General features: G+C 62.3%; 53 protein-coding genes (2 of these 53 cut by a window edge). 35 read left to right on the forward strand and 18 right to left on the reverse strand.

All coding sequences use genetic code 11. The features are described from left to right. On the forward strand, positions 1-224 hold the 3' portion of the coding sequence (locus BUA36_RS03475; RefSeq protein WP_072781349.1) for a nuclear transport factor 2 family protein. Its footprint begins 163 nt before the window's first position; 224 of the gene's 387 nt are visible here — the last part of the coding sequence; its start codon lies beyond the left edge, outside the window; its stop codon occupies positions 222-224. Here the strand turns inward: BUA36_RS03475 and BUA36_RS03480 are convergent, their stop codons facing one another. Continuing rightward, positions 225-512 carry a putative quinol monooxygenase gene (locus tag BUA36_RS03480; RefSeq protein ID WP_072781351.1) on the reverse strand — a complete coding sequence of 96 codons (288 nt, stop codon included), beginning with the start codon at positions 510-512 and terminating at the stop codon, positions 225-227. A gap of 49 nt (positions 513-561) precedes the next feature. Here BUA36_RS03480 and BUA36_RS03485 point away from each other — a divergent pair, with 49 nt between their 5' ends. The 4 genes from BUA36_RS03485 to BUA36_RS03500 all read left to right on the forward strand — a co-directional run bounded on the left by BUA36_RS03485 (position 562) and on the right by BUA36_RS03500 (position 4,680). After that, positions 562-1,305 (forward strand): DUF72 domain-containing protein, encoded by a 744-nt coding sequence (locus BUA36_RS03485; RefSeq protein WP_072781353.1) that lies wholly within the window; start codon positions 562-564, stop codon positions 1,303-1,305. Positions 1,306-1,387: 82 nt separating this feature from the next. Next, entirely contained in the window at positions 1,388-2,026 is a 639-nt protein-coding gene (gmk, locus tag BUA36_RS03490; protein ID WP_072781354.1) for a guanylate kinase, read from the forward strand. 30 nt (positions 2,027-2,056) lie between these two features. Next, positions 2,057-2,260: a DNA-directed RNA polymerase subunit omega gene (gene rpoZ, locus BUA36_RS03495; protein ID WP_005665923.1), complete on the forward strand. Its 204-nt coding sequence runs from the start codon at positions 2,057-2,059 to the stop codon at positions 2,258-2,260. A gap of 83 nt (positions 2,261-2,343) precedes the next feature. Next, positions 2,344-4,680 carry a RelA/SpoT family protein gene (locus BUA36_RS03500; RefSeq protein WP_072781573.1) on the forward strand — a complete coding sequence of 779 codons (2,337 nt, stop codon included), beginning with the start codon at positions 2,344-2,346 and terminating at the stop codon, positions 4,678-4,680. 276 nt (positions 4,681-4,956) lie between these two features. Here the strand turns inward: BUA36_RS03500 and greB are convergent, their stop codons facing one another. After that, positions 4,957-5,523 (reverse strand): transcription elongation factor GreB, encoded by a 567-nt coding sequence (gene greB, locus BUA36_RS03505; protein ID WP_072781356.1) that lies wholly within the window; start codon positions 5,521-5,523, stop codon positions 4,957-4,959. A gap of 49 nt (positions 5,524-5,572) precedes the next feature. Between greB and BUA36_RS03510 the strand changes: the two genes are divergently transcribed. From BUA36_RS03510 to BUA36_RS03565, 12 genes are all read left to right on the forward strand, one after another. Beyond that, positions 5,573-6,133 (forward strand): hypothetical protein, encoded by a 561-nt coding sequence (locus tag BUA36_RS03510; RefSeq protein WP_072781358.1) that lies wholly within the window; start codon positions 5,573-5,575, stop codon positions 6,131-6,133. Between the two features lie 9 nt (positions 6,134-6,142). Continuing rightward, positions 6,143-7,321 carry a sensor histidine kinase gene (locus tag BUA36_RS03515; protein ID WP_072781360.1) on the forward strand — a complete coding sequence of 393 codons (1,179 nt, stop codon included), beginning with the start codon at positions 6,143-6,145 and terminating at the stop codon, positions 7,319-7,321. A 46-nt stretch (positions 7,322-7,367) separates the two neighbouring features. Further along, entirely contained in the window at positions 7,368-8,015 is a 648-nt protein-coding gene (locus BUA36_RS03520) for a response regulator (protein ID WP_072781361.1), read from the forward strand. Between the two features lie 125 nt (positions 8,016-8,140). After that, complete coding sequence (locus BUA36_RS03525; protein WP_072781363.1) at positions 8,141-9,751, forward strand: GGDEF domain-containing protein; 1,611 nt, start codon at positions 8,141-8,143, stop codon at positions 9,749-9,751. A 290-nt stretch (positions 9,752-10,041) separates the two neighbouring features. After that, positions 10,042-11,664 (forward strand): flagellin N-terminal helical domain-containing protein, encoded by a 1,623-nt coding sequence (locus BUA36_RS03530; protein WP_072781364.1) that lies wholly within the window; start codon positions 10,042-10,044, stop codon positions 11,662-11,664. Between the two features lie 91 nt (positions 11,665-11,755). After that, positions 11,756-12,142 carry a flagellar protein FlaG gene (locus tag BUA36_RS03535; protein ID WP_072781366.1) on the forward strand — a complete coding sequence of 129 codons (387 nt, stop codon included), beginning with the start codon at positions 11,756-11,758 and terminating at the stop codon, positions 12,140-12,142. 244 nt (positions 12,143-12,386) lie between these two features. After that, positions 12,387-15,071, forward strand: a complete 2,685-nt coding sequence (gene fliD, locus BUA36_RS03540) for a flagellar filament capping protein FliD (RefSeq protein WP_072781368.1) — start codon at positions 12,387-12,389, stop codon at positions 15,069-15,071. A 28-nt stretch (positions 15,072-15,099) separates the two neighbouring features. Next, entirely contained in the window at positions 15,100-15,537 is a 438-nt protein-coding gene (fliS, locus tag BUA36_RS03545) for a flagellar export chaperone FliS (RefSeq protein WP_072781370.1), read from the forward strand. Positions 15,538-15,540: 3 nt separating this feature from the next. Continuing rightward, positions 15,541-15,870 carry a flagellar protein FliT gene (locus BUA36_RS03550; RefSeq protein WP_072781372.1) on the forward strand — a complete coding sequence of 110 codons (330 nt, stop codon included), beginning with the start codon at positions 15,541-15,543 and terminating at the stop codon, positions 15,868-15,870. A gap of 14 nt (positions 15,871-15,884) precedes the next feature. Next, positions 15,885-17,429 (forward strand): flagellar hook-length control protein FliK, encoded by a 1,545-nt coding sequence (gene fliK / locus BUA36_RS03555; protein ID WP_072781374.1) that lies wholly within the window; start codon positions 15,885-15,887, stop codon positions 17,427-17,429. Next, positions 17,419-17,751 carry an EscU/YscU/HrcU family type III secretion system export apparatus switch protein gene (locus BUA36_RS03560; RefSeq protein WP_072781376.1) on the forward strand — a complete coding sequence of 111 codons (333 nt, stop codon included), beginning with the start codon at positions 17,419-17,421 and terminating at the stop codon, positions 17,749-17,751. The genes fliK and BUA36_RS03560 overlap by 11 nt, the downstream gene beginning before the upstream one ends. 16 nt (positions 17,752-17,767) lie before the next feature. Then, the gene (locus BUA36_RS03565) at positions 17,768-18,526 is read left to right on the forward strand and encodes a flagellar brake protein (RefSeq protein WP_072781377.1); all 759 of its coding nucleotides are present in this window, start codon (positions 17,768-17,770) and stop codon (positions 18,524-18,526) included. 79 nt (positions 18,527-18,605) lie between these two features. Here BUA36_RS03565 and fliE read toward each other — a convergent pair whose 3' ends face one another. Continuing rightward, positions 18,606-18,950: a flagellar hook-basal body complex protein FliE gene (fliE, locus tag BUA36_RS03570; protein ID WP_072781379.1), complete on the reverse strand. Its 345-nt coding sequence runs from the start codon at positions 18,948-18,950 to the stop codon at positions 18,606-18,608. Between the two features lie 228 nt (positions 18,951-19,178). On the opposite strand from fliE, the gene fliF reads away from it, so the two are divergent. The 14 genes from fliF (at position 19,179) to BUA36_RS03640 (ending at position 40,703) form a co-directional block, all read left to right on the forward strand. Next, positions 19,179-20,927, forward strand: coding sequence for a flagellar basal-body MS-ring/collar protein FliF (gene fliF, locus BUA36_RS03575; RefSeq protein ID WP_072781381.1), 1,749 nt, complete (start codon positions 19,179-19,181; stop codon positions 20,925-20,927). Further along, positions 20,920-21,918 carry a flagellar motor switch protein FliG gene (gene fliG, locus BUA36_RS03580; RefSeq protein ID WP_072781382.1) on the forward strand — a complete coding sequence of 333 codons (999 nt, stop codon included), beginning with the start codon at positions 20,920-20,922 and terminating at the stop codon, positions 21,916-21,918. Before fliF ends, fliG begins: the two co-directional genes overlap by 8 nt. Next, positions 21,918-22,673, forward strand: a complete 756-nt coding sequence (locus BUA36_RS03585; protein WP_072781384.1) for a flagellar assembly protein FliH — start codon at positions 21,918-21,920, stop codon at positions 22,671-22,673. The genes fliG and BUA36_RS03585 overlap by 1 nt, the downstream gene beginning before the upstream one ends. Before the next feature lie 2 nt (positions 22,674-22,675). Continuing rightward, positions 22,676-24,076 carry a flagellar protein export ATPase FliI gene (gene fliI / locus BUA36_RS03590; RefSeq protein WP_072781386.1) on the forward strand — a complete coding sequence of 467 codons (1,401 nt, stop codon included), beginning with the start codon at positions 22,676-22,678 and terminating at the stop codon, positions 24,074-24,076. Positions 24,077-24,110: 34 nt separating this feature from the next. Continuing rightward, positions 24,111-24,551: a flagellar export protein FliJ gene (gene fliJ / locus BUA36_RS03595; RefSeq protein WP_072781388.1), complete on the forward strand. Its 441-nt coding sequence runs from the start codon at positions 24,111-24,113 to the stop codon at positions 24,549-24,551. 21 nt (positions 24,552-24,572) lie between these two features. Beyond that, positions 24,573-26,264: a flagellar hook-length control protein FliK gene (locus BUA36_RS03600; protein WP_084559965.1), complete on the forward strand. Its 1,692-nt coding sequence runs from the start codon at positions 24,573-24,575 to the stop codon at positions 26,262-26,264. Between the two features lie 202 nt (positions 26,265-26,466). After that, a complete protein-coding gene (fliL, locus tag BUA36_RS03605; RefSeq protein ID WP_072781390.1) occupies positions 26,467-26,985 on the forward strand; it encodes a flagellar basal body-associated protein FliL in 519 nt (172 codons plus the stop codon). A 23-nt stretch (positions 26,986-27,008) separates the two neighbouring features. Next, positions 27,009-27,989: a flagellar motor switch protein FliM gene (gene fliM, locus BUA36_RS03610; RefSeq protein ID WP_072781391.1), complete on the forward strand. Its 981-nt coding sequence runs from the start codon at positions 27,009-27,011 to the stop codon at positions 27,987-27,989. Between the two features lie 14 nt (positions 27,990-28,003). Next, a complete protein-coding gene (gene fliN / locus BUA36_RS03615) occupies positions 28,004-28,441 on the forward strand; it encodes a flagellar motor switch protein FliN (protein ID WP_072781393.1) in 438 nt (145 codons plus the stop codon). Further along, positions 28,438-29,067 (forward strand): flagellar biosynthetic protein FliO, encoded by a 630-nt coding sequence (gene fliO, locus BUA36_RS03620; protein ID WP_229255595.1) that lies wholly within the window; start codon positions 28,438-28,440, stop codon positions 29,065-29,067. The genes fliN and fliO overlap by 4 nt, the downstream gene beginning before the upstream one ends. After that, the gene (gene fliP / locus BUA36_RS03625; RefSeq protein WP_072781395.1) at positions 29,057-29,842 is read left to right on the forward strand and encodes a flagellar type III secretion system pore protein FliP; all 786 of its coding nucleotides are present in this window, start codon (positions 29,057-29,059) and stop codon (positions 29,840-29,842) included. Before fliO ends, fliP begins: the two co-directional genes overlap by 11 nt. 10 nt (positions 29,843-29,852) lie before the next feature. Beyond that, positions 29,853-30,122, forward strand: coding sequence for a flagellar biosynthesis protein FliQ (fliQ, locus tag BUA36_RS03630; RefSeq protein WP_072781397.1), 270 nt, complete (start codon positions 29,853-29,855; stop codon positions 30,120-30,122). Between the two features lie 89 nt (positions 30,123-30,211). Beyond that, on the forward strand, positions 30,212-31,054 hold the full coding sequence (gene fliR, locus BUA36_RS03635) for a flagellar biosynthetic protein FliR (protein ID WP_072781399.1): 843 nt from the start codon (positions 30,212-30,214) through the stop codon (positions 31,052-31,054). An 85-nt stretch (positions 31,055-31,139) separates the two neighbouring features. Further along, positions 31,140-40,703 carry an SPM autocatalytic domain-containing protein gene (locus tag BUA36_RS03640; RefSeq protein ID WP_072781400.1) on the forward strand — a complete coding sequence of 3,188 codons (9,564 nt, stop codon included), beginning with the start codon at positions 31,140-31,142 and terminating at the stop codon, positions 40,701-40,703. A gap of 63 nt (positions 40,704-40,766) precedes the next feature. Here BUA36_RS03640 and flgL read toward each other — a convergent pair whose 3' ends face one another. From flgL to flgG, 6 genes are read right to left on the reverse strand one after another with little or no spacing between them, the layout of a single operon-like run. Continuing rightward, a complete protein-coding gene (gene flgL / locus BUA36_RS03645) occupies positions 40,767-42,029 on the reverse strand; it encodes a flagellar hook-associated protein FlgL (RefSeq protein ID WP_072781402.1) in 1,263 nt (420 codons plus the stop codon). 17 nt (positions 42,030-42,046) lie between these two features. Then, positions 42,047-44,005, reverse strand: coding sequence for a flagellar hook-associated protein FlgK (gene flgK, locus BUA36_RS03650; RefSeq protein WP_072781404.1), 1,959 nt, complete (start codon positions 44,003-44,005; stop codon positions 42,047-42,049). Between the two features lie 52 nt (positions 44,006-44,057). Then, the gene (gene flgJ / locus BUA36_RS03655) at positions 44,058-45,038 is read right to left on the reverse strand and encodes a flagellar assembly peptidoglycan hydrolase FlgJ (protein ID WP_072781405.1); all 981 of its coding nucleotides are present in this window, start codon (positions 45,036-45,038) and stop codon (positions 44,058-44,060) included. A gap of 16 nt (positions 45,039-45,054) precedes the next feature. Continuing rightward, positions 45,055-46,173, reverse strand: a complete 1,119-nt coding sequence (locus tag BUA36_RS03660; protein ID WP_072781407.1) for a flagellar basal body P-ring protein FlgI — start codon at positions 46,171-46,173, stop codon at positions 45,055-45,057. Positions 46,174-46,178: 5 nt separating this feature from the next. Then, complete coding sequence (locus BUA36_RS03665) at positions 46,179-46,832, reverse strand: flagellar basal body L-ring protein FlgH (RefSeq protein ID WP_072781409.1); 654 nt, start codon at positions 46,830-46,832, stop codon at positions 46,179-46,181. A 10-nt stretch (positions 46,833-46,842) separates the two neighbouring features. After that, a complete protein-coding gene (flgG, locus tag BUA36_RS03670; protein ID WP_072781411.1) occupies positions 46,843-47,634 on the reverse strand; it encodes a flagellar basal-body rod protein FlgG in 792 nt (263 codons plus the stop codon). Between the two features lie 274 nt (positions 47,635-47,908). Between flgG and BUA36_RS03675 the strand changes: the two genes are divergently transcribed. Next, the gene (locus tag BUA36_RS03675) at positions 47,909-49,105 is read left to right on the forward strand and encodes an RCC1 domain-containing protein (protein ID WP_072781412.1); all 1,197 of its coding nucleotides are present in this window, start codon (positions 47,909-47,911) and stop codon (positions 49,103-49,105) included. A 53-nt stretch (positions 49,106-49,158) separates the two neighbouring features. Here the strand turns inward: BUA36_RS03675 and flgF are convergent, their stop codons facing one another. Genes flgF through flgB form a run of 5 tightly spaced genes read right to left on the reverse strand, consistent with a single transcriptional unit; the run spans position 49,159 to position 53,077 of the window. Then, a complete protein-coding gene (gene flgF, locus BUA36_RS03680; protein ID WP_072781414.1) occupies positions 49,159-49,899 on the reverse strand; it encodes a flagellar basal-body rod protein FlgF in 741 nt (246 codons plus the stop codon). A gap of 11 nt (positions 49,900-49,910) precedes the next feature. Beyond that, positions 49,911-51,470 carry a flagellar hook protein FlgE gene (locus tag BUA36_RS03685; RefSeq protein WP_072781416.1) on the reverse strand — a complete coding sequence of 520 codons (1,560 nt, stop codon included), beginning with the start codon at positions 51,468-51,470 and terminating at the stop codon, positions 49,911-49,913. Positions 51,471-51,496: 26 nt separating this feature from the next. Beyond that, entirely contained in the window at positions 51,497-52,216 is a 720-nt protein-coding gene (locus tag BUA36_RS03690; RefSeq protein WP_072781417.1) for a flagellar hook assembly protein FlgD, read from the reverse strand. A 19-nt stretch (positions 52,217-52,235) separates the two neighbouring features. After that, positions 52,236-52,646, reverse strand: coding sequence for a flagellar basal body rod protein FlgC (flgC, locus tag BUA36_RS03695; protein WP_072781423.1), 411 nt, complete (start codon positions 52,644-52,646; stop codon positions 52,236-52,238). A 2-nt stretch (positions 52,647-52,648) separates the two neighbouring features. Continuing rightward, entirely contained in the window at positions 52,649-53,077 is a 429-nt protein-coding gene (gene flgB, locus BUA36_RS03700; RefSeq protein ID WP_072781425.1) for a flagellar basal body rod protein FlgB, read from the reverse strand. Positions 53,078-53,231: 154 nt separating this feature from the next. On the opposite strand from flgB, the gene flgA reads away from it, so the two are divergent. From flgA to BUA36_RS03715, 3 genes are all read left to right on the forward strand, one after another. Next, positions 53,232-53,927, forward strand: a complete 696-nt coding sequence (flgA, locus tag BUA36_RS03705; RefSeq protein WP_072781427.1) for a flagellar basal body P-ring formation chaperone FlgA — start codon at positions 53,232-53,234, stop codon at positions 53,925-53,927. 96 nt (positions 53,928-54,023) lie between these two features. Beyond that, positions 54,024-54,341, forward strand: a complete 318-nt coding sequence (gene flgM / locus BUA36_RS03710; RefSeq protein ID WP_072781428.1) for a flagellar biosynthesis anti-sigma factor FlgM — start codon at positions 54,024-54,026, stop codon at positions 54,339-54,341. A gap of 7 nt (positions 54,342-54,348) precedes the next feature. Continuing rightward, a complete protein-coding gene (locus BUA36_RS03715) occupies positions 54,349-54,825 on the forward strand; it encodes a flagella synthesis protein FlgN (RefSeq protein ID WP_072781430.1) in 477 nt (158 codons plus the stop codon). A 56-nt stretch (positions 54,826-54,881) separates the two neighbouring features. Here the strand turns inward: BUA36_RS03715 and motD are convergent, their stop codons facing one another. The 4 genes in view from motD to BUA36_RS03735 are tightly spaced (at most 18 nt apart) and all read right to left on the reverse strand, a layout consistent with a single transcriptional unit that may run on beyond the window. Continuing rightward, positions 54,882-55,643 carry a flagellar motor protein MotD gene (motD, locus tag BUA36_RS03720; RefSeq protein ID WP_072781432.1) on the reverse strand — a complete coding sequence of 254 codons (762 nt, stop codon included), beginning with the start codon at positions 55,641-55,643 and terminating at the stop codon, positions 54,882-54,884. Position 55,644: 1 nt separating this feature from the next. After that, entirely contained in the window at positions 55,645-56,391 is a 747-nt protein-coding gene (locus BUA36_RS03725) for a flagellar motor protein (RefSeq protein ID WP_072781433.1), read from the reverse strand. Then, a complete protein-coding gene (locus BUA36_RS03730; RefSeq protein ID WP_072781435.1) occupies positions 56,373-57,104 on the reverse strand; it encodes an RNA polymerase sigma factor FliA in 732 nt (243 codons plus the stop codon). Before BUA36_RS03730 ends, BUA36_RS03725 begins: the two co-directional genes overlap by 19 nt. 18 nt (positions 57,105-57,122) lie before the next feature. Beyond that, positions 57,123-57,671 carry the 3' portion of a MinD/ParA family ATP-binding protein gene (locus BUA36_RS03735; protein WP_072781437.1) on the reverse strand. 252 nt of this gene lie beyond the right edge of the window, so the window shows 549 of its 801 coding nt (coding positions 253-801); its start codon lies off the right edge, out of view; its stop codon occupies positions 57,123-57,125.

The raw sequence follows: 57,671 nt of genomic DNA on the forward strand, positions 1-57,671 counted from the left end.
TGCTGAAGAAAGTGCCGGACTTCCGTTTCAAGGACGTGCAGCTATTCATTGAAACCGGCGACCAGGCTTTTGGCGAATACAGTGTCGAGGTTGAAGTGCCCTCCACCGGCAAGCTCTACAAACAAACCTACGCCGGGCGGCTGGTCGCCAAAGACGGCAAAATCCAGCTGCTGCGCGAAGCCCTTGACACCCTGGCCGCCGCCAAGGCCTTCTCGCCAGACTAGTTACAACACCTGGTTCAGCTTGACGATCTGCACATCAGCTTTGCCGCCGATGGTCTTGACCAGCTCCTGGAAGTGCGGCGCGGCTTCATGTTCGGCCAGCGCGGCGGCGTCGCGCCAGGCTTCGAGCATGACGAAGCTGGCGTGGTTGCCCAGGTCCACATGCAGGTCGTAGCGGATGCAGCCCGCTTCCGCGCGGCTCAGGGGCACAATCTTCTCCAGCGCCTCGCGCACCAGTACTGCGTTGCCATCCTTGGCGGTAATGGTGGCGACGACGATCAGGTCTTTCATGGTATATCCCGGTGTAGACTTAAACCTCGATACTATCAGGAGACGGAAGATGGCGCAGATCAGGGCTGGCATCGGCGGTTGGGACTTCGCTCCGTGGCGCGAGACCTTCTATCCGAAAGATGTGCCGATCAAGAAGCAGCTTGAATACGCCAGCACGCAAGTCACCAGCATTGAAATCAACGGCACCTTCTACCGCACCGCCAAGCCCGAACATTTCGCCAGCTGGGCCGGGAAAACGCCTGACGATTTCGTCTTCTCCGTCAAGGCCACGCGCTACGCCACCAACCGCAAGGTGCTGGCCGAAGCGGGCGAATCGATCCAGCGATTCATGGACAGCGGCCTCACGGAACTCGGCGACAAACTTGGCCCCATCCTGTGGCAGCTGGCCAACACCAAGCAGTTCGATCCCGACGACCTCGAAGCCTTCTTCAAGCTGCTGCCTGCCAAGCTAGGCAAACGCAAGCTGCAGCACGTGCTGGACGCGCGCCACGACAGCTTCCTCAACGAGGACTATTTCAAGCTGGCGCGCAAATACAAGATCGCGACCGTGCTCACCGACTCGCCCAAATTCCCCAACTTTACCGAGCTGACCGGCGAGTTTGCCTACGCCCGCCTGATGGACGCACAAAGCGGCATCGGCACCGGCTACACCAAGCCGGCATTGAAGAAATGGGCCACCCAGGCCACGCACTGGCAGGCGCAGGCGAAGTCCGGCCAGGTCTACGTTTACTTCATCAACGGCGCCAAGGAACGCGCGCCCGCCGCAGCGCAGCATTTCCTCTCCCTCCTGTAAATTGAACTCTCGCCGTTGCTCTTGGTAAAATACATCTTTGGGCGACGGAAAAGTCGCCCGCTGACGTTTTTGAAAGATCAACATGAGCTCAACCAACGCATTCTCGGGCAGCCTGTTTGTCGTCGCCGCACCGTCTGGCGCCGGCAAGTCCACGCTGGTCAACGCGCTGCTGGCCAAGGAACCGACCATCAAGCTGTCGATTTCCACCACCACCCGCGCGCCGCGTCCGGGCGAAACCCACGGCAAGGAATACTACTTCACCACCGCCGACGACTTCATCGCGCGCACCAAGAACGGTGAATTCCTGGAGTGGGCTGAAGTGCACGGCAATTACTACGGCACTTCGCGCCTGATGGTGGAAGAACAGATGAAAACCGGCACCGACGTGCTGCTGGAAATCGACTGGCAAGGCGCGCGCCAGGTCAAGAAACTGTTCCCGCAGGCGGCCGGCATTTTCATCCTGCCGCCATCGATCGCCGCGCTGGAAGAACGCCTGTACAAACGCGCCACCGACGAGCCGCACGTGATCACCAAACGCCTGCTGGCGGCGGGCGGCGAAATCGCCCACGCCCCCGAGTTCGAGTATGCTATTATCAACGAAGAATTCGACGTAGCGCTGTCGGAACTGACGGCGATCGTCCGAGCAGCCCGTTGCCGGTTTGCGCAACAAGCGGCACGCAACACCTCGCTCTTTGCCCAGCTGGGCATCCACGCTGAATAAATAAATACACAAGATTTTTAGGAGTTATAGATGGCCCGCATTACGATTGAAGATTGTCTGAAAAACGTCCCTAACCGTTTCCAGCTGACCCTGGCCGCGACCTACCGCGCACGCCAGCTGCTGCAAGGCCACACCCCGAAAGTGGAAGCCAAGGACAAGCCGACCGTGGTCGCCCTGCGTGAAATCGCCGCCGGCAAAGTCGGTCTGGAAATGTTGAAGAAAGTCCCAATGTAAGTTGGGACCGCGTTCCCGAACAATGTGAATGATGCGGTTTAGCAGTAGTATTGGACATTCCCATCGTGACGGAACGCAACCGTATGAATCTGATCCCTGCAGATCCGACATTAAGTGCCAAGCCCGCCCGGGCGAAACGGCCGACCAAAGCGTCGGCCGCGGCCATGTCTGGTCATGATGCAGGGGATAGCACCGCCAACGCACTCGCACCACCAGCCTCTCCCCCTGCACCTTCTGTGATCTCCTCGTCGCCCCTGGCCACGCCTCCTGCCCTGACGGCCGGTGTTGCGTCGGTGTCCCATCTGACTGAAAAACTGGCTGAGTACATGAACGCCGCCGACCTCAAAAAGGTCAAGGAAGCGTATCGCTTCTCGGACGAAATGCACCTCGGCCAATTGCGTAAATCCGGCGAGCCTTACATCTCACACCCGATCGCGGTCGCGGAAATCTGCGCCGACTGGAAGCTCGATGCGCAAGCCATCATGGCCGCGCTGCTGCACGATGTGATGGAAGACCAGGACGTCAAGAAGGAAGAGCTCATCGAGCGCTTTGGCGCGCCCGTGGCCAATCTGGTGGACGGCTTGTCCAAGCTGGAGAAAATCGAGTTCCAGAGCCAGATCGAAGCGCAGGCGGAAAACTTCCGCAAGATGCTGCTGGCCATGGCCTCGGACGTGCGCGTCATCCTGATCAAGCTGGCCGACCGCCTGCACAATATGCGGACCATGGACGTGATGGCGCCCGCCAAAAAGGCGCGCATCTCCAAGGAGACCATGGAAGTGTATGTGCCGATTGCGCACCGCCTCGGCCTGAACAACATCTACCGCGAACTGCAGGACCTGTCGTTCTCGCACCTGTTCCCGCTGCGCTACCGCACGCTGGCCAAGGCGGTCAAGGCGGCGCGCGGCAACCGCCGCGAAGTGGTCAAGAAGATCCTGGAATCGGTCAAGAACACGCTGACCATGGCCAATATCGAGGCCGAAGTCTACGGCCGCGAAAAGACCCTGTTCGGCATCTACAAGAAGATGCGCAGCAAGCACCTGTCGTTCTCGCAGGTGCTGGACGTGTATGGCTTCCGCGTGGTGGTTGACAGCTTCCCCAACTGCTACGTGGCGCTGGGCACCCTGCACTCGCTGTACAAGCCGATGCCGGGCAAGTTCAAGGACTACATCGCAATCCGCAAGCTCAACGGCTACCAGTCGCTGCACACCACGCTGATTGGCCCGTACGGCACGCCGGTGGAGTTCCAGATCCGCACCCAGGAAATGCACCGCACCGCCGAATCGGGCGTGGCGGCGCACTGGCTGTACAAGAACGGCGACGCCAATATGTCGGACCTGCAGCAGCGTACCCACGCCTGGCTGCAATCGCTGCTCGACATCCAGCAGCAGACCGGCGACTCGGCCGAATTCCTCGAACACGTCAAGGTCGACCTGTTCCCAGATTCGGTGTACGTGTTCACGCCCAAATCGAAAATCATCGCGCTGCCGCGCGGCGCCACGCCGATTGACTTTGCGTATGCGATCCACACCGGCATTGGCGATCACACGGTATCGGTCACCATCAACAACGAGCCGGCGTCGCTGCGCACCGAGCTGCGCAATGGCGACATCGTCGAGATCGTGACGGACACGGAATCGCGCCCGAGCCCGAGCTGGCTGTCGTTCGTCCGCACCGGCAAGGCGCGGTCGGCGATCCGCCACCACCTGCGGACGATCAACCTGCCCGAGTCGATCGCGCTGGGCGCGCAGCTGCTGTCGCAGGCGCTGACCTCGCTGGGCATCAGCCCGGAGCTGGAAGACCATCTGATCGAGCGCCTGCTCAAGGAGTCGAGCGCCAAGTCGCTGGACGAACTGTACGCCGACATCGGCGTCGGCAAGCGCATGGCGGCGCTGGTGGCACGCCATATCTTTGGCCTGCGCGGTGGCGAATCGGTCAGCGCACCGGTGGACCACAACAGCGCATCGGAACTGGACCCGGTCACCATCTGCGGCAGCGAAGGCGTATCGGTGCAGCTGGCGCCGTGCTGCCTGCCGATACCGGGCGACTCCATCATCGGCCAGCTGCGCCGCGACCAGGGCCTGCTGGTGCATACCGCCGACTGCACCCTGGCCAAGCGCCAGAAGGCCAAGGAGCCGGACCGCTGGATCGCCGTCAAATGGGGCACGGAGCTGAACCGCCGTTTCGACAGCCGCATCAAGCTGCTGATCAACAACGAGAAAGGCATCCTTGCGCGCGTGGCGGCGGAGATCGGCGAATCGGACGCCAACATCACCTACGTCGGCATGGACGAGGACAAGGAACACGTGCTGCACCAGCTGCGCTTCACGGTGCAGGTCAAGGACCGCGTACACCTGGCCGGCCTGCTGCGCAACGTGCGCCGCGTGGCCGGCGTCAACCGCATCCTGCGCGAGCGCAGCTGACCCCGCACTGCCACGCGGGGTCTGCCCCCTAAGTGATAAATCATGCGTATCGCTTAAGATTGCGGGGTAGGACGTTGATGGGCCGCGACAAACTCTTTATCCCCCAATATCCCGCTATTGCTGACAAGTCAGCAAATACGCCTCTGTCTGCGCATCGTCCACACTCATCAGCAAATGCACGTGATTACTCATCAACACGTACATGACGGGTCATGGCGTCTCTCCCAAGTGTTTTTGCTACGCCAGCAAACTTGGGAAGCTACTCGCTGATACCACTCAATCGGCTACCGGCGCAGGATAACGGACCTCAAGGATGTCCAGCTCTTCCACGCCATTTGGCGCCTGGAAGGTGATGGTGTCGCCTTCGCGCGCCTTGGTCAGCGCCCGCGCCACCGGCGCCACCCAGCTGATCTTACCGTTCAGCGGGTCCAGCTCATCAATACCGACGATGGTGATGGTGCGTTCTTCGCCATGCTGATTGCTGTACGTGACGGTGGCGCCGAAGAATACCTGGTCGCTGCCATAGTGCGCGCTGGGATCAACGATGGCCGCTGAATCCATGCGCTTGGTCAGGAAGCGGATGCGGCGGTCGATCTCGCGCAGGCGGCGCTTGCCGTAGATGTAGTCGCCGTTTTCCGAGCGGTCGCCATTGGAAGCGGCCCAGTGCACGATCCTTACCACCTCGGGACGGTCGACATCGATCAGCTGCAGCAGCTCATCCTTGATGCGTTGGTAGCCTTCCGGGCGGATGTAATTCTTGGAGCCGGCCGGGATCGCCAAAGCCAGTGCTGCGGCTTCGTCATCATCATCGCCGTCCGATTCTTTGACAAATGCTTTATTCATACAGGCTATTGTAACGGCTTTCACGTATCATGCTGTCAAAGGAACAAGCATGAGATTACTCTATCGCCTCCAACGCTGGCTGCTGGCGCCGCTGGTTTATCTGGCCGCGCTGCTGCTGTTACTGGAAGACTGGTTGTGGAATATCGGCGCCAGCATCATGAACCGGCTGGCGCAATGGCCGCCGCTACACCGGCTTGAGGCCTGGATCTGCGGTCTGGGTCCGAAAGCGGCGCTGGTGCTGTTCGTGCTGCCCGCCACGCTGCTGTTTCCCGTCAAGCTGCTGGCGCTGTGGGCGATGGCGCACGGCCACCCCGTGCTGGGGCTGACCGTGATCGTGCTGGCCAAGCTGGGCGGCGCGGCGGCCGTCGCCCGGCTGTATCTGCTGACGCGGCCGGTGCTGCTGACCATCGTCTGGTTTGCCGCGCTGCTGGCCTGGTTCCTGGCCTTGAAAGAACGCTGGATCGCGCGTTTGCGCGCCACCCGCGCGTGGCGCAAGGTCGATGCGCTGCGTAAGGCATTGCGCCACTGGCGCCAGCACGCGGTGCCCCGACCGCGCAGCTGGGTCGCGCGCTTCCGCCGGCTGTTGAAGCGCTTCCGGCACACAAGATAAAATGGCTACATGAGCGCAGCTTCCCCACATCCCAACGACAGCCAGGCCCTGGTGGCCGAACTGGAACAAGTCCGCGCGCGTTTTGCCGCCATCGTCTCCAATACGCCGGGTCTGGTGTACCAGTTCATCCTGCATGGCGATGGCCAGGTCAGCTTTCCCTACCTCAGCGACGGCTGCCAGGCGCTGCTGGGCCTGACGGCGGCCGAGCTGCACGCCCATCCCGGGCGCTTTCTGGCGCTGATCCTGGAAGACGACCGCGCGTCCTATCTGGATGCCATGCACGCCTCTGCCACTGCGCTGTGGAGCTGGAACTGGGAAGGCCGGATCTGGGTCGATGCCTGGAAAGACGTCAAGTGGATCAACCTGCGCTGCACACCGCACGCGCTGCCGGCCGGCGCGGTGCGCTGGGACGGCATCATGACCAACATCACCGAAAGCAAGATAGAGCAGCTCGAAGTACGCCACTCGCGCGCGCGCCTGGCCGAGCTGAGCGCGCATACCGACCGCGTCAAGGAACAGGAGCGCACCCGCATTGCGCGTGAAATCCATGACGAGCTGGGCGGCAACCTGACCGCCATCAAGATGGCCGTCGCCATGCTGGCCGCGCGGCTGGACGGCGCCGATCCCGTGCTGCGCGAAAAAACCGACTACGTCGATGCCCTGGTCGACCGCACGATTGACGCGGTGCACCGCATCTCGCTCGACCTGCGCCCGGCCCTGCTGGACCTGGGCCTGGTGGCGGCGCTGGAATGGCAGGTCAAGGAGTTCGACAAGCAGACCGGCATCCACACCAGCTTCAGCGCCAACCAGCGCGACATCGGGCTGGACAACGACCAGGCCACCGCGCTGTTCCGCATCGCCCAGGAGGCGCTGACCAATATCGCCAAACACGCGCACGCCAGCAAGGTGACGGTCAAGCTGGCGCGGCTGCGCCACCATGTGAGCCTGAAAATCGCTGACAACGGCCGCGGCATCCGCCAGGCCGACCGCACCAAGGCTGACTCCTTCGGCCTGCGCGGCATGGCGGAACGCGCACGCGCGCTGGGCGGCACGTTGACGCTAAGCCACGCGAACGGCGGCGGCACCGTGGTGTCGATCAAAATTAAACGCGATACCGCGCGCGACAACCTCATTGCAGCGGCCGCTGGCGCTACAATAGCGGAAGAAAACATTTCCACCACGAAATAATGTGTCTTATCGCACACAAGCGGGACACAACAGGGTATAACGATTCATGACAGAAAAAGCCACCATCAAGGTCTTCATTGCCGACGACCACGCCATCGTGCGGGAAGGCTTGAAGCAAATCCTGGCCGAGACGCGCGACATTGTGGTTGCCGGCGAGGCCGAGAACGGGCTGGACGCCATCAAGCTGTTCCGCAAGTCCGAATGCCAGGTGATGCTGCTCGATATTTCGCTGCCGGACCGCAGCGGCATCGAGGTCCTCAAACAGATCAAGAAGGAAAAGCCGGAACTGGCGGTGCTGATGCTGTCCATGCACCGCGAGGACCAGTACGCCATCCGTTCGCTCAAGGCGGGGGCGGCCGGCTATCTGACCAAGCAGAGCGCGCCCAAGGAGCTGGTCAACGCCATCCGCCAGGTCGCCAGCGGCCTCAAGTACATCAGCGCGGCGCTCGCGCAGGAGCTGGCCAACCACGTCAACGATGACCATGAGGCGCCGCTGCACGAAACCCTGTCCGACCGCGAATACCAGACCCTGACCATGATTGCCTCCGGCAAAACCGTGGGCATGATTGCCAAGGAGCTGTCGCTGTCGGTGAAGACGGTCAGCGAGTACCGGGCCCGTCTTTTGGTTAAAATGAAGCTGAAAAACAGCGCCGAGCTGACCCACTACGCGATTAAAAACCAACTCATTGAATAAGCGAGGGTAAGATAGCAATACTTGGATGAAAGCCACCTTCCCGTCCCTGATCAAAGCATTGCCGGGCGGACAGCGCGCTTATCATTGCCGTAATTGGTAATCCATTAAGAGGTCCGCGCGTCACTATGTCCAGCAAACCACCTACTCCCGAGCAGAATCCGGCCGACATCGCGCGCGAGGCGTTTCGTCGCCTGGCAGTGCGCCGCATTGCGCCGACGCCGGAAGCTTACCGCGACATCTATAACGAAATTGCCGGCCTGCCGCCCGAGCCCGCCGCCACAGCACCTGCCTCCGCCACGCCTGCCGCGCCGCTGGGCAGTGCCGACCCCGGTCCGGAATCGGTGTTGAGCCAGTTTGCCACCAAGCTCACGGAAAACACCGGCGACCTGGCCGAGTTTGGCCGCCGCTTCAACCGCGCCGTCAAGTCGCGCGACTGGGACAGTTATGCGCGTGCTTTGTCGCAACTGGTGGAAAAGCACTTTATCGCGGCCAAGAAAGGCATTGAAGTGGCCGGACTGGCCGGCGAAGAGAGCGAGCAGGCGCGCAGCCTGCGCGACCTGCTGAGCCGCACCCTGACCTTTGCCGTGGCCTCGCTGCTGGCCGGCGCGCCGGTCCTGGCGGCGGAAGCCGAATCGCTGGGCGCCGCCACCAAGCTGGCCCACAGCGAGGAAGCGCTGGCGGAAATTGCGGTGCGCCTCAAACAGCTGTGCTACCAGATCGAACTACGCGGCGGCGACAGCGGTGAACAGCAGGAACTGCTGCTGCGCCTGTTCAAGCTGCTGCTGGAAAACGTCAGCGAGCTGCTGGACGATGACAGCTGGCTGCGCGGCCAGATCGACGCCGTGCAAAACCTCATCGCCGGCCCGCTGGACGTGCGCGCGCTGGAAGAAGCCACACGCAGCCTCAAGGAAGTCATCTACAAGCAGGGCCAGCTCAAGCACAGCCTGGCGGACGTCAAGCTCACCGTCAAGAACATGATGATGACCTTTATCGACCGTCTGGGCCAGGTGGCGGCCTCGACGGGGGACTTCCACGAGAAGATCGGCGGCTATTCGGAAAAGATCAGCCGCGCCGACAATATCGCCGAGCTCAACAGCATCCTCGACGAAGTGCTCAAGGAAACCCGCATCGTCCAGAGCGAAGCGCTCAAGGCACGCGACAAGATGATGCTGGCCAAACAAGAAGTGCAGGACGCCGAGGCGCGCATCCACACGCTGGAAGCCAAGCTGCAGCACCTGAGCGAGCTGGTGCGCGAAGACCAGCTGACGGGCAGTCTCAACCGCCGCGGCCTGGACGATGTGTTCGAACGCGAAACCGCGCGCGCCGACCGCCGCGGCACGCCGCTGTGCATTGCCGTGCTGGACCTGGACGATTTCAAAAAGCTCAACGACACCTACGGCCACATCGCCGGCGACGCCGCGCTCAAGCACCTGGTCAAGATCGTCAAGGACACGCTACGCTCGATGGATGTGATCGCCCGCTTCGGCGGCGAGGAATTCCTGATCCTGATGCCGGAAACCACGGTGGAAGCGGCCGCCAGCACCATGACCCGTTTGCAGCGCGAGCTGACCAAGCATTTCTTCATGCACGATAACGAGAAGGTGCTGATCACTTTCTCGGCCGGCGTGGCCCTGCGCCGCCCCAACGAAGAGCAGACCGAGCTGGTCAAGCGTGCCGACAAGGCCATGTACACGGCCAAACAGACCGGCAAAAACCGCGTGGTGGTGGCCGACTGAGCCGTTTTCCCACCCACCACCCCGTGCCCGGCCTCGCGCCGGGCATTTTTTTTGCACGAAATAAATTTTTTTTTGCCCTAAAGTTTCTTTTTTTACCGTCGTTTAGACGCTCATGCAGAGCGAACTTTAGCCCTGCAGCGAAAAATTTTCCGGCTTTTTCTCCCTAAACTTTCCACATGGGAACCCGTTACCGAGAATAACTGCGGTTTGATTGTCTTGGCAGCACAGGGACAGACCAAGGGGAACTGAGGCAACCCGCCCACAATGAAATACCAGTTTGGAGAAACATCATGGCACAAGTCATCAACAGTAATATTGCATCGCTGAACTCGCAACGTAACCTGACCTCCTCGCAATCCAGCCTGCAGACTTCGCTGCAACGCCTGTCCTCGGGCCTGCGCATCAACAGCGCCAAGGACGACGCTGCTGGCCTGGCGATTTCGGAGCGTTTTACGTCGCAGATTCGCGGCAATACGACGGCTGCGCGTAACGCCAACGACGGTATCTCGCTGGCGCAAACGGCCGAGGGTGGCTTGAGCACCGCCGGCGACCTGCTGCAGCGTATCCGCGAACTGGCCGTGCAATCGGCCAACGGCACCAACTCCGATTCCGACCGCAAATCGATCCAGAACGAGGTAGGCGCACTGTCACAAGAGCTGGACCGCGTGGCAAACACCACCCAGTTCAACGGCCAGAACGTGCTGGACGGCTCGCTGACCTCGGCCCAGTTCCAGGTCGGCGCCAACTCGGGCCAGACCATCAACATCGGCGTCGGCTCGGCCAAAGCGACTGACATCGGCAACAACACCGCCACCTCCGCCTACGGCACTGGTGCCGTGTCCGAAGCCGCTTCCTTCGGCGGCGGCGCAGCCACCAACGCCAACAACGTCAAGGCCCAGACCCTGACCTTCAACTCGGGTTCCGGCGTCAGCACCAGCGTGCAGGTGAGCGACGGCGACAGCGCCAAAAAGATTGCTGCGGCAGTCAATGGCCAGAGCGGCAGCAGCGGCGTGACGGCATCGGCCACCACCAGTGCAACCCTGTCGAACCTGCAAGATGGTTCCTACCAGTTCACGCTGCGTGGCAATAACTCGATCGCCAACGATTCGCAATCGAAAGCAGTGACCGTCTCGGCCCAGGTCAAGGGCGGCGATCTGTCGGCACTGGCACAGGCCATCAATGCGCAATCGGGCACCACGGGCGTCAGCGCTACCATCAAGACCAACGCGGCTGGCACGGGCAAGGAAATCGCTCTGGTCAACAGCAATGGCGATGACATCAACATCCAGAACACCAACACCGCTGCAGACGACAAACTGAACGGCGCCAAGATTCGCGGTGCGGATCAGCCAGCACAAGGTTCGAAGCCTGCCGTACTGGCCACCGATCAGACCTTCGGCGGCGGCGGCACCGGTGGCGACAAGGTGGATGCGACCGGCACCGTGCAGTATGACGGCGCGGCATCGAACATCATCATTGGCGGCCACCTTGAGTTCTCGTCGGACGGCGGTTTCTCGGCCAGCTCCACGCTGACCGATAACAGCATCATCGCGGTTGGCGCCGGTGCAGCTGCTGCGACCACCGCCAGCCAGCTGCAATCGGTTGCCAAGCTGGACGTGAGCACCGTGGCTGGCTCGAATGCTGCACTGAAGACCATCGACGCTGCACTGAACCAGATCAACAGCAACCGTGCTGCACTGGGTGCGATTCAGAACCGTTTTGCTTCGACCATCTCGAATCTGAACACCACGACCGAGAACTTGTCGGCTTCGCGTAGCCGGATTCAAGATACCGACTTCGCGGCGGAAACGGCCAATCTGACCCGTGGCCAGATTCTGCAACAAGCGGGTACCGCGATGCTGGCGCAAGCCAACTCGCTGCCGAACGGCGTACTGTCGCTGCTGCGTGGTTAAAATCCGGGGATGAGCTGATTCGGAATACATCGCTCTGACCAGGTTCCCCGGCTGATTTCATCAGTCGGGGATTTTTCGTAAAGGAAGCATCATGACTATCGATACCATAGGCTCGGCCACCACGGCCCGCACCGCCGACCGCAGCCCGGTCAGCTCTGACGCTGCAGTAGCGCAGGGCGCAGCGCGCGCGCCGGCCACCGCCGTCGAGACTGCCAACGCTGTCAAGGCCAGCACGGCCGTCCCGACGCTGGACCAGGTCAACGAAGCCGTGTCGCAACTGAACAAGTCGTCCCAGGCCAAGTCGCAAGGTCTGGAGTTCTCGGTCGACAACGACACCAAGCGTACCGTGGTGAAAGTAATCGACCAGAGCACCAAGGAAGTGCTGCGTCAGATTCCCACGCCAGAAGCGCTGGAAATCGCCAAGGCCCTTGAAAGCAAGTCCAGCAATACCGGTCTGCTGATCCAGCAAACCGCCTGAAGCCGGCGCGCGCCCGCCGCGCGCCGCCTTTTCCTCATCTATGGCATCCTGACGCCAGGCGTCCCCTCCTCCATCGCCGCCACCTTGCTGCCGATTACTGCGCAGTATCAACGTTGCAATATCAACTTGTTAAGCACTGCCGTTTTTTTCAGCTTTGCGCGAACTGGCGGGTTTTATCCCCTCTCAAGTCCGGTTTGATTCTGCCGATATTGTCTTATATTATTGTTTTACACAGGAGCACAAAGTGGGCATCTCATCTCCCGGTATCGGCTCAAACATTCCGGTCGACAGCATCGTCAGCAAGCTGATGGCAGTGGAGTCGGCCCCACTGGCGGACTTCGACAAGAAGTCGGCGAGCTATCTGGCGCAAGTCTCCGCTTTTGGCAATCTGTCCGGCGCCCTGGGCAGCTTCCAGTCCTCGCTGTCCGGCCTGACCTCGCTGTCTAGTTTCCAGACCCGCACCGCCACGCCTGGCGACGCCTCCATCCTGACCGCCACGGCAGGCGGCGACGCCTTGCCAGGCAACTATCGCATCAACGTCACCCAGGTGGCCCAGGCGCAAACGCTGGCTTCCAACGGTTACAAGAGCACCACGGCCGCAATCGGCCTGGGCGCCAAGACCACGATTAACTTCGCGCTCGGCACGGTCAGCGGCGGCACTTTCGGCATCACGGGCACCCAGCTTGGCGCCAGCCTCAACACCAGCGGCCTGACCCCGGGTTCGCTGTCGATCAACAATACGGCCATCGCCACCGACGGCAGCACGCGCAGCGCACGCCTGCTGGCGGACGCCATCAACGCCAAAAGCACCACCACCGGCGTCTCGGCCAAGGCCGCGACCACCGCCACCAGCGCCACCCTGTTTGGCAGCGGCGGCGCCTCGACCTTTGGCAATGTGGACACCAGCGGCGGCGGCACCTACAGCCTGTCGGTGGGCGGCGTGGAAATTGCCATCCAGCAAACCGGCGTGGCCGGCGGCAGCGGCGTCAGCGCCGCCTCGCTGGATGCGGCGCTGACCGGCGACACCGCTGTCAAGCGTGCGCTGGCGGACGCCAACATCACGGTGTCCGGTACGGTGGCCGGCGGCGACCTGCAATTCAAGAATGCCGACGGCAACAACATCGCCATCACCGAAACCGTCACGGGCGCCGTCAACGGCGGCATCGGCAACAGCGGCACCGCCAACATCGGCTCCAACACCACCGCCATCGGCTCGATCTCGCTGATTTCAGCCGACGGCAGCCCGATCACCGTGGGCGGCACCAATCCGGCCGGCGCCGGACTCACGGCCGGCACCGGCGGCGCCTATCTGGACGCCAGCTTTGCAGCCGACTCCAGCCGCACCAGCGGCAACATCGTGATCGACAGCTCCAACAATACCCTGCAGGGCATCGTGGCCGCGATCAACAAAGGCAATTTCGGCGTCACCGCCAGCATTGTTTCGGACGGCAGCACCGGCACCAACGCGACCCCAAACCACCTGATCCTGACCTCGAGCGCCACCGGCGCCACCTCGACCATGAAAATCACGCTGTCGGGCACCGGCGGCAATCCGGCGGACCCGGCACTGTCGGCCCTGCTGGGCTATGATCCGGGCGGCACCCAAAGCCTGTCGCAAAAAGCCGCGGCAGCCGACACCAAGGCCACCGTCAACGGCATTGCGGTGACCAGCCCCAGCGCCGGCATCAGCGGCGCGATTCCGGGTGTCACCATCAGCGCCCTCAAGGCGGGTGCGACCTCGCTGAGCGTGGCCACCGACAGCACTTCGCTGACCAGCGCGGTGAACGGCTTCGTCAAGGCATATAACGACCTGAATGGCCAGATCACCCAGCTCGGTGGCTACAACGCTGATACCAAGACCGGCGGCCCGCTGCTGGGTGATTCCACGCTGCGCAATCTGCAATCGTCGATCCGCCGCCAACTGTCGAGTTCGATTACCGGCCTGCAAGGCACCTCGCTGACCAATCTGTCGCAGCTTGGTATTTCCTTCCAAAAAGACGGCACTTTGCAGCTCGATACCAGCAAGCTGCAAAATGCGATCAACACCAAGTTCAACGACATACCGGGCCTGTTTGCGGCAGTGGGCCGTGGCACTGACCCCGATGTCAAGTTCGTCAGCTCCACCAGCAAAACCCAGGCCGGCGACTTCAACGTCGATATCAGCCAGCTGGCCACCAAGGGCACGCTCGCGGGCGACCTGGTGCTGCCAGCGGAAACCACCATCGACCCCGATACCACCTGGACCGTGACGCTGAACGACACCAAGCCGTCCACGCTGTCGAATACCGCCTCGATTTCCCTGCCGGCCGGCAACTACAACCCGAGCCAGCTGGCCACCATGCTGCAATCGGCCGTCAATGGCGTGAGCGCATTCTCCACCGCCGGCGCCACCGTGACGGCCACCGTGGGCGATGATGGCAAGCTGTCGCTGACCTCGACGCGCTACGGTTCCAAGTCCAACATCCACGTCAGCAGCGCCACCGGCACTGCGGTATCGGCCGTGTTTGGCGGCGGCGCCTCGGTGGATGGCGTGGACGTGACGGGCACCATCGGCGGCTACACCGCCACCGGCGACGGCCAGACACTGACCGGCTCGCCAGGCGCCCCGGTTGATGGCCTCAAGCTCACGATTACCGGCGACAGTATCGGCTCGCGCGGCAGCTTTGGCTTCTCGCAAGGCTACGCCTACCAGCTCAACACGCTGGCCGCGGGCTTCCTCGGGACCAGCGGCACAATCGCCAGCCGCACCACCGGCTTGAACAATTCCGTCAAGGACATCACCAAGCAGCGCGACGCGTTCAGCGCCCGCCTGGTCGATGTCGAAGCGCGTTACCGCAAGCAGTACTCGGCACTCGATACCACGATTGCCAGCATGAATACCACCCAGTCATTCTTGACGCAGCAATTTGCGGCCCTGGCCAAGTCCTGACCGCAAGCGCATTATTAGGAGATAAAGTATGTTCGGATCTCGACAAACTGGCGTCAATGCCTATGCCAAAGTCGGCATGGAAACCGGCGTCGTTGCCGCCAGCCCCCACAAGCTCATCGTCATGCTGTTTGACGGCGCCCTGGTGGCGCTGAGTTCGGCACTGAACGGTTTACGCAGTGGCAATATCGGCGAGAAGGGCAAATCGATCTCCAAGGCCATCATGATTATCGACAGCGGCCTGCGCGCCGCGCTCGACAAGAAAGCCGGCGGCGAAATCGCCGAAGGCCTCGATGCGCTGTACGAATACATGAGCAGCCGCCTGCTCACGGCCAACCTCAACAACGATGCCACGATCATTGAAGAAGTGCAGCGTTTGCTGATCGAGTTGCGCGATGCCTGGAACGCCATCGCCGACACCCCTGCCGCCACCGGCGTCAACCCCACCAACAACCTCGCGAGCGCCTGATTTATGATGACGATTCAAGATGTTTTATCCGTGTACGCCGCGATGGCCGACCTGACCGAACAAATGGTGCAGGCCGCCAGCCACAGCGACTGGGATACCCTGGTCCTGCTGGAGCAGCGCTGCGCTGCCCACGTGCAAGCCCTGCGCGAGCAAGAACCGCAGCACACCATGAGCGGCGCCGACCGCGAGCGCAAGATTGAACTCATCCGTCAGATGCTGAACGCCGATCGCCAGATCCGCGACCTGACCATGCCATGGATGGCCCAGCTGTCCAAACTGATCAACGCCACCGGTACTGAACGGCGCATCGTCACCGCCTACGGTAGCGTCTAAAGCAGGCGCGCGCCATGATGCCGCGCCTGGACGCCGCAGTCATCACGCCGGTCAATCCGGCTGATGGCGCTGGCGCCGGCCTGCCGATCGGCGATGGCCGCCAGGCGGCCCTGCAGCGCGTGCTGCAAAACCTGGTCGGCCAGACCGTGCCGGCCGAAGTACTGTCCAAACTCAAGGATGGCAGCTATCTGGTGCGGGTGGCCGACAACGCCGTACGCATGATGCTGCCGGGCGATACGCAAGTGGGCAGCAACGTGCCGCTGACCGTGCTCAGCGCCCAGCCGCGTCCCACCTTCCAGCTCGGCAATACGCCGCCGGGCAGCGCACCGACCCTGCTGTACACCGAAGGCGGCGCCACCGAGGGCGGCGACGCCACCACCTTGCCGTCTCAGGGCAGCGCCGTGTACGTGCCGGGCAGCGGCAAGCCCGCCACCGGCGCCCCCCCCGGCACGCCTGCGCAGCCGGGGACGCCAGCCACGGGCGCCGGTACGGACGGTGCGGCCGAAGGGGAAGCGATTCCCGGCCAGGCCCGGCCCGGCGGCGCCAGCGGCACGCCAGCGCCCGCTACCGATGCGCGCCCCGGCCTGCCGACCGGTGCGCCCGCAGGTGGTGAAGCGGCGGATGCCGCGCCGGCCACGCCAGGCCGCCCCGCCGCTGGTGCGGGCACCGCCACCCCGAATCCCGCGACCGCGCTGGCGACGCCAGCGGGCCAGGCACAGGCATCGGCCGCCGCCGCACTGGCCACCGGCACCGCCGTGCCGGCCGACGCCGTCAAACCGCAAAGCCTGGCCGCCACACTGCTGGGCAAAGCGCCGCTGACGCCAGCCAACGAACTGCCCGACCTCAGCCCCAACACGCCGCAAGCCACACTGAGCAACGCCGCGCGCGTGCTGACCTCCATCCTCAGCACCACCGCGCAGGCCGGACAGGCAGCGCAAGTGGCGCTGATCGGCAAGAGCGCGCTGTTTGGCAGTGCCGCGCCGGACACCGCCGAACTCGCGCAAAAACTGCACGACACCATCTCCAAAAGCGGTCTGTTCTACGAATCGCATGTGGCCGAATGGGCCAAGGGCGAGCGTCCGCTGGCCGACCTGATGCGCGAGCCGCAAATGCAGCGCCTGCTCCAGCAAGGCAATGACAGTGCTGCACGCGCCGCCACCAGCGGCCCCGACCTCAGCGCCGCACAGATGATCAACCAGCAGTTGCACACCCAGGAACAACATCGCGTGCTGTGGCAAGGCCAGGCCTGGCCGGGCCAGGACATGCAGTGGGAAGTGCGGCGCGACGAGCGCGAAGGCCAGCAGGGCGGCGGCGACAGCGATGCCGAGCCGGAACAGGTCTGGCGCAGCGGCGTGCGTTTCCGCCTGCCGACGCTGGGCGCCGTCTCGGCCGCCGTGACGCTGATCGGCGACCAGGTCCACATCCAGGTCCAGACCGACACCGACAACAGCGCCACCACCTTGCGCGCCTATGCCGGCCAGCTGGAGAACGCCATGGCTGCGGCGGGCGCCCAGCTGTCCTCGCTGACCATCCGCCAGGAGAGCGACCATGACGGATGAGGCGCCACGCAAGCCCATGCAGCAGGCCGTCGCACTGGCCTACGACACCGGCAAACCCGCGCCCAAGGTCGTGGCCAAGGGGCGCGGCCTGGTCGCCGATCAGATCATCCACGTGGCCAAAGAGGCCGGCGTGGCCATCCACGAGTCGAAGGAGCTTGTTTCTCTGCTCATGGAAGTTGATCTTGACCAACAAATTCCGCCGATACTCTATCGTACAATTGCGGAACTATTGGCCTGGCTATATCATATTGAAGCAGCGCAAAAATCTGGTTCGCCGTTACCTCCGGCGCCGGACACCAGCATCCCCTTGACCGAAATTTGACCTTCATTGGCTTTAGATGTACCCACACTTTCAGGATGCGGAATTGGAAAACTGGCACGATTTTGAAGTCGAATCACGGCGGGAGATTTTTGCCCTGTTGCGAGGTATCGGCGAAAAAAACCAGTTGATACGCATGCTGATCCAGGGCGAGGCGGATGTGTGCGTGACCTCGATCCTGGAAGTGGACGACGCCAGCAACATCGTCTACCTCGACTGTTCCATCGACCAGGAGCAGAACAAGCGCATCCTGGCCTCGCGCCGGCTGTCGTTTGAAACCACGCTGGACAAGGTACGCATCCTGTTTGCGGCCGACCAGATCGAGGCAACCACGTTTGAAGGCAATCCCGCGTTCAAGATCCCCTTCCCTGCCACGCTGATCCGTTTGCAGCGCCGCGAGTATTACCGCATCGCCACGCCGGTCACCAACCCGGTGCGCGTACAGATCCAGCTGCCAGCCGAACTGGGCGGCCCGACCACCTTCCCGCTGGCCGACATCAGCTGCGGCGGCATCGCCATCCTCGACAACAAAATGATCCTGGGCGACGCCATCGGCAAGAACTATGCGGACTGCCGGATTGATTTGCCGGAAATCGGCCAGGTCACCACCGCGCTGCAAGTCCGCAACTCGCTGGACCTGACGCTGCTGAACAACAAAACCAACCGCCGCCTGGGCTGCGAATTCGTCAACATTCCGCGCGGCGCACTGTCCGCCGTGCAACGCTTCATCACACGCCTGGAGCGCGAACGCAACGCCCGCATCGCCGGGCTCAGCTAAGACAAGTTCGGGGTCAGTGCCGACATTCGGACATTTCGCGAACGAAATGTCCGAATGTCGGCACTGACCCCGAACTTTTTTATACCTGCATATTCATGATGTCGTGGTAGGCCGACACCAGCTTGTTGCGCACCTGGATCGTGCCCTGGAAGTTGATGCTGGCTTTTTGCTGCGCAATCATCACATCCGACAGGCTGACCGAGTCGTCGCCCATGGCAAATTTCTTGTTCAGCGTATCGGCCTCGACCTGGCTGGCGTTCACCGCGTCCAGCGACTTCTTCAAGGCATCGGAAAAGTCGGCCTTCGGCGTGGCCGGCGCTTCGGTCTGGATCACCGGCGGCGTCAGACTGGGCTTTGTGGCGTGCGCTTTCAACTGCGCGATCATGGCCTGGATCTGACTGCTGTCAATTCCACCTGTTCTCATTGCTTACTCCCTTATTATTTCCGCCATGGAATATTTTCCACGGCATAGGCTAGCCTGGCGTTACAATGACGCACGGCTTTATCAGTGCTGACAGATTACCAAGTCAGGCACCAGCCGACTGGCAGGAGCAGGACCGTAAACAGCGCGCTGTTCCGGGTATTGAATTTCCAGATTACAAGCAATAATGGCCGTATTCCTTATAGAACCCTCATTCGGGACCTCACCATCATGGCCGTAGCGGAAGAAATCGACAACGACACAGCAGCCGGCGCAGCAGACGACGGCGCCGAGAAGCTGCCCTTCATCCAGACGCCGATGGGGCGGAATTTCCTGCGTGCCGCAGGCGCCGCCGCGATCGTGGCCGTTCTGCTGGGGCTGTACCTGTGGAACAAGCCGCCCGAATACGCGGTGCTGTTCTCCAACTACACCGACCGCGACGGCGGCGCCATCACGGCTGAGCTGGACAAGATGAACGTCAAGCACAAGTTCTCGGACAATGGCACCGCCATCCTGGTGCCGGCCGAGCAGGTGCATGACATCCGCCTCAAGCTGGCTGCGCAAGGGCTGCCCAAAGGCGGCAACGTCGGCTTCGAGCTCATGGAAAACCAGAAGCTCGGCGTGTCCCAGTTTGCCGAGCAGGTCAACTACCAGCGCGCGCTCGAAGGCGAGCTGGCCCGTTCCATCATGTCGCTGGCGCCGGTCGAGAACGCGCGCGTCCACCTGGCATTGCCAAAACCCTCGGTGTTCGTGCGCGACCAGCAGAAACCCACCGCCTCGGTGATTGTCACGCTGCACCCCAACCGCATGCTGGACCAGCAGCAAACCGGCGCCATCGTGCACCTGGTGGCGTCCGCTGTGCCGGAATTGCTGCCGTCCAACGTCAGCGTGGTGGACCAGGCCGGCAATCTGATTTCCGACCAGAACAAGCCTGGCAACGGTGTCAACGCCAAGCTTGACGAGCAGCAGCTCAAATACGTCAAAGACCTGCAGGCGCAGGTGATCAAGCAGGTTGAATCCATCGTCATCCCTATCGTCGGTGAAGGCAATGTGCGCGCCGAAGCGGTGGCCGATGTGGACTTTGCCCAGATCGAGCAGGCGTCTGAAAACTACAAGCCCAACTCGCCGCCGGCCGCCTCGGCCATCCGCAGCCAGCAGAGCAGCGAAACCAGTGGTGGCGGCGGCAACGCCAATCCGGGCGGGATACCCGGCGCGCTGTCCAACCAGCCGCCCGGCACCGCGACTGCGCCGCTGAACCAGACCGCCCAGGCCAACGGCCCCAACGCCCCGGCGCCCGGCACGCCGCCCGGCGCGGTACCGGCCACCGGCGCCAGCGCCAGCCCTAGCCACAAGGAATCGACTACCAATTACGAAGTCGATAAAACTGTGCGTTACGAGCAACGCGGCATGGGCGGCCTGCGCCGCATGACCGTGGCAGTGGTGGTCAACTATAAGCGCATCATCGATAAGAACGGCAAAGTATCGGTAAAAGCCTATACTCCTGAAGAGATGGCCAAGATCAATGATCTGGTCAAACAGGCCATGGGCTACAACCAGGACCGTGGCGACGCCATCAGCGTGGCCAACTCGCCATTCGATGGCGTCGACAAACCCTACGAGGCGCCGCCGGAATGGTGGAAAGATCCTGCCAACTTGCCATTGGCCAAGGATCTGGCAAAATTCCTGATTACCGCCCTGATCCTGCTCTACATCGTGCTGCGCATCGTGCGTCCGATGATGCGTCCGGTGTTCAAGAAAATCGACGAGATCAATGCACCGGAGCCGGAACCGGAAGTGCCGGAAGAAGAGATCGAAGAGGGACCCGACGAAGCGCTCATCGCCGAAGAGGCCTTGCGCAAAATGGAAGAAAATACTGCCCGCGGCTACCGCGAAAATCTGGCCATGGCCAAGAAACTGGCAGTCGAAGACCCCCGCATTGTGGCCAACGTGATCAAGGATTGGATAGGCGCAAATGACTGAGAATACCGGACTGCAAAAAGCCGCCATCCTGATGCTGGCGATGGGCGAAACCGAGGCTGCCGAGGTCATGAAATTCCTCGGCCCGCGCGAAGTGCTCAAGCTGGGCGCGGCCATGGCCACCATGAAAAACGTGCCGCACGAAGAAGTCGTCGGCACGCTCGACAATTTCCGCGACATGGTCGCGGCCGCCTCGACCGTGGGCCTCGACTCCGACGAATACATCCGCCAGGTGCTGACCAAGGCGCTCGGCGACGACAAGGCCTCCGTGCTGCTGTCGCGGATTCTGGGCGGCAAGGACGCGTCCGGCATCGAATCGCTGAAGTGGATGGATTCGCAATCCGTGGCCGAGCTGATCCGCAACGAACACCCGCAGATCATTGCCACCATCCTGGTCCACCTGGAGCGCGACCAGGCCTGCGAAATCCTCGGCAACTTTACCGACCGTCTGCGCAACGACGTGGTGCTGCGGATCGCCACGCTGGATGGCGTGCAGCCGGCCGCGCTGCGCGAACTCAACGACGTGCTGACCAAGCTGTTGTCGGGTAACGAAAACATCAAGAAATCCACGCTGGGCGGCGTGCGTGCTGCGGCCGAGATCCTCAACTTCATGAGCGGCGAGCAGGAAAGCTCGGTGATGGACAACATCAAGAACTACGACAACGATATGGCGCAGAAGATCATGGACGAGATGTTCGTGTTCGACAACCTGATCGATATCGACGACCGCGGCATCCAGCTGCTGCTGCGCGAAGTGCAGTCGGAGATGCTGATTATCGCGCTCAAGGGCGCCTCGCAGGAGCTGCGCGACAAGATCTTCAAGAACATGTCGGCGCGTGCTTCGGAAATGATGCGCGAAGACCTCGAGTCCAAAGGTCCGGTGCGCCTGTCGGAAGTGGAAACCCAGCAAAAACAAATTCTGCAAATCGTGCGCCGTCTTGCCGACGAAGGCCAGATCGTGCTCGGTGGCAAAGGTGAGGATTCGTTCGTTTAATGGTCATTCATACAAAAGAGCAGCAGCCGGCATTCCAGCGCTGGGAAATGACCTCGTTTGGCGACGAGCGACCCAGCATGGTGGCGCTGCGCGAAGCGGAACAGCGCGAACGCGATGCCGAAGACGCGCGCATCGAAGCCGAACAGCGCGTGCAGGACGCCCTGGCCGCGCAGCAGGAACAGATGGAAATGGGGCCGCCACTGCCGCCGCCCATCGCCTACCCCACCGTTGAAGAGCTGGAGCAGATCCGCGAAGACGCCCGCCAGGACGGCTATGCGGAAGGACTGGAAGTGGGCCGTGCCGAAGCCATCGAAGCCGGCCTGCAAGCCACCAAGGAAGAGCTGCAACACGTGCGTGCGCTGGCCGACAGCTTCAGCAGCGCGCTGCAGGACGCCGACCAGTTGATCTCCAACGATGTGCTCGAGCTGGCCCTGCAACTGGCCAAGGGCATGCTGAAAAACGCGCTACCGGTCAAGCCGGAGCTGATCCTGCCCATCGTGCGCGATGCCATCGAATACCTGCCGGCGCTGCAGCAGCCGGCCCTGCTGGTGCTGCATCCGGACGACGCCGCCACCGTGCGCGCCGGCATCGGCGAGGAGCTGGACAAGGGCGGCTGGCGCGTGGTGGAAGACCCCTCAGTCGGGCGCGGCGGCTGCAAGGTCGATACCGCCAGCAACCAGATCGACGCCACCGCCGCCGCGCGCTGGCAACGCCTGAGCCATGCGCTGGGCAAAGAAGTGGACTGGCTGGCCTGATCATGGACGCCGCCGCTAATCCGCACGCCGGGCGCTGGAAATCCTATCTCAACGATTGCGCCGAACTGGTCGGCTTTGTCGAGCCCATGCAGGTTTCGGGCCGCGTCACGCGGGTGGCCGGGCTGGTCATGGAAGCGGTCGGCCTGCGCCTGGCGGTGGGCGCCGCCTGCACCGTGCCGCTGCCGGCCGGCGGCAAGATCGAAGCGGAAGTGGTTGGTTTTGAAGGCGACAAGCTGTTCCTGATGCCGCAGTCGGACGTCGAAGGCGTGGTGCCCGGCACGCGCGTCTTTCCGGTCGAGGCGGCGATCCCCAAGCCGGGCAGCGTCACCCATCCGCGCCGCCGTCCCAGCGACCGCGCGCGCCACCTGCCGGTGGGCCCCGAACTGCTGGGCCGCGTGCTGGATGCGGCCGGCCGCCCACTGGATGGCAAGGGCCCGCTCAACACCGGCGACAGCGCGCCGATCAACGTGCGTCCCGCCAATCCGCTGGGCCGCGCGCCCATCGTGGAAACGCTGGACGTGGGCGTGCGCTGCATTAACGCCATGCTGACCGTGGGCCGTGGCCAGCGCATGGGCCTGTTCGCCGGTTCCGGCGTCGGCAAGTCGGTGCTGCTGGGCATGATGGCGCGCTACACCGAGGCTGACGTCATCGTGGTCGGCCTGATCGGCGAACGGGGCCGCGAGGTCAAGGAATTCATCGAGCAGATTTTAGGCGAGGAAGGCCTGGCGCGCTCGGTGGTGGTGGCGGCGCCGGCCGACACGCCGCCGCTGATGCGCCTGCAGGGCGCGGCCTACTGCACCGCGATTGCCGAGCACTTCCGCGACCAGGGCCAGAACGTGCTGCTGATCATGGACTCGCTGACCCGCTACGCCATGGCGCAACGCGAAATCGCGCTGGCGATCGGCGAGCCGCCCGCCACCAAGGGCTATCCGCCGTCGGTGTTTGCCAAGCTGCCGGTGCTGGTCGAGCGCGCCGGCAATGGCGAGCTGGGTGGTGGTTCCATCACCGCGTTCTACACCGTGCTGACCGAGGGCGACGACCAGCAAGACCCGATTGCCGACTCGGCCCGCGCGATTCTGGACGGCCACATCGTGCTCAACCGCCGTCTGGCCGAAGCGGGCCACTACCCGGCCATCGATATTGAACAATCGATCAGCCGCGCCATGCACTCGATCACCTCGCACGAGCACCAGACCAAGGCGCGCCAGCTGAAGCAGCTGTTCTCGCGTTTCGAGCGCAGCCGCGACCTGATCAGCGTCGGCGCCTATGCCGCCGGCACCGATCCGGTGCTGGACCAGGCCATCCAGCTGCACGACCGCATCGAGAATTTCTTGCAACAACAGATCACCGAAAGGGTGACCATGGGCGAGAGCTTGGGGCAACTTACCTCTCTATTCGACTGATTGACGCGCTAGCGCGCTACTTATAATTGTCACCATGGCTTCCAAAGCGCAATTAGAAACCTTGATGGACCTGGCGCGGCGCGAGACGGATGACGCCGCCAAACGGCTGGGCGTTGCCCTCAAAGCCGTGGATGAGGCCAAGCAAAAGCATGAAATGCTGGTCAGCTACCGCGAGGAGTACATCAAGCGTTTTGAAGCGGCACAACAGGCGGGGATCACGCCCATGGCTTATCGCAACTTCGTAGCTTTCATTGAAAAGCTGGAAACCGCGATCAAGGGCCAGCTGGACATGATCAAGCACGCCGAATACCGCAGCACCCAGGAAAAGACCGCCTGGCAGACCAGCGAGCGCAAGCGCATGTCCTATTCCACCCTGAACGACCGGGCGGACGCCGCCGCGCTCAAGCTGGAAAACAAGCGTGACCAGAAAGCCATGGATGAGCACGCCGCAAGGCAGGCGTACTACAAACGATGAACTAACCGATACGGCGCGAAAATGCAGACCCCGAACCTCCAGATTCCTACCCTGAACGCCAATGCAGTGGCCGCGCCGAAAGTCAACCTGAACCTCAGCGCCGGCGGCGACAGCAACGCCTTCAAGCAGGCGCTGTCGCGTGAAATGGACCAGCGCCAGGACAATCGCGGCCGCAGCAGCCAGCCGACCCGCTCGGCTGACAACGCCACCGCCTCGCGCGCCACCGCCGCCAAGCCGCAGCAAGCGGCGCCCGTCAAACAGCCAACATCGCAAAACGACCAGGCTGACGCCGCCAAGCCAGCGGACACGGCAGCCGCTCCGGCGCCAGCAGCCCCACAGAACCAGAGCAAAACCGCCAGCAACGATAGCGACAGCAGCAAGGACAGCAGCGACAGCGCCAATGGCGATGCACAATCGGCGCAGGCTGCCGATCCGGTAGCCGACATGCTGGCCCTGGTGGCCGCCTTCAACCAACCGGCCGCACCTGTAGCGGCGCCAACTGCCGCCGCAACCAGCGCTGATGCCGGCGTCGCGGTCGCTGCAGGCGCCAGCAGCGCTGCGGCACTGGCCGCCAATGCTGCGGCTGACGCTGCTGCCGCAGCCGCCCAGGCCGCCGCAAGCGCTGCTGCCGGCGCCGACGCCTCGGCCACCGCTGACGCCAGCGCCGCCGCTGCCGCGCTGGCCGCTGCCGCTGACACCACAGGCGCCGACGACGCCGCGCTCAAAGCCGCACAACACAGCGCCGCCGCCGACACCGCCGACTTCAAGACCGCACTGGGCAAAGCCGGTTCGGCTGCACAAACCGCAGCGGATGCCGCCGCTGCGGCCGCAGCCGCTGCCGCCAAGGCCGCTGCCGACGGCAAGACCGATGCCAGCCTGAAACCGGCCATCGCCGTCGCTACGCCAGCCGCCGGCACCCAGGTGGAAACCCAGCCTGTGGCCGATACCGCCACGGACGCCACGGCAGTCGCAGATACCGCGCCCAAAGCCGGCGCCGACGCCATCAGCCACATCGACACCAAGGCCGCGCCGGCCGCCAGTGCGCAGCCGCAAGTGTCGCAAACCCAGCAGCAACAGCAGCAGGCCGCCGATCCCGCCCAGCTGGCCACCACGGCCAAAGCGGGCAGCACCGCCAACGCCGAAGCCACTGCCGCGCTCAAAGAACAGGCCAGCATCACCATCGCGCCGACCGCCTCGCATGCAGCGCAGGAAATCGCCAAAGCAGCCACCGCCGTGCCAACCGACAAGCTCAGCAGCCGCGTCGGCAGCCAGGCCTGGGACCAGCAACTGGGGCAAAAAATCGTCTTCATGGCGGCCGGCGGCGAACAAAGCGCCACCATGGAACTGAATCCACCCGACCTCGGCCCGCTGCAAGTCGTGCTGAGCGTGAACAAGGACCAGGCCACCGCCACCTTCACCTCGGCCGCGCCGGAAGTGCGCCAGGCGCTGGAATCGGCCCTGCCCAAGCTCAAAGAGATGATGAGCGACGCCGGTATCCAGCTGGGCAGCGCCACCGTCTCGTCCGGCATGTCGGACCAGAACAACAGTGCCTACAACCAGCAAGCCAGCACCGCGCACAGCGGCAACGGCAATGGCGGCGGCAGCGGTTCGGGCAGCAGCTACGGCCGCAACACCAGCAATGAGGCCGACCTCGCCCGCAGCGCGCCACACGTGCGCCGCTTACCGGCCGGTGCGGTTGATACTTTCGCCTGATCCTGGCAGGTTCATCGCCAAAACCGGGACCGGCACCCTGCCCTCCCGGTTTTGTTGTCTGTTACACTACGGAAACGTCAAGCAGCTGCGTGAACGCCCTTCTTTTCGGCGGATGCAACTGCGCAGGGCGAACCGATAATGACATAATGACGGCATGATCCATTCCGTTGCATGAAGGGCTATTTTGAAAGCGAACCCAAAAATGAAAGCCGATCAGAAAGTTGAAGCAGCACCATCCGGTGGCGGCAGCAAGAAACTGATCATCATCATCCTGGCCCTGGTGCTGGTACTTGGCGCCGGTGGTGGCGGCGCGGCCTGGTTCTTCCTGCACGGTAAAGCGGACGCGGAAGAACATGACGAAGCGCCGGCCAAGAAGAAAAAGGCCAAGAAACCCGTGGGTCCGCCCAAATATGTGCCGATCGAACCGTTCACCGTCAATCTGCAGCCTGGCGAAAACGGTGCCGACCAGTATCTGCAACTGGCCATCACGCTGGAAGTGTCAAGCGAGGAAGAGACCACGGTCATCAAGGACAATATGGCCAAGGTGCGCAGCCGCATGTTGCTGCTGCTGTCGAGCAAGCACGCGGCCGACATCAACACGCCAGAAGGCAAGGTCCAGCTGGCCAAGGAAATCGTTGCAAGCCTGAAGGAGCCGTTCGAAGACCGCGGCGCCCAGCAGGAAGTCGAAGACGTGCTGTTCACGTCCTTCATCATTCAGTAACCACGTAGAAAATAAGCGGAATCATGGCTGATAATTTTCTCTCCCAGGAAGAAGTCGATGCCCTGCTGAAGGGCGTCAACGGCGACCAGGACGACGTCGCGGCGGCAGAAGATGTCGCGGGAGTACGCACCTACAACCTGGCGACCCAGGAACGTATCGTGCGTGGGCGGATGCCGACGCTGGAAATTATCAACGAACGCTTTGCCCGTCTGCTGCGCGTCGGCCTGTTCAACTTCCTGCGCCGCAGCGCCGAGGTGTCGGTGGGGTCGGTGCGCGTGTCCAAGTATTCCGAGTTCATCCGTAACCTGGTGGTGCCGACCAACCTGAATCTGGTGCACATGAAGCCGCTGCGCGGCACCGCGCTCATGGTGTTTGACCCGGGCCTGGTGTTCCTGCTGGTGGACAACCTGTTTGGCGGCGACGGCCGTTTCCACACCCGTGTGGAGGGCCGTGACTTTACCCAGACCGAGCAGCGCATCATCCTGCGCATCCTCGACATCGTGTTCGAGGCCTACACCAAGTCGTGGGAGCCGGTCTACCCGGTCGAGTTCGAGTACATCCGCTCGGAAATGAATACGCAGTTTGCCAACATCGCCACGCCCAACGAGGTGGTGGTGGCGTCCACCTTTACCGTGGAGCTGGGCTCGGTGTCGGGCCAGATCCACTTCTGCATGCCGTACTCGATGATCGAGCCGATCCGCGATTCGCTGACCTCCAGCCTGCAAGGCGAGGCGCTCGAAGTGGACAAGCGCTGGATCCGCCTGATGACGCAGCAGATCCAGATTGCCGAGGTCGAAGTGGTGGCCTCGCTGGGCACGGCCAAGGTCAATTTCGACGAGATCCTGAACATGCGGGTGGGCGACATCATCCCGCTGTCGATCCCGGAATTCATCTCGGCCACCGTGGACGGCGTGCCCGTCATGGATTGCAGCTATGGCGTCATGAACGGACAATACGCGCTCAAGGTCGAGAAACTGCTGGCCAATGCCGATAACCTTAAATAACACCGGAGAGAAACATGTCGGATAACCAAGACGATCAACCCCTGGACGAAGACGATCCATGGGGTGCGGCGATCGCCGAGCAGGCGCAGGCGGAAGCCGCCGCGCTGGAAAAACAGCAGGCGGCTTCGCAAGCGGCCAGCGCCGCCGTGTTCAAGGACTTTTCCAGCACCCCGAGCAAAACCGAAACCCACAATGATATCGACTTCATCCTCGATATCCCGGTCCAGCTGACGGTGGAACTGGGCCGGACCAAAATCGCCATCAAGAACCTGCTGCAACTGGCGCAGGGTTCGGTGGTCGAACTGGACGGCCTGGCCGGCGAGCCCATGGACGTGCTGGTCAATGGCTGCCTGATCGCCCAGGGCGAGGTGGTGGTGGTGAATGACAAATTCGGTATCCGTCTGACCGACATCATCACGCCGTCTGAACGTATTCGAAAACTCAATAAATGAAGCACGGACTGATTTCTACTCTTATCGTCGCGGCGGCCTTGGCCGCCGCGCCTGCTATGGCCCAGCGTACTGTGTCGGGCACCATTGGCGGCGCCCATGCCGGCGGTGTGTCCGCCGCCGCGCAAGCCGCTGCCGCCCCATCCCCGGCTCCTGAAACACCCGCACCAGCCGCTACTGCGGACAGCCCTGCCCCGGTGGCCGCGCCCGCCGCCGTTGCACCCGCACCGGCCCAGCCCAGCGCGCTGGCCATGACCATCCCGACACCGCAGCAGTCCACCACCTCGACCGGAGGCAGCCTGCTGCAAACCTCGGTCGCCCTGCTGTTTGTGATCGGCCTGATGCTGGGCCTGGCCTGGCTGACCAAGCGTTTCGGCCCGAAGAACTTCGGCGGCGGCAACAGCAACGTCAAGCTGGTCGGCTCGCTGAGCGTGGGCACGCGCGAGCGCATCCTGGTGGTCGAGGTGGGCGAGCAATGGATTGTGGTGGGCGCCTCGCCCGGCCGCATGAACGCGCTGGCCACTATGCCGCGCCAGGAACACAGCGAACCGCCAGCGCAGGCCAGCCTGCCAACCGCCAACTTCGCTGACTGGATCAAACAAACTATCGACAAACGCCATGGCAAATAAGCTGTCCGCAGGCGTTGCAAAGGCAGCCCCGGCCGCCGCCAAAACCCTGTTCCTGCTGGCGATACTGGCGCTGCCGCTGGCCGCCGGCGCCGACTCCAACATCGGCATCCCCGCGCTGACCTCCACGCCAGGTCCGGCCGGCAGCACCAACTACACGCTGCCGGTCCAGACCATGCTGCTGATGACGGCGCTGACCTTCATCCCGGCCGCGCTGCTGCTGATGACCGGCTTTACCCGCATCATCATTGTGCTGTCGCTGCTGCGCCAGGCGCTGGGCACGCAATCGGCGCCGCCCAACCAGGTGATGGTCGGGCTGGCGCTGTTCCTGACGCTGTTTGTGATGGGCCCAACCTTTGACAAGATCTACAACGAGGCCTATCTGCCGCTGCAGGAAAACAAGCTCACCATGCAGCAAGCGCTCGATAAAGGCGCGGCGCCATTAAAAACTTTCATGTTGAAGCAAACCCGCCAGGCCGACCTGGCGCTGTTCGTCAAACTGTCGCACAGCCCGGCGCTGCAAGGGCCGGAAGACGTGCCGCTGCGCATCCTGGTGCCGGCTTTTGTCACCAGCGAACTGAAAACCGCGTTCCAGATTGGCTTTGCCATCTTCATTCCATTTCTGATTATCGACATGGTGGTCGCCTCTGTACTTATGTCGATGGGCATGATGATGATGTCGCCAGCCGTGATTTCGCTGCCGTTCAAGCTGATGCTGTTCGTGCTGGTGGATGGCTGGCAGCTGCTGCTGGGCTCCTTGGCCCAGAGCTTCTACTAGGAGGACCGCAATGACGCCCGAAAGCGTGATGACCATGGGCCGCCACGCCATGGAGGTGACCCTGATGATCGCCGCGCCCATGCTGCTGGTGGCGCTGATTATCGGTTTGATCGTCAGTATTTTCCAGGCGGCCACCCAGATCAACGAACAGACACTGTCCTTCATCCCCAAGCTGGTCGGCATTTTTGTCGCGCTGGTGGTGGCCGGACCGTGGATGCTGTCGGTCATGCTGGACTATATGCGCGAAGTGTTCAACGGCATCCCGATGCTGGTGGGCTAATGTTTTATCAAGTTGTAACAGTTTTCGATTTTATAAATAGTTCGTCTACAATACAAAAAAGATGCCGGACGGAAATGTAACAGACCCTTATGCTGACCGTCTCTTCTGCCGATATCAATATGTGGGTGGCAGGCCTGTTGTGGCCGCTCACACGCATTCTGGCGCTGATTGCCGCCTCGCCGGTGCTGGGCAATAGCGCGGTTCCGGCCAGCATCAAGGTCAGTCTGGGCGTGGGGATTGCCGTGATTGTGGCGCCGGCCGTGCCGGCCTGGCCGGCCACCGACCCGTTGTCGATGGCTGGCATGTTGATCGTGTTGCAAGAAATGCTGATTGGACTGGCCATGGGCTTCAGCATCCGCATCATTTTTGCTGCCGTGGAAATGGCCGGCGAGATTTCCAGTCTGACCATGGGCCTGGGTTTTGCCACGTTTTTTGACCCGAGCACGCAAGGCCGTTCGTCCGCCATCAGCCAGTTTCTGTCGCTGGTGGCGACCATGGCCTTCCTGGCGGTGAACGCGCACCTGGTACTGCTGTCAACGCTGGTGGAGAGTTTTTCCACGTTGCCCGTGTCCAGCATTCCCATCTACGGCGGCGGCTTCAAGCAGCTGGCCGACTGGGGCGGCAGGATCTTCAGTACCGGGGTACAGCTGTCGCTGCCCATCGTGGCGGCTTTATTGATTACCAACGTTGCACTGGGCATCTTGACCCGCGCAGCGCCGCAGTTGAATTTGTTTGGCATCGGTTTTCCAATTACTTTGGGTGTAGGTTTGCTGGTGATCGCCATGACCCTCCCTTATTTGGGGACACCAGTACAAAACCTGTTTTTGGATGGCATTGAACGCGCGCGGCTGATGCCGCGCACCTGGTCGCAGCGGCCGCCCGTGGCGCAACCGGCAAGCTTGCCGGTTCGACCTCCGGGCCTGCAGCCATAGGAAAATTCAATAGCCGTAACGTGATTTTTGGTTTCTGCAAAGCAATTTTGCAGGTATCATGGTAGCTTGCCGGGAGAAGCCTGTAATGAGCACGATTGTTCCAACCCTGACCACCGACGACATCATCCTTTGGGGCACGCAGCAGATCGTCACGCTGACCACCGAGGATATGCAGGCGTTCAGCTCTGACCAGATCAGCGTGATGGCCACCGCCAATGTGCGCGCGCTGTCGACCCGGCAGCTGTCCAACCTGAGCGTCAACGGCGTGCTGGGTCTGACCACCGACGCCATCCCGGCCCTCAATTCGCTACAGATCAGCGTGCTGACCAGCGACCAGTTGCTGGCCCTGAGCACCAACCAGCTGGTGGCCCTGAGCACCCAGGAAATGCCGGGCCTGACCACGCGCCAGCTCAACACCCTGACCGCAGCACAGATCGCATCGCTGGAAACCCAGGACGTGCGCGCGCTGCAAACCGCGCAAGTCAACAGCCTGAGTTCCGACCAGATCGGCAACCTGAGCACCGACCAGCTCACCGCGATGAGCTCGCAGCAGCTGCGCGCCATCAACACGCGCGCCGTCACTGGGCTCAACACGGCGCAAGTGGCCGCGCTGGTGTCCGACCAGCTGCAACTGCTGACCACCAGCCAGGTCAACGCCCTCACCGCCGCCCAGCTGGCCACCGTCACCAGCGACCAGATCGCCCAGCTCAGCACGCTGCAAGTGAGCGCGCTGTCGACCGCCATCCTGCAGGCGCTGACCAGCGACCAGTTTGCTGCGATGGAAACCCGCGACCTGGTCTGGCTCAGCAGCCAGCAGATCCGCGCGCTCAACGCCAACCAGTTGAACGGCCTGAGCACGGCGCAGGCGCAAGCATTGCGCAGCAATGAAATCGCCGCCCTGAGCAGCGACCAGCTGGCCGTGCTGAGCACCGACCAGATCGTCTCGCTGACCACGCTGGCGCCGCTCAACTCGGGCCAGATCGCCGGCCTCACCACCGACCACATCACCTCGCTGGCCACCAAGACCATCGCCGCGCTGACCAGCGCCCAGCTGGCCGCCTTCAACGCCAACCAGGTGATCGCGCTCAACAGCGCGCAAATCGTTGCGCTCAGCACGGCCCAGGTCGCCGCGCTGACCACGGCCGCGATCAGCCAGCTGACCACCGACCAGATCCAGGCGATTGAAACGCGCGACATCCCGGCGCTGACCAGCGCCCAGCTGCGCACCCTGAACAGCGACCAGCTGCACGCCCTGAGCACCACGCAAGTTGCGATGCTGTCGACCAGCCTGCTGCCATCGCTGACGCCAGACCAGATCGCCGTGCTGAGCACCGACCAGATTTCCGCGATGAAGTCGCTGCTGACGCTGACCACGGGCCAGATCGCCGGCCTCACCACCGACCAGGTGATTGCGCTCGACACCAAGGACCTGGTGGCGCTGACCAGCAGCCAGCTGGCTGCCTTCACGCCGGACCAGATCGCCGCGCTGACCACCGACCAGGTAGTGCTGCTCACCACCGGCCAGATCAATGCGCTGACCACCAGCATGGTCAGCCAGCTCAGCACCACGCAAATCCAGGCGATTGAAACGCGCGACATCCGCGTGCTGACCACCGGCCAGATCCGCGCGCTGAGCAGCGACCAGCTGGTGGCGCTGAGCACCGACCAGATCTACGCCATGACCACCGACGAGGCGCAGGCGCTGCGTCCGGACCAGCTGGCGGCCATGACCACCGACCAGATCGTGGCGATCCGCACGCTGCTGCCGTTGAGCACGCTGCAAATCGCCTCGCTGACCACCGACCAGATCATCGCGCTGGACACCAAGACCATCGCCGCGCTGACCACCGCACAGCTGGCCTCGCTCAATATCGACCAGGTGCAGGTGCTGACCAGCGACCAGCTCATCGCGCTGACCACCACGCAAGTGTCGACGCTGACCACCACCCTGCTCAGCGAACTGACCACGGTCCAGATCGGCCAGCTGGAAACGCGCGATGTCGCCGTGATCGGCAGCAACCAGATCCGCGCCCTCAGCAGCGACCAGCTGGTGGCCATGAGCAGCGACCAGTTCACCGCCATCAATACCGATACCGAGCGCGCGCTGCGCCCGGACCAGATTGCCGTCCTCACGACCGACCAGATCGTTGCGCTGAAAACCCTGGTACCGCTGACCACCGCGCAAATCCAGGCCATGACCACGCTGCAACTGGTCAACATCGAGAGCAAAGACGTGATTGCTCTCACCAGCACCCAGCTGGCGGCGCTCACCAGCGACCAGATCCAGGTGCTCACCAGCGACCAGATCATCAACCTGACCACCGGCCAGTACGCGGACATGAGCACCAATATGCTCAACACGCTGACCACCGAGCAGTTGCGCGCGATCGAAACGCGCGACATTGCCGCGCTGCGCACCGGCCAGGTCGCGCGCCTGTCCACCGACCAGCTGGTGGCGCTGCAAAGCGACCAGTTCACCGCGTTCACCAGCGCGGCCGTGGGCGCGCTCAGCACCGACCAGATCGTGGTGCTGACCACCGACCAGCTGAATGCCATGAGCACGCTGGCCGGCGTTTCGAGCCGCCAGCTCAGCGCATTTACCACGCTGCAGATTTCCAACCTCAGCACGCACAACCTGGCCTCGCTGGCCAGCAACCAGCTGGGACAGCTGAGCTCGGACCAGGTGCAGTCGCTGACCACTGACCAGATCGTCGTCCTGAGCGGCGGCCAGTTCCGCGGCCTGAGCTCGACCGGCATTGCCGCGCTGACCACCAACCAGATCCAGGCGATCGAGACGCGCGACATCGCCGTGCTCGACACGCAGCAGGTCAACAAGCTGACCACCGACCAGATCGTCGCCCTCAGCAGCGACCAGGTGCACGCACTGACCACCGGCGCCGAGACCGCGCTGACCACCGACCAGATCATGGTCCTCAACAGCGACCAGCTCGACGCGCTGCGCACCATGGCCGTGCTGACCACGCTGCAAATCCGCGCGCTGACCAGCAACCAGATCGCCGTTATCAACACCGACGACCTGATCACACTGACCACGCGCCAGCTGGGCGCATTCAGCAGCGACCAGCTGCAATCGCTGGGCACCGACCAGATCATCGCCCTCAGCAGCAGCCAGATCGCCGCGCTGAGCACCAGCGCGCTGTCGGTGCTGAGCACGGATGCGATTGCCGCAATTGAAACCGCCGACGTGCGCGCCATGCGCACCTCGCAGATCGCCAGCCTGAGCACGGCCCAGATCAAGGCCATGACCAGCGACCAGATGGCCGCCTTCACCACGGCCGAAGTGCGCGCGCTGACGCCGGCCCAGCTGTCGGTGCTCAACAGCGATCAGCTGGCGGCACTGCAACTGATACCGCTGGTCACCAAGCAGATCGTCGCCCTCACCAGCGACCAGATCAGCCAGATGAGCAGCAGCGACTTCGCCAAGCTGCAAACCAACCAGATTGCCGCGCTGACCTCGGCCCAGGCCAACGCCATCACCAGTGACCAGATGGTGGCGCTGAATACCACCCAGCTGCGCGCGCTGAGCACCAGTGCGCTGGCCGCGCTGGCCACCGACCGCATCTCCGCGCTCAGCAATAGCGACCTGGCCTCGCTGTCCACGCGCCAGATCGCGGTGCTGACCAGCGACCAGTTGCTGGTACTGAGCACGCAGCAACTGCGCGCACTGACCACGCAGGAAATCGCCGCGCTGACGCTGAGCCAGCTGGGCAACCTCAACGATACCCAGATCGACGCGCTGCTCACGCTGAGCGCGCTGTCGACGCGCCAGTTGCAGGCGTTCAATACCGACCAGGTATCGCACCTGAACCTGGCCGACCTGCGCTCGCTCAAGTCCAACCAGATCGCCTCGCTGTCCAGCGACGTGATCGCGGCGCTGACCACCACCCAGATTGCCGGCATGGGCACGGAACAGGTCCGCGCCATCGGCACCGCAGCGCTGCAGGCCATGAACACCGACCAGATCGTTGCCTTCACGCCTAACGAACTGATCAACCTGAGCACGCGCCAGATCGCCTCGCTGACCAGCGACCAGGTGCAGGCGCTGACCACCACGCAAATCCGCGTGCTGACCACGCAGGAAATCGCCGCGCTGACCACCGCACAAAAAGCCGTGCTGACCAGCGCCCAGATTGCTGCGCTGACCACACTGGCCAGCTTCTCGACCGCCGCGATTGCCGCACTCACCACCGACCAGATCATTTCGCTGCCGCTGTCCACGCTGGCCAGTCTGACCACCGCGCAGATCGCCTCGCTGACCACCGACCAGGTGCAAGTGCTGACCAGCGCGGAAATCGTCGCCCTGACCACCCAGCAGGCCCGTGCGCTGACCACACTGCAGCTGAGCGTGCTCGGCACCGACCAGCTGCAGGATATGGAACTGGTGGACCTGCAGGCGCTGTCCAGCCGCCAGGTGACCGGCCTCACGACCGACCAGGTCAGCAATCTGCTGCTGAGCCAGGTCGCGGGCCTGAGCACGCAAATCATTGCCGCGCTGACCACTGACCAGGTGCATGCGCTGACCACCAGCCAGATCGCCGCGCTGGTGTCGCTGGCGCCGCTGACCAGCCGCCAGATCGGCGCGCTGACCACCGACCAGGTGGCCAGCCTGAGCAGCATCGCCACGCTGAAAACCAGCCAGATCGCCGGCCTCACGAGCGCCCAGATCGGCGCACTGACCACCAACCAGATTGTCGCGCTGACGACCGCGCAGGTGCGCAGCCTGAGCTCGGCCACACTGGGCGCGCTGACCACGGAACAGGTGCAGGCAATTGAAGTAGTGGACATCGCCGCATTGGGCACCAACCAGATCATCGCGCTCAATAGCGACCAGCTGGCCGCGCTGACCGCCAGCCAGTTTGGCGCGTTTGGCACCAAGGTGCTTGCCGCACTGAGCACCAAGCAGATTGCCGCGCTGGGCACCGACCAGCTCGACAGCATTTCCTCGCTGTCGCCGCTGACCACGGCGCAAGTACGCGCGCTGACCACGACCCAGCTCAGCAGTCTGCTGCTGAGCCAGATCACCACGCTGCGCAGCAACCAGCTGCGCGCGCTGGACAGCACCCAGGCGCAGTCGCTGACCAGCGACCAGATCATCGCGCTGACCACCGCGCAGGTGCGCGGCATGGGCACCGGCATGCTGACCATGCTCAGCACCGACCAGGTGGTGGTGATTGAACTGGCCGATATTACCGCGCTGTCGACCACGCAAGTGTCGGCCATGCGGACCGACCAGGTATCGTCGCTGACGCTGGCCCAGCTGTCCGCGTTCACCTCGCAACAGGTGGCGGCCCTGAGCACCTTGCAAATGGGTGTGCTGACCACTGACCAGTTTGCCGCACTGGGCAGCCTGGGCGGCCTCGGCACCAAGCAGATCGCCGGCATGTCGTCGGCGCAGATCATCGCGCTCACGCCCGCCCAGATCGCCAACCTGAAAACCAACCAGTTGGCCGCGCTGAGCAGCACGCAGATCCAGTACCTGACCACCGACCAGATCCCGGCACTGACCACGGCGCAGGTACGCTCGCTGTCGTCGGCCGCGATTGCCGCGCTCAGCGGCAGCCAGCTCAATGCGATGGAAGACGTTGACCTGCGCTCGCTGAGCAGCACGCAAGTGGTGGCGCTGACCAGCGACCAGCTGGCCGCGCTGACACTGGCGCAGTACGGCATCCTGAGCACGCAGGAAATCGCCGCGCTCAGCACCAAGCAGATCGGTTTCCTGAGCAATACGCAGCTGGACGCGCTGAACGGCATGAGTTCGCTGACCTCCAACCAGGTACGCGCGCTGACCACCGACCAGCTGACCGCAATTGCAGTCGGCACCCTGACCGCGCTCAAGACCAGCCAGCTGGCCGTCATGACCAGCAGCCAGGCCGCCGGCCTGACCAATGCGCAGCTGATCGCGCTGTCGACCCAGCAGGCACGCGCGCTGTCCACGGCCGTGGTCTCGCACCTGAGCGTAGGCCAGATTACCGCAGTGGAAATAGAGGACTTTGCTGCCTTCAGCACCGCCCAGCTGCGCTCGCTGACCACCGACCAGATGGCTGCGCTGCTGACCGACCAGCTGCATGCGCTGAGCACCGCCAGCATCGCCTCGTTCACCGCCACCCAGCTCGGTGCGCTGAGCCTGGCGCAATATGCGGCGCTGGGTAATCTGTCCGACTACCCGACCAACCAGATTGCCGGCCTGTCGACCGACCGCATTGCCGCGCTGACCGCGAGCGACATCAACTCGCTGAGCACGCGGCAGATTGCCGCCCTCACCTCGCTGCAGATTTCCGTGATGAACGCCGCCCAGCTGGCCGCCCTCAGCGGCGACCAGGTCGGTTCGCTGAGCACCAACGGTCTCAAGGGCCTGAGCCTGACCCAGGTGCCGATGATCGATGCGGACGACTTTGCCATGTTCAAATCGGCGCAGCTGCAATCGCTGAGCAGCGACCAGCTGACCGCGCTGACCACCGACCAGGTTGCCGCGCTGTCGACCCAGGGCGCGAGCGGCTTCAAGGCCACGCAGATCCCACTACTGAGCGGCGCACAGCTGAACGCGCTGAACGCCATCACCAGCCTGGGCAGCGTGCAAATCCGCGCGCTGACCTCGGACCAGCTGCCGCTGCTGTCAGTGACCCAGATCGCCGCATTGAAGACCAGCCAGATTGCCGCGCTGACCAATACGCAAACGCCGTTCCTGACCTCGGACCAGATCATTGCGCTGGAAACGGGCGACCTGATCGCGATGAACACGCGCGCGCTGCAAGCGCTCACCGCGGCCCAGATCGCCGTGATTGAAGGCGTCGATATTGCCGCGCTGCGCTCGGCCCAGCTGTCCTCGCTGACCACCGACCAGTTTGCCGCACTCACGACCGACCAGTTCGGCTTCCTGAGCACGGGCGCGATTGCCGGTCTGACCGTCAACCAGGTCCACATCCTGAGTTCCGAGCAAATCATCGCCATGACGGGCAGCCAGCTGCGCGCACTCAATACCAAGGCGATCTCGTCGCTGACCACCGACCAGTTCGTTGCGATCGAGGCCAGCGACATCAGTGCGCTGAGCACGGCGCAAATAGTGGTCTTGACCACAGCCGACATTCAGGCCATCACCGATGCCCAGCTGCAGGCGCTGACCTCGCAGCAAGTGCGCGCACTGACGTCAACCCAAGTCAACGTCCTGACCTCGCAGCAACTGGCACAGATCCCGGTTGGCTGGCTGGGCACACGCCAGTTACCCGGCCTGAGCACCGACAACCTGAGCTCGTTCGACGATACCCAGCTGGCGTCGCTCACCACGGCACAGATGTCAGTGTTGTCGTCCAAACAGATTGCCTCGCTCAACACCCACCAGATCCAGGCACTGAGCGTGATCCAGTGGCGCGCAATGAATACCGATGCGATCCGTTCATTGGGCAGCGACCAGCTCGCGGCAATGGAGCAAGAAGACTTGGCGGGCCTGAAAACCAACCAGTTTGCCGCGCTGACCACGGCACAGATCCAGTCGCTCAGCATCGACCAGATGGGCCAGTTGAGCACCGCTGAGATCGCATCAATGACGCAGCAACAGCTCAAGACATTGAGTACCGAGCAACTGGCCGGCCTGGCCACGCTGGCGCCGCTGACCACGGTACAGTTCAGCGCGCTGACTACGATGCAGCTGGCCTCGCTGGACGCGGCCCACATCGCCACGCTGAAGACCGCGCAGATCGCTTCGCTGAACAAGACCCAACTGGGCAACCTCACAACGGAGCAGATCGTGGCGTTGACCACGGCACAAGTGCGCGCACTGGCGCTGCTGTCGCTGTCGGGGCTCACGAGCGACCAGATCTATGCCATGGAAGATGAAGACGTGGCAGCGCTGAGCAGTGTACAGATCGGCACACTGACAACGAGCCAGATTAGCGCACTCAAAGACAGCCAGCTGGCCGCGTTCAAGACTTCGCAGATCGGCGGCCTGACGGCCAACGACATCAAGGCGCTCAGCACCGAACAGCTCAATGCGCTGTCGACGCTGGGTACGCTGAACGCCACACAGGTAGGCGCGCTGACTTCCGACCAGCTGAGCACGCTGGATGACGACAGCTTCCAGTCGCTGCGTTCGGCCCAGATGGCCGCGCTGAAAGTCACGCAAGTGGCGCAGCTGTCGACCGACCAGCTCGGCAACCTGACCACCCAGCAAGCGAGCGGCCTGACGCTGTCCTTCCTGACCACGGACCAGATCCCGCTGCTGAGCCTGAGCTCGGTAGGCAGTTTCACCACCGCCCAGATCGGCACCTTGAAAACCAGCCAGCTTGCTGCGCTGACCGCCGGCCAGTTTGCCGCGCTGTCAACCAAAACGCTGGGCGCCTTGTCGGCCGGCCAGATCAAGGGCCTGAGCACCGACCAGCTCAACGGTCTGGCGTCGCTGGGGGCGTTCACCACGGGCCAGATTCCGGGCTTCACCTCCGATCAGATCGCCACGCTGCAAGACACGCTGTTCGACACGCTGACCACGCGCCAGCTGGCCGCGCTGGCATCGACCCAGGCTCTGGGCATGACCACCTCGCAGATCGGTACGCTGAGCACGGCCGACGTGGGCGCGCTGTCGCTGGCCGCCCTCAACGCCCTCAACTCCGACCAGGTGGCGGCACTTGACGCCACCGATATCGCCGCGCTCAAGACCCAGCAAGTCAACGGCCTCAAAGCGGTGGTATTCCAGATGTTGAGCGTGGATCAGGTCGCTGCACTGAGCACCACCCAGATGCGCAATATGAACACCACGCTGCTCAAGGCCATGAGCACCGACCAGATTGCCGGCCTGACCATGGCCCAGGTGACGGCCCTCACCGCCGCTCAGATCTCGTCGCTGTCGACCGACCAGAAAGCCGTGCTGCCAGCGGCCAGCCCGCTGGTGCTGGACCTGGATGGCAGTGGCATCACCACGCTGGGCATCACGGCCGGCGTGCGCTTCGACATCCGCGCTGACGGCAGCAAGGTCAACACCGGCTGGGTTGGCAAGGGCGATGGCTTGCTGGCACTGGACCGCAACCACGACGGCATCATCAACGATGGCAGCGAGCTGTTCGGCACCTACACCAGCAGCAGCCAGGGTGGCAAGGCCAGCGACGGCTTTGCGGCACTGGCTGATCTCGACAGCAACCACGATGGCGTCATCGACAGCAAGGATGCGCAGTACGGGGACCTGCGCGTGTGGGTGGATGCCAACGCCGATGGCATCAGCCAGGCCGACGAGCTCAAGACACTGGCCTCGCTCAACATCGCCAGCCTGCAGGTCAAGGCGCAGCAAACCAGCGTAGTCGACCAGGGCAACTGGATCGGCCTGCAGTCAAGCTACACCAGCACCGACGGCAGCACGCACGCGGTGGCCGACGTCTGGTTCCTGGCCGAACGCGCGGCCAAGGCCAGCGCACTGTCGCAAGCAATCGGCAGCTATGCGCAGCAGGCAGACAACCAGCCCGTGTCGGGGGCAGGCCAGCTCACGCTGACCTCAGGCAGCAGCCTGAGCAATAGCGTGGCCGCCCTGGCCAGCCAGATGCAGCACTATCAGGCCACATCGGCACTGAGCGGCGCGGCCACGGCCCAGCACGACGACTGGCTGCGCAAGCAGGCCAGCGCCACCCACGGCATCCTGGCAGCGAAGTAAGCTGCTGCAAACAAAAACGGCCAGCTAAAAAAAGCTGGCCGTTTTTTTATCGCCGCAAAAAAATCAGCTGATGTAATTGAACAGCGATAAGCCGGACATGGTGGTGAAGGACTTCTGCGCGGCCGTCAGCGTGGTCTGCTGCTGCGTGAACAGCGAGATGGCGGCCGTGTAATCAAGCTCCTGCAGATTCGACAGCGTGGTGGCGTATTGCAGGCCCAGGTCGTCGCCGGAGCTGTCGAGGTAATCCACCTCTTTGAGGCGCGCCCCCACCGCCGCCTGCACCGACAGCACATTGTCGGCCGCGTTGTCGATATTCACCTGCAGCTGGTTGAGCTTGTTGTTGAGGCTGGCATTGCCGGCGTTGCCGGTCGCCGGCGCGCGCAAGGCGTTGATGAAGTCTTGCACGGTCGAGAACACCGATTGCTTGGTCGACGGCTGTACCGAGAAATTGTCGCCATCGGCCGGATCGCCCTTGACGTCGAACTGGACGCCATCAAAGGTAATGTTCTGGCCGCTGACATAGGCTTGCGGCACGGCTGGCACCGGCGTCGCCGGCACCGGCTGGTTCAGGGTCAGATCGGTGACGGTATAGGTGGTCTGCTTGGGGATGCCTGGCGACGCAGGCACGACCTGGAAGTCGATCTGGTATTTGTGGCCGGTCAGCTGGGTCGTGTCCTTGACCGAACCCGCGCTGATGATGCCGGTGCCGCCGCGCGTGAAATTGGCGGGGTCCGGCGTGGTCACGAAAGTACCGTTGCCGGTGGCGTTGTTTTCAAACACCGAGGCGCCGGAGTCGGTAATCGGGATCGAACGCGTCGATCCCACCTGCAGCTCGCGCTGGCCCTGGTCGCCCTGGTAAGCGGCGCCGCCCGCGGTTTTGGTGAACGGCAAGGTGGTGGAGCGGTAGCCGGCAAACACATAGCCGCCCAGGCCGTCCGAAGTATTGGCCTGCCCCATCAGGTCGGCCAGGCGGCCTTCCAGCTCGGTCGCCACCGACTCCAGGTCGGACGGCGAATAGGACGGGTTGCCAGCCTTGACAGCGAGGTCCTTGATGTCTTGCAGGATGGCCGTAGTGCTGGACAGCGCCACGGTTTCCGCCGACAGCACGCCCTTGGCGTTGGAGCGGTTGGTCGCCAGCTGGGTATTGAGCGACTGCGACTGCGTCACTTCCAGCGCGCGCGCCGTGGCGATCGGATCGTCGGCCGCAGTCAGGTTCTTGCGGCCGGTCGACAGCTGTTGCTGCGTACGCGCCAAGGCCGTCTGCAGCGACGTAATCTGCGACGAGCCGAGGTCATAAATCGTTCTGGTGCTGATGCGCGATACCATGATGCTACCCTATCTGTTTAACGGCCAATGCTGAGCACTGTATCAAATAACTGGCTGGCCACCTGCATCACCTTGCCGCTGGCCTGGTACGCTTGCTGATAGCGCAACAGGTTGGCCGCCTCCTCGTCCAGATTGACACCCGATACTTCCTGTTGCGCCTTGGTGGCCTGCGTGACGGCAGCGTCGGCGGCGGTGCCGCTGATCTGCGCCTCGCGCGCCTTGGTGCCCACATAGTTGACCATCTGGGCGTACGTGGTCTGGAACGTGGCAGCGCCGTTGTCCAGGATGTTTTTGGTTTGCAGCGCGCCCAGCAGGGCGCCATTGCGGCTGTCGCCGACACCACTGGTATTGGGGCCGACCGTGAAAGTATCAAGGTCCGCCGGCGTACCGCTGATGGCAAAATTGACGCCGCCAAAGCTGATGTTGGCGCCATCGGTGTACGGCACCGGTGTGCCGGCCGGATACACGGTCGCGGTGCCATTCACCGTCACCGTCACATCCTGATTCGGCGGGAAGCCCGAGAAGCTGCCGCTGGCCTTGTCGTAGGTCAGCGTGATCGGCGCGGTCACTGCGTTGCCTGGCGTCAGGTAATTCTTGTCCACGCTGCCGGCGCTGATCTTGCCATTGCCCACATTGGTGGTCGGCGCCGCTGTCGCGATCGGCGCGGCCAGCGCAATCTTGTCGCGGTCCTTGATGGCCACCGTGATGTCCTTGGCGGCGTTGTAGGTGGGCCGTACCAGGAAGTTGTCCTTGGGTTGCGGCGTGCCCGTAATCGAGTACGACACGCCGTCAATCACCTGCGGCGTGGTCTGCGGAAACGGATTGATCTGTGTGATCTTGCCGTCGCTCTTGCGCGTGACGTTGAAGTTGGTGCCGTCGTAATCCACGCTGTAGTCGCTGGCGGTCAATCCACCGGCATCGGTCACCACGGCCGTCACTTGCGCCGTGCTCAGCGGCGAATTGCGGGTGTTGGTGCCGACATAAGCGTTGATCGGATTGAAGAAGTTGGTACCCAGCGCGCCATTCTGGTCCTGGCCCAGCACGTGCTGGGCATTGAAGGCAGTCGCCAGGCCGGCCGCCACCTGGCCCAGCGAATTCTGCGCGCGGTCCATGGCGCCATCGCGGAACTCGATCAGGCCGCCCAGCTGGCCGCCGGTGAACACGGTATCCGGCAGCTCGGTGAAGGCGCCCGAATCGGTGGCGTAGCCGATGGTGATGCGGCTGGCATCAGTGGGCGAGGTGGACGTGCCCAGCTGGAAAGGCTTGTTGCCCACCACCAGCGGCTGGCCCGTGCCGAACTGGACGTTGAGCATATTGTTGTCACCCGGCGTGACCGTCACCTTGACCAGCTTGTTCAGCTCGGTCAGCATCTGGTCGCGCTTGTCCAGCAAGTCATTCGGCTCGGCCGTACTGGTGGTCAGGCCGGCAATGGTGTTGTTGATGTCGGCCAGCTTCTTGGCATAGGCGTTGATCTCGCCGACGTTGGACACCATCTGGTTGTTGACGCCCGCGGCCACTTCGTTGAGCCGCGCACTCATGCCCTGGAAGCGGGATGCCAGCGACTCCGCATTCGACAGCAGCGACTGGCGCGCAGCGGACGAGGCCGGGCTGGCCGTCGCGTTCTGCACACCATTGAAGAAGTCCTGCAGCGCCGGCGACAGGCCGGCGGTCGGGTCGGCCAGCAGGTTGTCGATCTGGCCGATCTGCGCGCTGTACGCATCCAGCGAAGCCTGGTTGGCTTCGGCATTGCGCAGCGAGGTGGCCAGGAAGTTGTCGTAGAAGCGGCGCACAGCCTCCACCTCGGTACCCGTGCCGACGTAGCCGAAGCCCTGGTACTGGGTGCCGGTGTCGCCCTGAATCGCCACCTGACGGTTGTAGCCGGGCGTGTTGGCGTTGGTGATGTTGTTGCCGGTGGTCGAAAGGCCGACCTGGGCTGCCAACAAACCGCTTTTACCGATGCTGAGAAGACTGGACATAATATTTTTACTCTATCTGTGATGGGTAACGGCAAACCGTGCCAAAACTTTATTACCCGGCCAGCGAACGCTTGATGATGCTGGCCAGCTTGGTCGCATAGTTGGGATCGGTAGCGTAGCCGGCCTGCTGCAAGCCCTTGGCAAAACTGGTGGCGTCGCCCGCGCTGGCCAATACTTTCTCGTAACGTGGGTTACTTGCCAGCAATTTGGCATAGTCCTTGAAACTGTCGGCATAGCTGTCGTAGGCGCGGAAGCGCTCCACCCTGCTGTGCGCCTTGCCGTTGACGTATTCAGTGGTGGTGGCTTCAACCACCTTGCCTTTCCAGTCAGGCGTGGCCTTGATGCCGAACAGGTTGTTGCTGTTGGTGCCGTCGCGGCCCTTGATCTCGCGCTTGCCCCAGCCAGACTCCAGCGCCGCCTGGCCCAGCATGAACTTGGCCGGAATGCCGGTGGCCTTGCTGGCCTCTTCCGCGTGCGCCGACAGTTTTTCCTGGAAGCTGCGCACATGCGGCGCTTGCGAACCCTTGTTGGTGCTGTCGGTGGCGGTGGCAGTGGTGGTAGCGGTTGCGGTGGTGCTGTTGTTGCCGCCCGCAGCGGCAATCGCGCGCTGCAGCTTGGCGTCCATGAGGCTGGCCATGCCGCTGAAGCTGCCGGCGTTGGCGCCGCTGTTGGCATCGCCCGGCTCGCCACCGATGGCCAGTGCCTGCGCCTGCGCATTGGCCTTGCTCGACAATTGGCGCACCAGCATATCGGCCAGGCCGATGCCCTTCTTGGCGATGTTCTGGCTGGTCTGCTGGTCCAGCATGGTGGTGAACATCTTGCTCTGCTGGCTGTCCATCATGCCGTCCTGCGGCGTGGCTTCGCGCATGCTCTTCAACATCATGTTGACGAACATGGCTTCAAATTGCGTCGAGGCGGTCTTCAGCGCGTCCGGGCTGCCGGCACGGGCAGACTGCTTGAGGCTGCCCATATCCCGCACGTCCAGCGAGAACTTGCTGCTGAGATCCTTGGTATTGGCTGTTGGGCTGGTCATGAGATCACCTTGCTTCTTAGATGATTTCCAGTTCGGCGCGCAGCGAACCGGCGGCCTTCATGGCCTGCAAAATTGACAGCAGGTCCTGTGGCGTGGCGCCAATGGCGTTGAGCGCCTTGACCACCTCGGCCAGCGAGGCGCCGCCCTTCACCATCATGACCTTGCCGCCGTCCTGTTTGATGGCCACTTGCGGATTCTGCGTGACCACGGTGCGGCCACCCGACAGCGGATTAGGCTGGCTGACCTGGGTGTCGCTGTTGACCGATACTGACAGATTGCCGTGCGAGATGGCGCACGTATCCAGCGTGACCGCGCGGTTCATCACCACCGAGCCGGTGCGCGCATTCATGATGACCTTGGCAGGCTGCTCGGCAGGATTGATATTCATGTCTTGCAACGTGCCGATGAAGCTCACGCGCTGGTCGCTGCTGCTCGGCGCCTGTACGCGGATCACGCGGCTGTCCAGCGCGTAGGCAATGCCGGCGCCGTATTTGTCGTTAATCGCTTCCACCACGCGGCTGGCCGTCGCGAAGTCGGCATTGTTGAGCTCGAGCTTGATCATATTGCCCTCGCCCAGGTTGGTGGCCACCGCGCGCTCTACCGTAGCGCCGCCGGAGATCTTGCCCACGCTCAGGTGGTTGACGGTCAGCGAGCTGCCGCCACCACCGCCGCCGGCCTGTACGCCGACACCGCCCACCAGCACATTGCCTTGCGCCATGCCGTACACCTGGCCGTCCGCGCCCTTCAGCGGCGTCATGAGCAGCGTGCCGCCGCGCAGGCTCTTGGCGTTACCCATCGACGACACCGTGATGTCGAGCTGCTGGCCTGGCTGCGCAAATGGCGGCAGCGTGGCTGTCACCATTACGGCGGCCACGTTCTTGAGTTGCAGCTGCGAACCGCCCTGCGGCAGATTGACGCCCAGCTGTTGCAGCATCGAGATCACGCTCTGCACGGTGAACGGGGTTTGCGTGGTCTGGTCGCCCGAGCCATCCAGGCCCACCACCAGGCCATAGCCCAGCAATTGGTTGTTACGCACGCCAGCAATGCTGGCCAGATCCTTGATGCGCTCGGCGTGGCTCAGCGGCGCCAGCAGCGACAGGCACACCAGCAATGCGGCTTTAAGTGGAGTTTTCATGGTTGTCAGAATGGCAGCAGGCTTTGGAAGAAGCGCGACGCCATCGAGGACAGCTCGGCGCGGTCGATATGGTTGGCCGTACGGTATTCCACGCGGGCGTCCGCCACGGCCGTCGATTGCACCGTGTTGCCGGTGGCAATGCTGTCCGGATTAATCATGCCGGAGAAGCGGATGTACTCGGTGCCCTTGTTCATGCCGATCTGTTTTTCGCCGGCCACGATCAGGTTGCCGTTGCTCAGCACTTCCACCACCGTGATGCCCATGGTGCCGGTGAAGGCATTGCTGGCGGTCTGGTTGTCGCCATCGGTGTAGCTGTTCTTGGTGCTGGCCGAGAGCGGATTGCCAAAGGTGCTCTGCAGCTTGCCCGGCACGCTGGCGCTCACGCTGCCCGACTTGTTGCCCGACGCCGTGCCGCTCTTGTTGGCCGAGGTGCGCTCGGTAATCACCAAGGTCAGGATATCGCCCACATGGCGCGCGCGGCGGTCTTCGAACACCGGACGGAACGCGGCCGCCTGGTAGATGGCGCCGTTGTTGGGCGCGGCCTGCATCTGCTCGGTCGTCAGCGGCCGCGCGGTCATCGGCGTACTGACGATGGAGGTGGGCGTGGCGGCGCAAGCGCTCAGCAGCACGGCAGCAAGAAGTGGGATGGCGTGTTTCATGATCGTGTCCTTACATCTGCGACAGTTTTTGCAGCATCTGGTCGGAAGTGGTGATGGCCTTGGAATTGATCTCGTAAGCACGCTGGGTCTGGATCATATTGACCATCTCCTCCACCACATTGACATTGGAGGTTTCCACATAGCCCTGCAGGATGGTGCCGGTGCCATTGGTGCCCGGGGTGTTTTGCTGTGGCGCGCCCGAGGCCGTGGTTTCTACGTACAGGTTCTCGCCCTTGGATTCCAGGCCGGTCGGATTGATGAAGGTGGCCAGTTGCAGGCTGCCGAGCTGCTGGGTGCTGGTCGCGCCGTTGGCATTGGCAATATTCACCGACACGGTGCCGTCGCGCGCCACCGTAATCGATTGCGCGGTGATCGGAATGGTGATGGCCGGTTGCAGCACAAAGCCTTCCGACGTCACCATCTGGCCGTTGTTATCGCGCTGGAACGAACCGTCGCGCGTGTAGGCAGTGGTGCCATCTGGCAGCAGCACGGTAAAGAAACCGCTGCCGTTGACCATGATGTCTTTATCGTTGCCGGTGGACTGGGGATTGCCCTGCGTGTGGATGCGCTCGACAGCGACGGTGCGGACACCGGTACCGAGCTGCATGCCCGACGGCAGGTTGGTCTGTTGCGACGACTGCGCGCCTGGCTGGCGGATGTTCTGGTACAGCAGATCTTCAAAGACAGCGCGCGATTTCTTGAACCCGTTGGTGCTGACGTTGGCCAGATTATGGGACGTCACGTCCATCTGCGTCTGCTGCGCTTCCATGCCAGTCTTGGCAATCCATAACGAACGTATCATGATCTTTCTCCCAAATGCCTGATGAACACTAACGATAGTTCACCCCATACAAGCAGTATGAAGGAGGAAACGTCAACTCAAAGCGAAGGTTTAAGCACCTTTTCCCACTCTATTCTGAGCACACGTCATCTCAGCACTCTCAGTCCAAACGACCCACGAATCAATAAAACACCCTTATTTTTAACAAAATATTAAAAATTAAAATAATATAGTTATTTAAAAACATAGTGTAGACTTTAATTATCCCATTAACCCTCCAAACAAAAGGAGCACCATGACAATATCAAACAACATTATTGACTTCGTGTCAAAAATTCTTTCTAGAATAAGCATTATATTCTTCTTCATTTTTGCATCATCGAATTCAAATGCAGCAGTTGCAGTTGCAGTAGGCGCAGGCGCTATTCACTCATGCGCAGCGCTGGCCGAAGGTGGAGTTAAGTGTTGGGGATCAAATGGTTTTGGTCAACTGGGTAACGGAACAACTGTTGCCAGCCTGGTTCCTGTTACGGTTCAAGGATTATCCAATGAAAAAATCGTAGCAATTGGCGGAGGACAAACCTTTACCTGTGCACTTACTTCAACAGGAACAGTCTATTGCTGGGGGCAAAACAATTATTTGCAGTTAGGGAATAACAAAATCGCGTTGAGCACAACCCCTATTCCAGTGCAAATTCCTACGGGAGCAGCCAAATCTCTCACTGTAGGGATGTATCACGCCTGCGTATTGGACGTCTACGGTAATATTTACTGCTGGGGCCTAAATACGAGCGCTCAGTTGAACCGAAATACTTTGACAACCAAAAGTAGTGTATTACTCTATTCTGCAGGCATGAATGATGTTGTCGCATTACGAGGCGACGGATATAGCACCTGCTACCGCGACACGAATGGAGGGGCCAAGTGCTTTGGCTACAATAAGAACGGCCAACTGGGTTTAGGATTTAAAGATGCAACAGATGGAGCTACTTACGGTGCTCCTAATTATGTATTAGGGCTGTCGAATAATGTTCTGTCCACATCCGCGAGTATGTACCATAGCTGTGCAGTTAAAACTGATCATACCACTCTCTGCTGGGGAAGCAATCTTTTCGGATCTTTAGGTTTTAGCCCTACCGGGAGCGATGCTGGAATTTTCCTGACTCCGACTGTTGTTCCAGGACTTCGTGGCGATGCTGTATCCGTAGTTACCGGGTATATGCATTCGTGTGTTATCACCGCAGTTGGTGGTGCTCAATGCTGGGGAAAAAACGGCGTTGGACAATTAGGCAATGGTCGAGCGCTACCTTATGAGTCCGCGTCTGATGTTATCGGGCTCAATGAAAAAATTACTTCGCTCGCCATGGGAAGTAGTCATTCATGCGCTCTATTAGAAAGTGGAACTGTCAAGTGCTTCGGTCAAGCGACTTCGGGACAACTGGGAACCGGCACAACGACTTACAGTCCAGTACCTGTTACAGTGAACTTATAATAATTAATTGATTTAAAAAGGCCCTGATAGCATTGCTATCAGGGCCTTTTTAATTAACTAAGTGCGAGGATCTGAGTGGCTTTTGCGGCGTTATTCTCGGCGTTCTTCATCAGGCTCATTTGCATTTCAAACTGCCTTGCCAGACTGATCATGTTGACCATGGAGTCCACGGGATTGACGTTGCTGCCCTCCACTGCGCCGTCGACCACGCGCACATTGGGGTCGTTGTCCGCCACCGCGCCGCTGGCCTGGCGGAACAGTCCATCATCGCCGCGCAGCAAGCCCTTGGTGTCGGGATTGACCAGCTTGATACGGCCAAGCGTGTTGCTGGGGCCGGGCGCATAGTTGCCGTTGATGACGCTGACCGTGCCATCGCTGGCAATCGTGATCTTGGTATCCGGCGGCACCGCGATCGGACCACCGTCACCGACGATGGTCTGGCCGCTGGTGGTTTGCAGGATGCCGTTTTCGTTGATCTTGAGGCTGCCGTTGCGGGTGTAGGCTTCCGAACCGTCCGCCGACTGCACCGCGATCCAGCCCTGGTCGCGGATGGCGATGTCCAGCGCGCGGCCCGTGGTTTCGATCGGGCCGGCACGGAAGTCCGAGCCGACCGTGGAATCGACCACAAAGGCGCGCGTGGGCAAGCCCTCCGACACCACCGGTACCGCGCGGAAGGAATCCAGCTGGGCGCGGAAGCCGGTGGTGGTGGCGTTGGCCAGGTTGTTCGACACGGTGGCTTGCTGCTCCATCACGTGGCGCGCACCGGTCATCGCGGTATAGACGAGACGGTCCATGGCTTACCCGATTAACGCAGGTTGACCAGCGTTTGCAGGATCGAATCCTCGGTCTTGATGGTTTGCGCATTGGCCTGGTAGACGCGCTGCGCAGTGATCATGTTAACCAGTTCGGCTGTGAGGTCGGTGTTGGAATTTTCCACCGCATTCGAACGCAAGCCGCCCATCGAACCCGCATTCGGTACGCCGATGGTTGGTGGACCCGATGCCGAGCTTTCCGCCCACGCATTGTTACCGAGCGGGGTCAGGCCATCGACGCTGGCAAAGTTGGCCATGGCGATCTGGCCCATGGCGCGCGATTTACCGTTGCTGTACTGGCCCAGGATGATGCCGTTGGCATCGATCGAGTAACGCTGCCAGGAACCGGCCGAGTAGCCGTTCTGGGTCGAGCCCAGGTCGTTGGTCACGCTGCCGTACTGAGTGGTCTTGTCAAACGTGGTGGCCACGGTCAGTGGTTGCTGTGCGCCGGTGTCCGGGAAAATCGGCAGCTGGATCTGGAATGGCAGGGTTTGCGGGGTTGGCTGCATCAGCGCCATGGCCTGCGGATCCAGCGCACCGCTCTTGGTGAACAGCAGTGTACCGGCCTTGACTGCTGGCACGGTAATGGCAGCGGCCAGCTTGGCGCTGATCTGGTCAGGGTTCATGCCGGTAATGGAGCCGCTGGAGGTCGGGTCGAGCGCGGTGAAGGCGGCCTGCAGCGCGTCAAGCTGAGCCTGAGTAGCAGCAGCTGGCGGCGTGCTGGCGGCCGTATTCATGGCACCAAACGCAGCGTTCGCGTAGTTAAAAGCCGCCTGTGCAATCAACGCTGGATCGGGCGGGGTATCGCGGACTCGATCATTGTAGTCTGAACGCGCTTGCTTGGCTGCTGGGTCAGCATTAACGGCAGCAGCTACGCTAGCAGACACAATTTCCTTGTTATCCGCAGCAGCATACACGTCCCAAGTGTTGGCATCGGTTTTGACGTAGTAGGTCGTCATGATATGCGCGGTACCCAGGCTATCGTATACGTTCAGCACGGTTTGCTTGTTGTAGCTGGTCGGATCGTTCGCATCAAACGGCACGGTAGCAGGCACTTTTTCAGCCGAGCTCAAGTTCATCTGGAAGTTGGCTTCGCTGGTTTGCACCGGCGTCAGGTCGGACTTGTCCAGCGTCAGCGGCACTGGCGAACCCAGCTGGATCACGCCGGCCGTGTTGGACAGGTAGCCGGTCAGCTGCGCGCCCTGGGCGTTGACCAGCGTGTGGGTGGCGTCTTCGTGGAACTGGCCGTTACGCGAGTACTGCACCGCGCCATTCACCACTTCACGGAAGAAGCCGCCACCATTGATCGCCACGTCCAGCGGATTGGCGGAGGTTTCAATATTCCCTTGGCTGAACTGCTGCGCCAGCTTGGAAACCGTCACACCGATACCCGGGTTGTTGCCGGACACGCCGTTGAGCGAATTGGCATACAGGTCGGCAAACTGCGCTTGCGACGCTTTGAAGCCCACCGTGCTGGCATTGGCAATGTTATTGCCAATGACGTCCAGCGATTTGGATGCAGCATTCAAGCCGCTCAGTCCTTGTTGGAACATGGTATTCCCCTATTGGTAATGACTGCTTACAAAACTTCTTTCACATCGCTCATGCTGAAATGGCCGAGTGACGTATTCAATTTGACACCGCCGCTGCCGGTCGACACGCTGGCCACGGCCGCCAACTGCAATGGCGTGGCATCGGTCAGCGTGGTGCTGCCGTTCTGGGCGGTGACAGTAAAGGTGTACTTGCCGGCTGGCGCCGTGGTGGTCTTGTCGTCCATCAGGCCATCCCAGGTGATCGGATAGGTGCCGATGTCCGCATTGGCCAGGCTCATGGTGCGCACGGTCTTGCCGGTGCTGTCCTGGATCGCGATACTGACATTGGCGGCCGCAGTGGCCAGGTCGATGCCAAACACGCTGGTGCTGGTGGTCTTGCCGGCCGCGTCGGTCGAGGTCGACAGGTCGATGCCCTTGCCCGCCACCAGCACGCCCTTGCCGATCAGGTTGATCGCGCTTTGCGAGTTGGCGCTGGCCATGTCGGTGCGCAGCGAATCCAGCGTGGCGTTGACCTTGTTGATGCCGGTCACGGTCGACAGCTGGGCCAGCTGGCTGGTCATGGCCGCGTTGTCCATCGGATTCAGCGGATCCTGGTTTTGCAGCTGGGTCACCAGCAGTTTCATGAACTTGTCCTGGTCCGCCTGCACGCTGTTGGTGCTGGTCGAACTGGTGCTGCTGGACGTGCTGGTGGTGCTGTTGGTGGTTGCCGCCTTGGGCGTATCGATAATGCCGCCGGTAATAGCCATGATGACCTCTTGCTTTTAATTAGGATTGACCGATGGTCAGGGTTTTCAACAGCAGCGTCTTGGCTGCGTTCATGGTTTCCACGTTGGTCTGGTAGGAACGCGAGGCCGACAGCATGTTGACCATCTCATCCACCACATTCACGTTGGGCATGGTGACGTAGCCGTTCTCGTCGGCGGCAGGATGCTTGGGGTCATACATCATCTTCATCGGCGACTGGTCTTCCACCACCTGCTTGACGCGCACGCCGGTGGCAGTGCCGCCATCGGTAGGCGTCTGCGCCTCAAACACCACCTGGCGCGCGCGGTAGGCTTCGCCGCTGGCGCTGGTGGCGCTGTCGGCATTGGCCAGGTTGGAGGCCACCACGTTCAGGCGCTGCGCCTGCGCGCTCATGGCCGAACCGGAAACATTGAAAATATTAAACAGCGACATGATTAGCTCCCTGACTGGATCGCCGCCATCATCGACTTGATCTGGGCGTTGATGGCGGTAATGCCGGCTTCATAGCGGATGGCGTTATCGGCGAACTGGTTGCGTTCCACATCCATGTCCACCGTGTTGCCGTCCACCGCGCCCTGGATCACGCCGCGGTACAGCAGCGGCGTGCCATCGGCCAGCGTACCGGCGTCTTGCTGAGGGTTGGGGTAATGCTTGCTGGCGGTGGTGCGCAGCGTTTGCTGGGCGTCGGGATTGGCTTTGTCCAGCGCGGCCTGCATCGCGCTGCTGAAGTCGATATCGCGCGCCTTGTAGTTGGGCGTGTCCGCATTGGCCATATTGGAAGCGAGCACGGTCTGACGCTGCGAGCGCAGACTCAGCGAGGTCTCGTTGAACCGCAGGTAATCGTCTAACTTGCTGCCGAGCATGATGCGCTCCCCTTCCACATTGATGACAGAGTCGATGATACGGAGTTGCCGGGCGCAACCATCAAACGATAAGCACCCGGTTTTGGGGCTTATTCCACGCTTCGAGTTTAGTCCGCCCGACTATGATGGCAATATTGAAGGGGAAACCGACGCCATGAAATCACGCTTACTTGTTACCACACTGCTGGCCGCCACGTTCAGCACCGGCGCCGCCGCCCAGGCGGGACGCCAGGATGTGGCGGTCATCAAGCGCACCGTCGAACAGTTCCTGCAGGTGCAGGCTGGCGGCCTGCCGGGCGAAGTCACGGTCACCGTGGGCGCCATCGACCCACGCATGAGCCTGGCCGCCTGCCCCGATCCACAAGCTTTCTTTATGCCCGGCGCGCGCGCCTGGGGCAAAACCACGGTGGGCGTGCGCTGTGCGACACCTTCCACTTGGACGGTCTATATTCAAGCCAATGTGATGGTGGTGGGCGAATATCTCGCCGCTGCCGCGCCGCTGGTGCAAGGCCAGCCCATCGACGCTAACCAGCTCACCACCCTCAAGGGTGATTTGACAATGTTGCCGCCGGGGATAGCCACCGATGCCAGCCAGGTGGTGGGCCGTAGCGCCATGGTGTCGCTGCCGCCCGGCACGCCGCTGCGCCTGGATACGTTGCGCAGCAAGCCGGTGGTGCAATCCGGCCAGCTGGTGCGGTTAGTATCCAGCGGCAATGGTTTCAGTGTCTCGGCCGAAGGCCGCGCCATGAGCACGGCCGGTGACGGCCAGGTCGTGCAGGTGAAAACCGGCAACGGCCAGCAGATTACCGGCATCGCCAAGAGTGGCGGACTGGTCGAGGTAGCATTTTGAGCAACAGGCGCCTGGTTCCAGCTAAAGTTTCCGGACTAGCCGCCGTTACCGACTCAGATCCCGGAGTTTCGCACTCCTAGCTGAGAAGGAAATGCTGTGAAAATTAACGATACACTCAAGAGCACGCCCGGCTTGCCATCCACGCCTGCAGCGACCGGTTCCACCGCGCGCGGCGCAGACAAGGCAGCCGAAGCAGCACCGGCCAATATCGCGTCGGACAATGTACGCCTGTCGCCGCAAGGCCAGGCCATGGCGGCCAGTTCTGCCAGCGGCGCCAATGCCGTGTTTGACACCAAAAAAGTCGAACGCATCAAATTGGCAATTGCCGATGGCCAGTTCCAGGTCAACTCGGAAAAAGTAGCGGATGGCTTGCTGGATACCGTCAAGGATCTGCTGCACTCAAGAAAACGATAGGATAATCATGACCACCGTCACCCCGCTGAACAGCCTGCGCGAAGAAGCCCACATCATGTCCACCCTGCTGGATGTGCTGCGCCAGGAACAGCAACTGCTGGTGACGGCGGAAATTGATGGCCTGTCGGCCGTCACCACCCGCAAGACCGCGCTGGTCACGCAGATGACCCTGTTGTCGGCGCAACGTCACCGCTCGCTGGGCAAATGCGGCTTTCCTGCTGAAGAAGCCGGCATGGACGCGTGGATTGCCGCCAGCGGCGACGCGCAGCCAGAGTCTGCCACGCTGTGGACAGCGCTGTTGCAGCACACGCGGGAAGCCAAGGAACTCAACCGCGTCAACGGCATGCTGATCAACAAGCAGATGGGGCATGCGCAAAGCGCGCTGCAGGCGCTGCGTCCGCAAGGCCAAACCCCGAACAGCTTCTATGGCCCAGGCGGTATTTCCACCGCTGTGCCGCGCAGCCGCGGCTTCCTGGCTGGCTGATTCCCCCGCACGTCACATAGCAGGGTCGGACCCCGCACGGGGTCCGACCCTTTGCTTTACTGGGTGGGCAGTTCAGTAGCCGGGTCGGGGAGGCCCGAGAGAATGGTCACCGCCACGCGGCGGTTGCGCGCCCGGTTGACAGGCGTGTCGTTGGCGGCCACCGGCTCATTGGCACTGAAGCCCACGGCGGTGAGCCGTTCCGGCGCCACCCCTGCGTCAATGAACAGGCGCACCACGCTGCTGGCCCGCACGGCCGACAGTTCCCAGTTGGACGGGAAGCGGGTATTGGCGATCGGCTGATTGTCCGTATGGCCTTCCACCTGCACCTTATGGCTGTCGATCTTGAGCAGCGCGGCGACGGCGCGCAGCGCCTCCACCGATTCCGGCATCAGGCGCGCATCGCCCGGATCAAACAGCACCGAGGCATTGATTTCGACACTGACGCCACGGCTGTTCTGCGTCACCCGCACCTTGCCCTCCTTGACCAGCGGCGCCATGGTGGACAACAGGTCCTGCGCCAGCTTGGTCATCTGCTCCTTTTCCTTGCGCAGCAATTCATTGCGGCGCTTGAGGGCGGGATTGGGAATCGGCAGGTTGGGCACTTCGGTGTTGGTCGGCTGCGCCGCGCCCTTGCCGCCAAACGCATCGCCCAGCGCATCCGAAAAAATCTTGTACTTGCCGATGTTGACTGCGGAAATCGCGTACATCACCACAAAGAACGCAAACAGCAGCGTGATGAAGTCGGAATAGGAAATCAGCCAGCGTTCGTGGTTTTCCGGCTCATCGTCGAACTTCCTGCGGGCGCGACGGTATTGCATCTCAATGCTCCCGCATCAGCGTGGCGATGCGCTCGTCGATCACACGCGTGTGGTCGCCCGTGGCAATGTCGTAGAACACGGCAGCGGCGATCTCCTGCTGGTGCACGGCTTGCGTGACGATCGCCTTGAGCTTGTTGGCAATGGGATAGAACAGCAGGTTGGCCAGGCCGACGCCGTAAATCGTCGAGACAAACGCCACCGCAATGCCGGCGCCCAGCTTGTTCGGGTCGGTGAGGTTTTCCATCACATGCACCAGCCCGAGCACGGCGCCCAGGATGCCGATGGTGGGCGAATAGCCAGCCGCCGACTCCCAGATACGCACGGCCTGGCGCTCTTCCGTTTCGTAGGCGGTAATTTCCGTGTCCAGCAGCTGGCGCAGCTTGTCCGGCGCGATGCCATCGACGATCAGGCGCAGGCCCTTGGTGTTGAACTTGTCCTTGGAGGCAAGCATGTAGCGCTCCAGCGACAGCAGGCCGTCGCGGCGCGCCGCCAGGTTCCAGGCGTTGATGTCGCGTGCCAGTGCGGCGCGCGTATCCGGCGGCGGCGTAAACACCAGCCGCAGCATCTGCAGGCCACGCACAAAGGTTTTGAATCGGGTTTGCAGCAGCACCGCGCCCACCGTGCCGATGACCACGATGGCAAACGCCGCCGGTTGCAACAGCGAAGCGAGCTTGCCGCCTTCCAGCGTCTGGCCGATGATGATGCCGGTCAGCGCCAGCAAGACCCCGGCTACGCTGGCCCAGTCCAAGACCGCTCCCGAAGTGAGGCACGCAGGCGTGCCACGGCTTGCGTATGCAATTGCGATACGCGCGATTCCGACACACCCATGACGGCGCCGATTTCTTTCAAGTTAAGCTCCTCTTCGTAATACAGGCCCATCAGCATGCGCTCCCGGTCCGGCAGCGCATCGATGGCATCGATCACGGCCTGGCGGAAGTCGCCGTCCAGCAGTGACCGCAGCGGATCGGCCTCGTCATCCGACGCATAACGGTCGAGGAAGCTGTCGTTGCCGTCGTCGTCGTGAAAATCCTCGTAATAAACCAGCTGGTGGCCGCCACCATCGCCCAGCATTTCCTGGTAGTCGGCCAGCGACAGCTTGAGCGACTTGGCCACTTCCGATTCGCTGGGCGGGCGGCCCAGACGCTGCTGCAAGGTGGACATTGCGGCCTCGACCTTGCGCATGTTTTGCCGCAGCGAGCGCGGCAGCCAGTCGCTATTGCGCAGCTCATCGAGCATGGCGCCGCGGATGCGCAGCACCGCATAGGTTTCAAATTGCGCGCCGTGCGTTTCTTCGTAACGGCTGATGGCGTCTAGCAGGCCGATCATTCCAGCTTGCACCAGATCGTCGACTTCGACGCTGGGTGGCAGTTTCGCCTTCATGTGGTGGGCCAGGCGCTTGACCAACGGCATGTGCTCCGTCAGCAAAGTATCCTTGTCCGCTTTCCCTTTTACCGTGTACATTCGAATAATTTTTATGAATTAAGCGCTGAGTTGCCCACTACTCCCCAGCGCAAAGCGCCCCGCCAGTTGACGAAACGCGACCGAGGCCCCAGCCAGCGGAAACGCATCTACCACCGCGCGCCCCAAGCGCGCAGCGCGTTGCAGATACTCGTCCGCAGGCACGGACCCCATGGAAACCAGGTTGACAGCAAGATATCGGCTTGCCGCCTGTGCCATATTATCGTAAACCACCTTGGCTTCGGCTTCGGAAGCACCCGTGACCAGGATTCCGAACGGCCGGCGGCCCAGTTCCTGGTTCAAGCGCTTAATCATACTGTAGGCAGCCTTGATCGAGGTAGCGCTATTGGACACTTGTACCACGATGTCCGAGCTGGCCATGATGGGCACCGGGAACGCGTCGCCATCAAATTCGCCATCGACCAGCACCATGCCGGTCTGTTTGGCCAGCACATCAAAGGCTTTGGCCAGGCGCCGGGTTTCGTCCGGGCCGGAGCGCGCTGCGCCGCGTGTCATGGACGCCACCGCAAATCCCTGCGGCACCTGGTGGATCACCTGGTTCAGGCCGCA

It is taken from the genome of Duganella sacchari, assembly GCF_900143065.1.
Taxonomy (GTDB): Bacteria; Pseudomonadota; Gammaproteobacteria; order Burkholderiales; family Burkholderiaceae_D; genus Rugamonas; species Rugamonas sacchari.

Excerpts from the sequence above, each read along its gene's own strand:
- BUA36_RS03480 (WP_072781351.1), bottom strand. The coding sequence starts at position 512 with ATGAAAGACCTGATCGTCGTCGCCACCATTACCGCCAAGGATGGCAAC.
- BUA36_RS03485 (WP_072781353.1), top strand. The coding sequence starts at position 562 with ATGGCGCAGATCAGGGCTGGCATCGGCGGTTGGGACTTCGCTCCGTGG.
- gmk (WP_072781354.1), top strand. The coding sequence starts at position 1,388 with ATGAGCTCAACCAACGCATTCTCGGGCAGCCTGTTTGTCGTCGCCGCA.
- rpoZ (WP_005665923.1), top strand. The coding sequence starts at position 2,057 with ATGGCCCGCATTACGATTGAAGATTGTCTGAAAAACGTCCCTAACCGT.
- BUA36_RS03500 (WP_072781573.1), top strand. The coding sequence starts at position 2,344 with ATGAATCTGATCCCTGCAGATCCGACATTAAGTGCCAAGCCCGCCCGG.
- greB (WP_072781356.1), bottom strand. The coding sequence starts at position 5,523 with ATGAATAAAGCATTTGTCAAAGAATCGGACGGCGATGATGATGACGAA.
- BUA36_RS03510 (WP_072781358.1), top strand. The coding sequence starts at position 5,573 with ATGAGATTACTCTATCGCCTCCAACGCTGGCTGCTGGCGCCGCTGGTT.
- BUA36_RS03515 (WP_072781360.1), top strand. The coding sequence starts at position 6,143 with ATGAGCGCAGCTTCCCCACATCCCAACGACAGCCAGGCCCTGGTGGCC.
- BUA36_RS03520 (WP_072781361.1), top strand. The coding sequence starts at position 7,368 with ATGACAGAAAAAGCCACCATCAAGGTCTTCATTGCCGACGACCACGCC.
- BUA36_RS03525 (WP_072781363.1), top strand. The coding sequence starts at position 8,141 with ATGTCCAGCAAACCACCTACTCCCGAGCAGAATCCGGCCGACATCGCG.
- BUA36_RS03530 (WP_072781364.1), top strand. The coding sequence starts at position 10,042 with ATGGCACAAGTCATCAACAGTAATATTGCATCGCTGAACTCGCAACGT.
- BUA36_RS03535 (WP_072781366.1), top strand. The coding sequence starts at position 11,756 with ATGACTATCGATACCATAGGCTCGGCCACCACGGCCCGCACCGCCGAC.
- fliS (WP_072781370.1), top strand. The coding sequence starts at position 15,100 with ATGTTCGGATCTCGACAAACTGGCGTCAATGCCTATGCCAAAGTCGGC.
- BUA36_RS03550 (WP_072781372.1), top strand. The coding sequence starts at position 15,541 with ATGATGACGATTCAAGATGTTTTATCCGTGTACGCCGCGATGGCCGAC.
- fliK (WP_072781374.1), top strand. The coding sequence starts at position 15,885 with ATGATGCCGCGCCTGGACGCCGCAGTCATCACGCCGGTCAATCCGGCT.
- BUA36_RS03560 (WP_072781376.1), top strand. The coding sequence starts at position 17,419 with ATGACGGATGAGGCGCCACGCAAGCCCATGCAGCAGGCCGTCGCACTG.
- BUA36_RS03565 (WP_072781377.1), top strand. The coding sequence starts at position 17,768 with ATGTACCCACACTTTCAGGATGCGGAATTGGAAAACTGGCACGATTTT.
- fliE (WP_072781379.1), bottom strand. The coding sequence starts at position 18,950 with ATGAGAACAGGTGGAATTGACAGCAGTCAGATCCAGGCCATGATCGCG.
- fliF (WP_072781381.1), top strand. The coding sequence starts at position 19,179 with ATGGCCGTAGCGGAAGAAATCGACAACGACACAGCAGCCGGCGCAGCA.
- fliG (WP_072781382.1), top strand. The coding sequence starts at position 20,920 with ATGACTGAGAATACCGGACTGCAAAAAGCCGCCATCCTGATGCTGGCG.
- BUA36_RS03585 (WP_072781384.1), top strand. The coding sequence starts at position 21,918 with ATGGTCATTCATACAAAAGAGCAGCAGCCGGCATTCCAGCGCTGGGAA.
- fliI (WP_072781386.1), top strand. The coding sequence starts at position 22,676 with ATGGACGCCGCCGCTAATCCGCACGCCGGGCGCTGGAAATCCTATCTC.
- fliJ (WP_072781388.1), top strand. The coding sequence starts at position 24,111 with ATGGCTTCCAAAGCGCAATTAGAAACCTTGATGGACCTGGCGCGGCGC.
- BUA36_RS03600 (WP_084559965.1), top strand. The coding sequence starts at position 24,573 with ATGCAGACCCCGAACCTCCAGATTCCTACCCTGAACGCCAATGCAGTG.
- fliL (WP_072781390.1), top strand. The coding sequence starts at position 26,467 with ATGAAAGCCGATCAGAAAGTTGAAGCAGCACCATCCGGTGGCGGCAGC.
- fliM (WP_072781391.1), top strand. The coding sequence starts at position 27,009 with ATGGCTGATAATTTTCTCTCCCAGGAAGAAGTCGATGCCCTGCTGAAG.
- fliN (WP_072781393.1), top strand. The coding sequence starts at position 28,004 with ATGTCGGATAACCAAGACGATCAACCCCTGGACGAAGACGATCCATGG.
- fliO (WP_229255595.1), top strand. The coding sequence starts at position 28,438 with ATGAAGCACGGACTGATTTCTACTCTTATCGTCGCGGCGGCCTTGGCC.
- fliP (WP_072781395.1), top strand. The coding sequence starts at position 29,057 with ATGGCAAATAAGCTGTCCGCAGGCGTTGCAAAGGCAGCCCCGGCCGCC.
- fliQ (WP_072781397.1), top strand. The coding sequence starts at position 29,853 with ATGACGCCCGAAAGCGTGATGACCATGGGCCGCCACGCCATGGAGGTG.
- fliR (WP_072781399.1), top strand. The coding sequence starts at position 30,212 with ATGCTGACCGTCTCTTCTGCCGATATCAATATGTGGGTGGCAGGCCTG.
- BUA36_RS03640 (WP_072781400.1), top strand. The coding sequence starts at position 31,140 with ATGAGCACGATTGTTCCAACCCTGACCACCGACGACATCATCCTTTGG.
- flgL (WP_072781402.1), bottom strand. The coding sequence starts at position 42,029 with ATGGTATCGCGCATCAGCACCAGAACGATTTATGACCTCGGCTCGTCG.
- flgK (WP_072781404.1), bottom strand. The coding sequence starts at position 44,005 with ATGTCCAGTCTTCTCAGCATCGGTAAAAGCGGTTTGTTGGCAGCCCAG.
- flgJ (WP_072781405.1), bottom strand. The coding sequence starts at position 45,038 with ATGACCAGCCCAACAGCCAATACCAAGGATCTCAGCAGCAAGTTCTCG.
- BUA36_RS03660 (WP_072781407.1), bottom strand. The coding sequence starts at position 46,173 with ATGAAAACTCCACTTAAAGCCGCATTGCTGGTGTGCCTGTCGCTGCTG.
- BUA36_RS03665 (WP_072781409.1), bottom strand. The coding sequence starts at position 46,832 with ATGAAACACGCCATCCCACTTCTTGCTGCCGTGCTGCTGAGCGCTTGC.
- flgG (WP_072781411.1), bottom strand. The coding sequence starts at position 47,634 with ATGATACGTTCGTTATGGATTGCCAAGACTGGCATGGAAGCGCAGCAG.
- BUA36_RS03675 (WP_072781412.1), top strand. The coding sequence starts at position 47,909 with ATGACAATATCAAACAACATTATTGACTTCGTGTCAAAAATTCTTTCT.
- flgF (WP_072781414.1), bottom strand. The coding sequence starts at position 49,899 with ATGGACCGTCTCGTCTATACCGCGATGACCGGTGCGCGCCACGTGATG.
- BUA36_RS03685 (WP_072781416.1), bottom strand. The coding sequence starts at position 51,470 with ATGTTCCAACAAGGACTGAGCGGCTTGAATGCTGCATCCAAATCGCTG.
- BUA36_RS03690 (WP_072781417.1), bottom strand. The coding sequence starts at position 52,216 with ATGGCTATTACCGGCGGCATTATCGATACGCCCAAGGCGGCAACCACC.
- flgC (WP_072781423.1), bottom strand. The coding sequence starts at position 52,646 with ATGTCGCTGTTTAATATTTTCAATGTTTCCGGTTCGGCCATGAGCGCG.
- flgB (WP_072781425.1), bottom strand. The coding sequence starts at position 53,077 with ATGCTCGGCAGCAAGTTAGACGATTACCTGCGGTTCAACGAGACCTCG.
- flgA (WP_072781427.1), top strand. The coding sequence starts at position 53,232 with ATGAAATCACGCTTACTTGTTACCACACTGCTGGCCGCCACGTTCAGC.
- BUA36_RS03715 (WP_072781430.1), top strand. The coding sequence starts at position 54,349 with ATGACCACCGTCACCCCGCTGAACAGCCTGCGCGAAGAAGCCCACATC.
- motD (WP_072781432.1), bottom strand. The coding sequence starts at position 55,643 with ATGCAATACCGTCGCGCCCGCAGGAAGTTCGACGATGAGCCGGAAAAC.
- BUA36_RS03730 (WP_072781435.1), bottom strand. The coding sequence starts at position 57,104 with ATGTACACGGTAAAAGGGAAAGCGGACAAGGATACTTTGCTGACGGAG.